This is a genomic window from Actinoplanes sp. NPDC051411 (assembly GCF_040682075.1).
GTDB lineage: Bacteria > Actinomycetota > Actinomycetes > Mycobacteriales > Micromonosporaceae > Actinoplanes.
In genome coordinates this window covers 1-56,226 of record NZ_JBFBAD010000049.1, presented here as the reverse complement: position 1 = coordinate 56,226, position 56,226 = coordinate 1, and the positions used below count along the sequence as shown (strand labels likewise).

Genomic DNA, 56,226 nt, shown 5'->3' with positions numbered 1-56,226 from the left:
GATCTGTGGCAGACCGCCGCCAGGTGCTGCGGATGGGCGCCGTCGCCGCCGCCGCACCCGCCCTGACCGCCGCCGTGGCCACGCCGGCTCACGCGGGCGGGAACGGCAGGCATTCCCTGGTCATGGGCCACCGCGGAGCCGCCGGCTACCGCCCCGAGCACACCCTCGCCTCGTACGAGCTGGCGGCCCGGATGGGCGCCGACTACATGGAGCCCGACCTGGTCTCCACCAAGGACCACGTGCTGGTCTGCCGGCACGAGCCGGAGATCGGCGGCACCACCGACGTGTCGACCCGGCCCGAGTTCGCCGACCGCAGGAAGACCGTGCTGCTCGACGGCGTCAGCACCACCGGCTGGTGGACCGACGACTTCACGCTGGCCGAGCTGAAGACGCTGCGTGCGGTCGAGCGGCTGCCCGCCGTGCGGCGGCACAACACGATGTACGACGGCCTGTTCGAGGTGCCGACCTTCCAGGAGATGCTCGAGCTGCGGGCGCGCCTGTCGAAGGAACTGGGCCGCGACATCGGCGTCATCCCGGAGACCAAGCACCCGACCTACTTCCGGCGGCTCGGCCTCGAGCTGGAGACCCCGCTGGTGCACATGCTCGACCGCTTCGGGCTCAACCACCGGGGCGCCGACGTCTGGATCCAGTCGTTCGAGGCGCACAACCTGCGCGACCTCAACGACCGGTACCGGGTCGAGGTCAACCTGGTCTTCCTGACCAGCGCGACCGGCACGCCGTTCAACGACCCCGAGACGTACGCCCAGTACCTCACTGAGGCCGGGCTGAAGGAGCTGTCGACCTACGTCGACGGCATCGGGCCCGACAAGGTGCAGGTCATCGGGCGCAACGCGGACGACACGCTGGGCGAGCCGACCTCGCTGGTCCACGACGCCCACGCGGTCGGCCTCAAGGTCATCCCGTACACCTTCCGGGCCGAGAACCAGTTCCTGCCGGCCGACTACCGGGTCGGGACCGACCCGAACGCGTACGGCCGGGCGATCGACGAGCAGATCACGTTCCTCGACGCGGGCCTCGACGGACTGTTCACCGACCAGGCCGACATCGGCGTCCTGGCCCGCGCCCTGCGCCACTGATCAATCGGACACCGCACATCATTTGGACACCGCACGGCCGCCGGCACCGCGGCCGTGCGGGCCGGTGCCCGCCCGCCGTCGAGGGTCATTCTCCGCCGGGCGACGAGCGCTTCCCTTCCGTACGCCCCGAGCCCGCGGTCTGAGCGGCGATCCGTTGTGCACGTTCACAATTGTGCGGGAGCGGCGGCAGGGCGGCGCCGGCGCCACGAGTGCGGTGCTCACGGCGTACACCCGGAAGCTGGTCCGTGACCAGCGCAAGTGGCTCCGCCCGGCGGGACCGACCATCCCTGACCTGCGCAGTTGATCTTTCGGGGAAATCTTGATGAAACAGAGCCTTGACAGTCGTGCATAAGTACGTTTTGACTTGGCGTTATCCGTTGAACTTTGTTCGTTTGGTTTCATAATCACTCCCCAAAGCGACGATGACCGCCGTTCCATGAGGCGGCAGGTCCACCCAGGAGGCGGTCCATGGCAAGTCCGTTCGCAAGCAACCCGTCCGGAATGAGCCGGCGCAACCTGCTCAAGGGCACCGGTGCGCTCGCCGCAGCCGGGCTGGCGGCCCCGCTGCTCGCCGCGTGCGGTAACGACGACAAGTCGTCCGGCACCTCGCAGGGCTCCGACACCGCCCCGATCACCTTCGGCTCGAACTACTCCGACGCCGCGCCCAAGGGTGCCTTCGCCACGCTGACCTCGGGGGCGACCACCTCGACCAAGGTGCCGATCACGGTCAACACGACCGACCACAACACGTTCCAGAACAACATCAGCAACTACCTGCAGGGCACGCCCGACTCGCTGGCAACCTGGTTCGCGGGCTACCGGCTGCAGTTCTTCGCCGCGCAGGGCCTGCTCACGCCGATCGACGACGTGTGGGACAAGATCGGCGGCAACTTCAACGACGCCGCGAAGAGCCTCTCCAAGGGCCTGGACGGGCACTACTACCTGGTGCCGATCTACAACTACCCGTGGGTCGTCTTCTACAACAAGAGCGTCTTCGCGTCGAAGGGCTACACCGTCCCGACGACCTGGGACGACTACGTCGCCCTGCTCAAGAAGATGAAGTCGGACGGCATCGTGCCGCAGGCGTTCGCCGACAAGGACGGGTGGCCGGCGCTGGGCACCTTCGACATCATCAACCTGCGCACCAACGGTTACGACTACCACATCAAGCTGATGAAGCACCAGGTTCCGTGGACCGACCCGGGCGTCACCAAGGTGTTCGACCACTGGCGCGAGATCATGCCGTACATGCAGAGCGCGGCCAACGGCCGCACCTGGCAGGACGGTGCCAAGGCGCTGGAGAACAAGCAGGCCGGCCTGATGTTCCAGGGTTCCAACCAGGTCGCGGCCAACTACGACCCGAAGAACCTCGACGACCTCGACTTCTTCGTCTACCCGACGATCGACCCGCAGTGGGGCACCGACTTCATGGACGCCCCGGCCGACGGCTTCATCCTGCCGAAGAAGGGCAAGAACCAGGCCGCGGCGAAGAAGGTCCTGGAATACATCGGCACCGGTGACGCCGAGGCCGCCTTCCTCAAGACCGACCAGTGGGACGTCGGCCTGGCCAACGGGCTTCAGGTGCCGACCTACAACGCGATCCAGAAGAAGTCGGTTCAGGAGATCGCGAAGTGCAAGAACGTCTCGCAGTTCATGGACCGCGACACGGTTCCCGACATGGCCAACGCGATGATCAAGCTGATCCAGCAGTTCATCGACTCGCCGACGGCCGACACGATCGCCACCATCCAGAAGAGCGCCGAGTCTCAGGCCAAGACGATCTTCAGCTGATGACGCAAACGATCCCTGCACCGGCGGCGGCACCGATCCGGCGCCGCCGCCGCGGGCGTACGCTCACCCGCCGCGACAAACTCGTCGCGGCCCTCATGCTCGGCATCCCGCTGTTGCTCGACCTGGCACTGATCTGGGTGCCGGCGCTGGGCTCGATCTTCCTCTCGTTCACCAAGTGGACGGGCGTCGGCGGCATCAAGCTCCAGTCCTGCGCCGACTTCCCGACCGCGCCCGGCATCCCGCAGCCCGGCTGTCTCTACGGCGTACAGAACTATAAGCAGGCGTTCACCAACTACCCCGACTTCTGGCCCGCGGTGCAGCACAACGCGATCTGGCTCGGGGTGTTCATCGTGATCGCCACCCCGCTCGGCATGCTGTTCGCGGTGATCCTCGACCGGGGGATCCGCGGCACCCGCATCTACCAGAGCCTGCTGTTCCTGCCGGTGATGCTGTCGCTGGCGCTGATCGGCATCATCTGGGAGCTCATCTACTCGCCCAACCTGGGGCTGATCAACACCCTGGTGCACCACAACCAGAACGACAACGTGATCGACTGGCTCGGCAACCCGCACCTCAACCTGTGGGCGCTGCTGGTCGAGGCGAGCTGGCGGCAGGCGCCGTACGTGATGATCCTCTATCTGGCCGGCCTCAAGGCGGTCGACCCGTCGCTGCGCGAGGCGGCGATCGTCGACGGCGCGACCGGCTGGCAGACGTTCTGGCGAGTGATCTTCCCGGCGATGCGGCCGATCAACATCGTGGTCCTTGTGGTCACCGTGATCGAGTCGCTGCGCGCGTTCGACCTGGTCTACATCACCAGCGGCGGTAATCCGCTGCGCGGCCTGGAACTGCTGTCGGTCGCGGTCACCCAGAACATCGTCGGCGAGACCCAGCGGATCGGCTTCGGCTCGACGCTCGGCGTCATCCTGCTGGTGATCTCTCTCGTCCCCATCTCGATCTTTCTTTGGCAGGCGTTCCGCCGGGAGGAGAAGGTATGACCGCGGTGACGGCCTCCCCGGCTTCGCACGCCGAGCATCCGGCCCACGCCGCGAAGCCGGGCGCGCCGATCGGCCCCCGGGTGGCGAGCTGGGCCTCCCAGCTGTTCATGATCGTGATGACCGTGCTGTGGATAACGCCGATCGTCTTCGCGCTCTACGTCGCGCTCCGGCCGATCTCCGAGACCAACAAGCTCGGATACGTTTCCCTGCCGCACCACCTGACGCTGTCCAACTTCGCCGACGCGTGGAGCCAGTCCGGGATGTGGAAGTTCTTCCTCAACTCGGCGTACGTGACGGTGCCGTCCGTGCTGCTGGCCCTCTTTCTGGCGTCGTGTGTGGCGTACGTGGTGTCCCGGCTCAGTTTCGCGTTCAACATCCCGCTGCTGATCCTGTTCACGGCCGGCAACCTGCTCCCGCAGCAGGTCATCATCACCCCGCTCTACCGGATCTACCTGGCGCTCGGCATCTACAACTCGTACCTGGGCCTGATCCTGATCAACCTGTCGTTCCAGCTCGGGTTCTGCGTCTTCGTGCTGAGCAACTTCATGAAGTCGGTGCCGCTCGAGATCGACGAGGCGGCACTGCTCGACGGCGCGTCACTGTGGACCCGCTACTGGCGGCTGACGCTGCCGCTGTGCCGGCCCGCCCTGGCCGCGCTGGCGACGCTGCTGGTCACCTGGGTCTACAACGACTTCTTCTGGGCCATCACGCTGATCTCGACCGGCGACAAGCGGCCGATCACCTCGGCGCTGGCCAACCTGCAGGGTCAGTTCGTCGCCAACCAGAACCTGATCGCGGCGGCCGCCCTGATCGCGGCCATCCCGACGGTCCTGATCTACGTGCTGCTGCAGAAGCAGTTCATCGCCGGCCTGTCCCTGGGTTCGACCAAGGGTTGACCGGCGGGCACAATGCGGCGTGACTTCCGCCCTGATCGACCTCGACACCGCCCCGGCCGCCGGTCTTCGGCCGGGGCGGTCGCGTCCCCGGGGCCGGTCCGCCCTCGCCGTGCTGAGTCTGGTCCTCCTCGCCCTCGCCGGCCCGGCCACGCCGCCGGTGCCGGAGCACCTGAAGGCCACCCTGATCACCGCGCGGAACGAGGACAACGTCTTCGTCAGCGGCGGCAAGCTGTACGTCGTCGACGCCGCCCCGACCGGTCTCCCCCGGCCGATGCGCACCTACCGGCTGCCCGACGGCAAGCTGCTCTCCCAGGCGGCCCTGCAGATCCCGGAGGCGGTGTCCGGGGTGCGGGCGGTCGGCGACACCACGCTGGTCGAGACCACGATCGGGGGGCGACCGGCGGTCGTCGCGCTGGACCCCGCCTCCGGTTCCCGGCGGTGGTGGCAGTTCGGGCTGGTGCGCGGCGCGTCGGCGGCCGGTGGGCTGGTGCTGCTCACCGACGACCGAGACCCGGCCGAGGACTTCGACGCGGTCGATCTGCGGACCGGGCTGTACCGCTGGGGCGTACTGGCACCGGTCGGCGGCCAGCTCCTCACCGCCGGCCCGGCGGCCGGCACGCCGCGGTGGCTCGTCTCCGTCGACCCCGCGGGCCGGCTCGACAGCTACGACGCCCTGACCGGCAAACACCTCGCGACCGCTCGCCCGGCGCCGTTCGGGCCCATGCCGGACGCATTGGCCGAGCCGGCGGGCTCGCTGCTCCTCATCGGCACGGACGCTGCCGGCGCGACCGCCTACACCCTGCCCGGCCTGGCCACCCGCTGGCATCGGCCCACCGGCTCGTTCGAGTTCGCGGGGGCGTGGCTGGAGCCGGACTGCGGCGCTGAGCTCTGCGCCTATCTGACGAACCTGGTCGCCCTCGACGCGGCGACCGGGCAGACCCGCTGGACCTCCGACCGGTGGACCTACGCCCACCCGGCCGGAGGCTATCTGTTGGCCGGCAACGCCAACGGAACTCCCGACCAGATGCCGCTCACGGTCCTCGACCCGGCGACCGGGCGGGTGCGGGCCGATCTCGGCGGCTGGCGCCAGGTTCTCGGGCCGGACGGCACCATGGCGTACGCCGTGAACGCCGCCGGCCACCCGGCCCTCTTCGGCCGCTTCGACCCGGCTCGTACGGCGGTGCGGATCCTCGGCACGACCGACGCCGATTTCGGCCATTGCGACGCGGCCGCCGGTGCGGTGGTCTGCCACCTCACCGACGGCCCGGTCGCGATCTGGCGTCCCGGGGTTTGACTCAGTGCTTGGCCACGATCGTCGGGAAAATGTGCTCGAAGCTCAGCGCCTTGCCGAAGCCGGTCGCCACGATGAACGTGAGGCCGAGCAGCACGCCCAGCACCACCACGGCGAAGAGCAGGTAGGCGGTTATCCGGGCCGGCACCCCGGCTGGGGCCTCGCCGCCGGAGGCCAGCGAGCGGATGCCGAGGCCGAAGAGCACCGGCAGGCCGGCGCCGAGGATCAGGCTGGCCAGGAAGACCCGCCAGGCACCGTCGAGGGCGAAATGCAGGTTGCTCATGTGTCAGCCCACCAGCTCGAGGGGCGCGCGGTCATCGCCCGCGGCCTCCCATTCGTCATTGACATTGTGCTGGCCGACCGGAGCCTTGCGGGCCCGCAGCCAGACCGCGAACGCGGTGACGATCAGCAGGGCGAACACGGCCAGCGCACCGGCCAGTCCGCCGAGCGAGTCGGCGAGCCACCACATCACCGCGCCGACCACCGCGGCGGCCGGGAGGGTGATCAGCCAGGCGGCGAGCATGCGGCCCGCCACCCGCCAGCGCACCAGCCCGGACGGGCGGCCGAGACCGGAGCCGATCACCGAGCCGGTCGCCACGTGGGTGGTGGACAGCGCGAACCCGAGGTGGCTCGAGGACAGGATGACCGCGGCCGACGCCATCTGGGCGGCCATGCCCTGGGCCGGCTTGATGTCGACCAGGCCCTTGCCGAGCGTACGGATGATCCGCCAGCCGCCCAGGTAGGTACCGAGCGCGATGGCCAGCGCGCACGCGACCTTCACCCAGAGCGGGATGTTCTTGGTGTCGGACCAGTCCCCGCTGGCGATCAGCGCGAGCGTGATGACACCCATCGTCTTCTGGGCGTCGTTGGTGCCGTGCGCGAGCGAGACCAGCGAGGCGCTGCCGATCTGACCCCACTTGAAGCCGCGCTCGGTGTAGCGGGCGGCCAGCCCGGTGGTGACCTTGAAGATCATCCAGGTGCCGGCCGCGGCGACGACGCCGGCGATGACCGGTGACAGTACGGCCGGGAGCAGCACCTTGCCGACGACGCCGTCGAGCTTGGAGCCGTCGCCGTTCCAGTTGACCCCGGCCCAGCCGAGCCCCGCGATCGAGGCGCCGATCAGGCCGCCGAAGAGCGCGTGCGAGGAGCTGGAGGGCAGGCCCAGCAGCCAGGTGAGGAGGTTCCAGACGATCCCGCCGACCAGGCCGGCGAGCACGATGAGCAGTAACGCCTTTCCTCCGTCGGAGGTCAGACCGGCCTTGGGGGTGCCGTTCGAGTTCTGGATCTTGACGACGGCGTTGGTGACGGTGAGCGCGACCTGTACGGACAGGAACGCGCCGACCAGATTGAGCAGGCCGGACAGAGCGACGGCGGTCTTCGGCCGGAGGGCGTTGGTGGCGATGGTGGTGGCCATCGCGTTCGCGGTGTCGTGAAACCCGTTGGTGAAGTCGAAGGCAAGAGCCGTGACGATCACCAGTGCCAGGATCACTGAAGTCTGGGTCACCAGGTGATCGTCACCGACGTTGCCGACCGGGGCCTAGGGGGTGAACGGAACCTTTTCGATGTTCCGCCCCTGTTAACCTCCCGTTTCCCTAACGTGAGCGATCTGTCACGTTTGTCCCACGCACCGCGAACGGCCGGAGCCTGCGACCCCGGCCGTTCGCTTTCGGTTAACTCAGTCGTTAGGCGGGTCGACGAGCGGCCAGCCGCCGGCCGCGAGCCGGGCCGAGACCCGGACCATGTCCTCCGGAGTGGCGTCCTGGAGCAGCTCGCCACTGATCATGTTTTCGATGTCGTCGGCCGAGATCGGGTCGTCGCTGCTCAGCGACTGGTCGGCCAGGGCCGTGGCGATCTTCTTGACCTCTTCCTCGGTCATCTTGCGGCGCAGGATGCCGAGCAGGGCGACGTAGTCCTGGCGCGGCACGCCGGTCGGGTAGCCGGCGCGCAGCCAGTCGACCGCACGCGTCAGGAAATTGGAGCGGGAATCACCCACCGAGCTCACCTTTACCTGTCTACTTGGAGTGGATCGTCGGGTAGATGTGGTCGAAGCTCATCACCTTGCCGAAGCCCGTGGCAACGACATAGGTGATACCGAGCGCGACGCCCGCGAGCACGATGATGAAGAGGATCCAGGCGAGGACCGTGCCGGCCGGGTTGGCCTTCGGGCCGCTCACGCCGGTCGCGTGGACCTCGGCCTCGCCACCCGAGCCCCAGGCCAGCGAGCGGATGCCGAAGGCGAAGATCAGCGGCAGACCGGCCCCGAGGATGAGGCTGGCGGCGAGCACCTTCCAGGCGCCCTGGAGGGCCAGTGTCACGTTGTGCATGTCGCTCTCGCCTCTCTCAGTTCGCCGCGCCGGCGGGAACGGGCTGCTCCGCGGCCGGAGCCCCGTCCCACTCGTCGTTGACGTTGTTGTGGTCGACCGGGTTGATCCGCGAGCGGATGTACATGAACACCGCGAAGGCCACCAGGATCACGAAGACGACGATCGCGCCGGCGACACCGCCGCCGACAAGGTGCCCGATGTACCACATGATCGCGCCGACGACCGCAGCCGCCGGAAGAGTGATCAGCCACGCCGCGACCATGCGGCCGGCGACCCGCCAGCGGACCTGCGCGCCCGGCTTGCCGACGCCGGTGCCGAGAATCGCGCCGGTGGCCACGTGGGTGGTGGAGAGCGCGAAGCCGAGCTGGCTCGAGGCGAGGATGACCGCGGCCGACGCCGACTCGGCGGCGAGACCCTGCGGCGGGGCGATCTCGACCAGGCCCTTGCCGAGCGTCCGGATGATCCGCCAGCCGCCCAGGTAGGTGCCGAGCGCGATGGCCAGCGCGCAGGCGATCTTGACCCAGATCGGGATGTTCTTGGTGTCGTGCCAGTCGCCGTTGGCGATCAGCGCGAGCGTGATGACACCCATCGTCTTCTGCGCGTCGTTGGTGCCGTGCGCCAGCGAGACCAGCGAGGCGCTGCCGATCTGACCCCAGCGGAAGCCGTTGTCGGTGAAGCGCGCCGCGACCCCGACGGTGACCTTGTAGATGAGCCAGGTGCCGACCGCGGCCACGACGCCGGCGATGACCGGTGACGCGATGGCCGGGAGTATCACCTTGCCGACGACGCCGTCGAGCTTGGTGCCGTCGCCGACCCAGTTGACGCCGGCCCAGCCGAGGCCCGCGATGGTCGAGCCGATGAGGCCGCCGAAGAGGGCGTGCGAGGAACTGGACGGCAGACCGAGCAGCCAGGTGAGCAGGTTCCAGACGATGCCACCGATCAGGCCCGCCAGCACGATCAGCAGCAGGGCCTTGCCGCCGTCACCCACCAGGTCCGGCTTGGGCGTGCCGTCCTTCTGCTGGATCTTGACGACGGCGTTGGAGACGGTGAGCGCGACCTCGACGGAGAGGAACGCGCCGATGAGGTTGAGAGCACCGGAAAGGGCAACGGCCACCTTCGGCCGCAGCGCTCCGGTGGCGATGGATGTCGCCATCGCGTTAGCGGTGTCGTGGAACCCGTTGGTGAAGTCGAAGCCGAGAGCTGTGACGACCACCAGGGCCAAGATGACTGTTGACTGTGTCACTCGGTCAGCGTCGCGCCGCAATCGACAGACCTGAAGAGGGTGACGACCATGGATTGAATGTTCAATCTCTGTTGGGTAGTGCGTCACCCAGGGTTCGGCGACCCGTCACAGGGAGTCATGTTTCGCCGACCGCTGCGCGGCCGGTAAGGAACTGACGGGCAAACCGTGCCGGAAACCTGGGATTCGTCCGATCAGGACCGACGCAGGATAACTGATCCGCGCAACGTGACGTCAAATATGACCGACTCATAGCCGACTGGGCGAAATCCGCATTTTCCCGTATTCGCGATCACGATCAGTAGTTCTTTGATTTCTTTCAAAAGGGCTGCAACGAAAGCGGGCCCTGACCGCGTCTTCTCCAACGAGCACGCGCCCGGAAAGCGGGGCCGTGCGGATCCAGGTGGAGATCTCAAGGGGGACAACGGGAATGCGATCCGCCGAGTATTATCCGGGCCTGACCGGCTTCGAGAGCATCACGCCGGAACAGCGCACCGAATTCCTCGAACAGGGCGTGCTGCTGGTGCGCAACGCCCTTTCCGAGGAACACCGGGCCCGGCTCGAGGAGGCGGTCGACCGGGTCTATGCCGAGGAGCAGGCGGCCGGCCGGCTCAAGGCCGACGGCACGCTGCACATGCTCGGGTTCCTGCCGCGCGACGAGGCGTTCGGCGAGCTGCTGACCGTGCCCACCACGTTCCCCTACGTCTGGGGCCTGGCCGGCTGGAACATCTACTCGCACCACAACCACCTCGACGTGACCCCGCCGGCGACCGGTGAGGAGCCCCCGTCGTGGGGCTGGCACCAGGACGGCTACCGGCAGAACTCGGACCCCGAGGTGCTCGGCGGCGAGGTCCCGCGGCCCATGTTCTCCCTGAAGATCGCGTACGTGTTGTCCGACCTGTCGCGGACCGGCCGGGGCGCCACCAAGGTGATTCCCGGCAGCCACCTGAACAACTCGCTGGAGCGCCCGGCCGACACCAAGGTCTACAACCCCGACCCCAAGGGCACGGTCGAGATCACCGCCAACCCGGGCGACTGCTTCATCTTCGACCGCCGCCTCTGGCACTCCCGGTCGCCCAACACGAGCACGGTGACCCGCAAGATGCTCTTCGTCGGCTACACCTACCGCTGGATCCGGCCGCTCGACGAGATGCCGATCGACCGCGAATCGGAATGGTGGGCAAACCGGACGCCGGTGCAGAAGCAATTGTGTGGCGACTCGCCTCACACCGCCAATTACTGGGGTGTCAACTGGGACGGCTTCGTCGACGACAAGATCCCGCTGCGGCACGAATTGAATACGCGCGGGGTGCTCGACCGTTCGATTCCGTGGCTCCGCTGACCGATTCGGACCAGTCGAACTCGAATAGGCGAATCGCATAGACGCCGCCGGTTCCACGCGTGCCCTCCCCCGACGCGGACCGCGTCGGACCGGCGGTCCGAACCACCTTCCGTCACAGCCGCGGGCCCGTCACCCCTTCCAGGTGACGGGCCCGTGGTGCCGGCCCGGCCGGGTCAGGCGACGTGGGCCTCGGCGCTGACCCGGCTCAGCGCGCCGGTCAGGATCGCCAGGCCCTCGCGCGCCTCGTCCTCGGTCAGGGTCAGCGGCGGGCCCATCCGCAGCACGTTGTTGTAGAGACCGCCCTTGCCCACCAGCAGGCCGCCGGCCCGGCACTCGTCGAAGACCCGCACCGTGGCCGCCGGGTCGGGCTCGGTGGTGCCCGGTCGCACCAGCTCGATGCCGAGCATCAGTCCCTTGCCCCGCACCTCGCCGATGAGCGGCAGGTCGAGCGCCCGCAGCCCCTCGAGCAGGATCGAACCCACCCGGGCCGCGTTGGCCTGCAGGTCGTGGTCGAGCACGTAGTCGAGGACCGCGTTGCCGGCCGCGGCGGACAACGGGTTGCCGCCGAAGGTGGAGAAGCTGATCCCCTGCACCGCGTTCATCACCTCGGCCCGGCCGACCACGCCGCCGAGCGCGAACCCGTTGCCGATGCCCTTGGCGAAAGTGATCAGGTCGGGGGTGACGCCGTGCGCCTGATAACCCCAGAAGTGCTCCCCGGTGCGGCCCCAGCCGGTCTGCACCTCGTCGGCGATCAGCAGGATCCCGTGCTCGGCCAGCACCTTCTGATAGGCACCGAGCAGCCCGTCGGGCCCGGCCACGAAGCCGCCCACGCCCTGGATCGGCTCGGCGATCAGCGCCGCCACGTCGCCCGAGGTCACCGTGGTCAGCACCTCGCGCAGGTCGTCGACCGCCGCCTCGGCCAGGTCGCCCGGGGTCAGGCCGGCCATCCGGCCGCGCAGCCGGTCGGCCGAGGCGAGCCACGACACGTTGAGCGGGCTCAGCGAGCTCGACGACCAGCTGCGGTGCCCGGTGACCGCCATGGTCGCGAACGTGCGGCCGTGGTAGCTGTTCTTGATCGCCAGGATCTGGTTGGAACGGCGCAGGTTGGTCGCGAACAGCAGGGCCGACTCATTGGCCTCGGTGCCCGAGTTGGTGAAGAACACCCGGGCGTCGGGGATGCCGCTCAGCCGGGCGATCTTCTCGGCCAGCGTGATCTGCTCCCCGATCAGGTAGAGCGTCGAGCTGTGCACCACGCCCTTGGCGAGCTGGCGCCGCACCGCCTCGTTGATCTCGGCGATGTCGTAACCGATCATGTTGGTCAGCACGCCGCCGAAGAAGTCGAGGTAGGTGCGGCCGTCGGAGCCGGTGACCCGGCGGCCGGAGCCGGAGACCAGCTCCATGGCGTCGTCGCCGTAGTAGATCGGCATCCAGCCCGGCATCACGGCACGGTGGCGGGCGAGCAGGTCGTCGGACAAGGGATCCTCCAAGGGTCAACGCCAGCCGCGCGGGTGCGCCCGCTCCCGGGCGCCGCTGCCGCGGCTGTCCAGATGGGCGGCCGACGCGAGCGCGCCGGCCAGGTCGTCGAAGCCGTCGGCCACCAGCCCGACGGTGACACGGACGTGATCGGAGCGCAGCGGAGTCACGCAGAACGGCGCGCCCGGCGCCACCGCTATCCCGTGCGCGGCCAGCGCGACCATGGCGATCTGCTGGTCGTCGACGGTCAGCCAGAGGTTGATGCCGTCGGCGCAGGTCGCCTCCACCCCGCGCTCGGCCAGCTCCGTCAGCAACGCCGCGCGCCGCGACGCATAGGCGTCGCGGGCGGCGGCGACCTGGGTCACGGCAGCCGGGTCGGTCAACAGATCCAGCAGTACGCCCTGGAGCAGCCGACTCGACCAGCCCGGTCCGAGGAGTCGCCGGTCGGCCACCGCGCCGACCACCGCGGCCGGCCCGCCCACCGCCGCGAGCCGCAGATCGGGCCCGTGGCTCTTGGAGAAGCTGGCCACGTGGACGGTGCCCCCGGGCCGGTGCCGGCCGATGCTGACCGCCGGCGCCGACGCGATGTCGCCGGCGTGGTCGTCCTCGACCACGAGCACTCCGGGGTGCTCCGCCAGCACCGCGGCCAGCTCGGCGGCCCGCCCGGGCGACATGCTCACGCCGGCCGGGTTGTGGGCCCGCGGCTGCAGGAGGAGAACGGCCGGCCGGTAAGCGTGGAGGGCGGCGGCGAGCGCGGCCGGTTCGAGGCCCTGGTCGTCGACCGGCACGCCGACCACGCTCGCGCCGACCGCCTGCAGCAGGTCGAGGATCGGCGCGAAGGTCGGATTTTCGACCAGCACGTGATCGCCGAACCGCACGACCGCGCCGAGGACGCGGTCGAGCGCGTCGAGCGCGCCGTCGACCACGGTCAGCCGCTCGGGCGGGAACGGCCACCGCTCGCGCAGCACCGTCTCGAGCCCCGGCAGCACCGGCTCGTCGAGATAGCTCGTGGTCAGGCGCCCGTCGCCGATGCGGCGCAGCGCCTGGGTCAGGTCGGGCAGGAGGTCGTGGTCGGGCACGCCGGTCGACAGGTCGCGGGCCATCGGACCCGTGGTCGCCGGGCCGGCCAGCTGGGTGTAGCGCCAGTCGCCGCGGGGCGGCACCGGGCCGGCGACGAACGTGCCCGAACGGCCGCGGGTGCGGATCGCGCCGGCCCGGGCCAGGCTCTGCCAGGCCTCGCTGACCGTGGTCGGGCTGACGCCGAGCTCGCGGGCCACGTCACGGACGGTCGGCAGCCGGGCGCCGGCGGGCAGGCGGCCGGCGGTCACCAGACGACTCACGGCCGCGGCGATCCCCCGCGCGCTGCGGTCGTCGACGGCACCGCTGATCAGCCCGAGCAAGGTAACGTCTCCGAAACATTCCGTAACGTTCGGGCGATTGTCCGCCCGAATCTGTGTCGCTAGAGTCCTACGGCATCCGCGACCTGAAAGCAACCTCTAGCGCAGTATGTCTAACGGGGAGTAGAACAGGCGATCACAGGACGCGCTTGACCAGCGCGGATGATCAAGAGAGGGGCGTTTCATGACCGACGTCATCCGCGCCGCCCTCGTCCAGACGACATGGACGGGCGACAAGGAATCGATGATCAAGGCGCACGAGGACTACGCGCGCGACGCGGCCGCCCAGGGCGCGAAGGTGATCTGCTTCCAGGAGCTCTTCTACGGGCCCTATTTCTGCCAGGTGCAGGACGCGGCCTACTACGAGTACGCGGAGTCGGTCCCCGGCCCGACCACCGAGCGCTTCCAGGCCCTCGCCGCCGAGCTGGGCCTGGTCATGGTCCTCCCGATGTACGAGAAGGAGCAGGAGGGCGTCCTCTACAACACCGCCGCGGTCCTCGACGCCGACGGTAGCTACCTCGGCAAATACCGCAAGCACCACATCCCGCAGGTCAACGGCTTCTGGGAGAAGTTCTACTTCCGCCCCGGCAACCTGGGCTACCCGGTCTTCGACACCGCGGTCGGCAAGGTCGGCGTCTACATCTGCTACGACCGGCACTTCCCGGAGGGCTGGCGCGAGCTGGGCCTGGGCGGCGCGCAGATCGTGTTCAACCCGTCGGCGACCAGCCGGGGCCTCTCCAGCTACCTCTGGCAGCTCGAGCAGCCGGCCAGCGCGGTGGCCAACGAATACTTCATCGGCGCGATCAACCGGGTCGGCATCGAGCCGCTCGGCGACGACGACTTCTACGGTCAGTCCTACTTCGTCGACCCGGAGGGCAAGTTCGTCGGCGAGGTCGGCGACACCCACAACCCCGAACTGATCGTGCGCGACCTCGACCTGGGCCTGATCAAGACGGTCCGCGAGCGCTGGCAGTTCTACCGCGACCGCCGCCCCGAGTCGTACACGCGGACGGTGGAACTGTGACGATGCTGATCAAGGGCGGCACGGTCGTCGGGCCGACCGGGGCGAGCGCGGCCGACGTGCTGATCGACGGCGAGACGATCGCGGCGGTCTTCGCGCCCGGCCGCGGTCCGGAGGACGTCGAGACGATCGACGCGACCGGGAAGTACGTGATCCCGGGCGCGATCGACGGCCACACCCACATGCAGATGCCGTTCGGCGGCACCGAGGCCAGCGACACCTTCGACACCGGCACCAGGGCGGCGGCGATCGGGGGGACGACCACGATCATCGACTTCGCCATCCAGCGCACGGGCGAGGTCGTGCAGGACGGGCTGGCCGCCTGGCACGCCAAGACCCAGGGCCGGTGTCACATCGACTACGGCTTCCACATGATCCTCGGCGGCGTGGACGACGAGTCGCTCAAGGCCATGGACCAGCTGGTGACCAGCGAGGGCATCACCAGCTTCAAGCTGTTCATGGCGTACCCCGGCGTCTTCTACTCCGACGACGGGCAGATCCTGCGGGCGATGCAGAAGGCGCGCGACAACGGCGCCCTGATCATGATGCATGCCGAGAACGGGCCGGCCATCGACGTGCTGGTCAAGCAGGCGCTCGAGCGGGGCCAGACCGACCCGGTCTATCACGGTCTCACCCGGCCGCAGGAGCTGGAGGCGGAGGCGACCAGCCGGGCGATCTGGCTGGCCAGTGTGGCCGCCGACTGCCCGCTCTACATCGTCCATCTGTCCGCGTCGAAGGCGCTCGAGCAGGTGCGCAACGCCCGCGACCTGGGCCGCAACGTGTTCGCCGAGACCTGCCCGCAATACCTCTACCTCACGCTCGAGGACCAGCTGGGCGCGCCCGGTTTCGAGGGCGCCAAGTGGGTCTGCTCGACGCCGCTGCGCAGCAAGCACGAGAGCCACCGGGCCGACCTCTGGCAGGGCCTGCGCACCAACGACCTCTCCGTCGTCTCGACCGACCACTGCCCGTTCTGCATGAAGGATCAGAAGGAGATGGGCCTCGGCGACTTCTCCAAGATCCCGAACGGCATCGGCAGCGTCGAGCACCGGGTCGACCTGCTCTACCAGGGCGTGGTCGACGGCAAGCTGTCGCTGGCCCGCTGGGTCGAGACGATCGCCACCACCCCGGCCCGCATGTTCGGCCTCTACCCGCGCAAGGGCGTGATCGCCCCCGGCTCGGACGCCGACGTCGTGCTCTACGACCCGAACGGCCGCACCCGGATCAGCGTCGACACCCACCACATGAACATGGACTACTCGGCCTGGGAGGGCTGGGAGATCGCCGGCAAGGTCGACACCGTGATCTCGCGGGGCGAGGTGATCAGCAAGGGCGGCGAATACACCGGCCGGGCCGGCCGGGGTAGATACCTCCCCCGCGGCCTCTCCGACTATCTGCTCTGAAGGGGCCCGCGATGGACATCGGCGTCGTGCTGCAGAACGACCCGCCCGCCCGGGCGGTGGTCGACCTCGCCCGGAAGGCCGAGGCGGCCGGCTTCAGTCACGTGTGGACGTTCGACTCGCACGTGCTCTGGCAGGAGCCGTACGTCATCTACTCCAAGATCCTCGACGAGACCGAGCGGGTGATCGTCGGGCCGATGGTCACCAACCCGGGCACCCGCGACTGGACGGTGACTGCGTCGCTGTTCGCCACGCTCAACGAGATGTACGGCAACCGGACCATCTGCGGCATCGGCCGGGGCGACTCGGCGCTGCGGGTGCTCGGGCTCGAGCCACAGAGCCTGGCCCAGCTCCGCGAGTCGGTGCAGGTGATCCGCGGGCTGGCCAACGGCGAGCGGGTCACGGTGCGGGGCCGGGAGCTGGAGTTCGCCTGGGCCTCGGAGAGCCGGCTCGAGGTGTGGGTCGCGGCGTACGGTCCGAAGGCGCTCGCCCTCACCGGCGAGGTCGGCGACGGCTACATCCTGCAGCTCGCCGACCCCGACATCGCGGCCTGGATGATCGCGGCGGTCCGCCGGGCCGCCGAGGCGGCCGGGCGCGACCCGGCGGCCATCAAGTTCTGCGTGGCCGCACCGGCCTATGTGGGCGACGACCTGGCCCACCAGCGGGAGCAGTGCCGCTGGTTCGGCGGGATGGTCGGCAACCACGTGGCCGACATCGTGGCGCGCTACGGCGGTGACGGCGCGGTGCCCCAGGTGCTGACCGACTACATCAAGGACCGGCAGGGCTACGACTACGCCGAGCACGGACGGGCCGGCAACACCCACACCACGTTCGTGCCCGACGAGGTGGTCGACCGGTTCTGCATCCTCGGCCCGGTCGAGCACCACCTGAAGCGGCTGGCCGAGCTGCGCGACCTCGGCGTCGACCAGTTCGCGGTCTATCTGCAACACGATGCGAAGGAGTCGACGCTCGCGGCCTACGGGTCGCAGATCATCCCGAGCCTGAGATGAGAAGACTCCTCTTCGCGGCAATCGGACTGATCGTCTTCGTGGCGCTGTGGGAGGGGTACAAGGCGGTCGGAAGTCCGGACGGGACGGTCCTCTTCGGAGTGCGGGTCCTGCCCCGGGCCGACGACCTGTCGATGCCGCACCTGTGGACGGTGCTGCGACGACTCGGCCGCCCGGAGCTCGCGGGCGGGCGGCCGATCTGGCTGGTGGTGCTGTCGGCCTGCGGCTTCACGCTCGGCATCACCGCCGCCGGATTCGCGGCCGGCACCCTGGTCGGGCTGGTCCTGGCGGTGCTGATGCAGCAGTTCCGCATCGTCGAGCGCGGCCTCCTGCCCTACGTCATCCTCAGCCAGACCGTGCCGCTGGTCGCGCTGGCGCCGCTGGTGGCCGGCTGGGGCGGCACCATCATGCCGCCCTGGGCGACGGTCTCGGTGATCGCCTCCTACCTGGCGTTCTTCCCGGTCGCGGTCGGTCTGCTGCGCGGCCTGCAGTCGCCGTCGGCCGCCGGGGTCGAGCTGATGCGGAGCTATGCCGCCGGGTGGTGGCGCACGTTGATCAAACTCCGGCTGCCCGCGGCGCTGCCCTATCTGTTCCCGGCCCTGCGGCTGGCCGGGGCGGCCGCGGTCGTCGGCGCGGTCGTCGGCGAGATCTCCACCGGCACGCGGGGCGGCGTCGGCCGCCTGATCATCGAATACTCGCGGGAGGCGACCACCGACCCCGCGAAGGTCTACACGGCGATGCTCGGCGCGGCCCTGCTGGGCCTGGTCGTCGCCGGCGCGGTCAGCCTGCTCGAACTGCCGCTGATGCGGCACCGGCGCCACGTGGAGGTGGTGACCCTGTGAGCGCGGTGATCATCGACAAGGTCTCCAAGGTGTTCAACCCGGGCCGGCCCGACGAGGTGGTCGCGCTGTCCGAGGTCGACCTGACCGTCGGCGACGGCGAGTTCGTGTCGCTGATCGGCCCGTCCGGGTGCGGCAAGAGCACGCTGCTGCGGCTGATCGGCGATCTGATCCCGCCCAGCGCCGGCACGGTGACGGTCGCCGGGCAGGCCGCCGGGGCGGCGCGCAAGCAGCAGGCGTACGGGATCGCGTTCCAGCAGTCGGGGCTGTTCGAGTGGCGGACGGTGCTGCGCAATGTGGAGCTGCCGCTCGAGTTGCGAGGGCTGGCGCGGGCGGACCGGCGGGCCCGGGCGCAGGAGATGCTCGCCCTGGTCGGGCTGGGCGAATTCGCGTCGCACTACCCGGCCCAGCTCTCGGGCGGCATGCAGCAGCGGGTGGCGATCGCCCGGGCGCTGGCCGTGCAGCCGCCGCTGCTGCTGATGGACGAGCCGTTCGGCGCGCTCGACGAGATGACCCGCGAGCGGCTGCAGTCCGAGTTGCTGGCGATCTGCGCGAAGACCGGCACCAGCACGGTCTTCGTCACCCACTCGATCTCGGAGGCGGTGTTCCTCTCCGACCGGGTGGTGGTGATGTCGGCCCGGCCCGGCCGGATCACGGCCTCGATCGGGGTGTCGTTGCCGTCGCGGGACGACGCCGGCCGGCAGTCCGAGGCCTACTTCGCGAAGATCACCGAGGTGCGCCAGGCGCTGCGGTCGACGCCGCGCTCGGTCGAAGCGGAAGCCGCATGACCACCCGGGGAGCGGTCCGCGGGCGCGGCCCGGGGAGCGGGGCGCCATGAGGCGGCTGCGGGCGGTTCTGGCGCCGGTCGTCGTCGGCGTGCTGGCGGTCGTGGGCTGGCAGGCGGTGGTGACGCTGGGGCGGATCGCGCCGTTCATCCTGCCGGCGCCGTCGGAGATCTGGAACGAGTTCGTCGAGCAGCGGGCCAACATCTGGCACGCGGGCCTGGCCAGCGGCGCCAACGCGCTGATCGGCCTGATCGGCGGCTCGATCGTGGCGATCCTCGTCGCGCTGGCCGCCTCCCGGTGGCGGCCGCTGAGCGAGGTGTCGATCCCGTTCGCGGCGGTCGTCAACGCGCTGCCGATCATCGCGCTGGCGCCGATCCTCAACAACATGTTCGAGACGACCAGCAGCATCCCCCGCCGGCTGGTCACCGCCATCGTGGTGTTCTTCCCGGTCTTCATCAACACCCTGCGCGGGCTGCGCGAGGTCGACCCGATCCATCGCGAGCTCATGCACTCGTACGCGGCGAGCGGGTGGACCTTCGCCGCCAAGGTGCGCCTGCCCGGCGCCCTCCCGTACGTCTTCACCGGCCTGCGGCAGGCGTCGTCGCTGGCCGTGATCGCCGCGGTCGTCGCCGAATATTTCGGCGGCCTGCAGAACGGGCTCGGCTCCCGGATCACCTCCGCGGCCGCGTTCACCGCCTATCCCCGGGCCTGGGCCTTCGTGGTCGGCGCCTGCCTGCTCGGACTCGTCTTCTACCTCACCACGCTGCTCATCGAGCGGCTGGCCATGCCATACCGGGCTCGACTCATCGCATAGGACGGAGTCCCGATGTCGAAGATTCGTCTGTTCTCCACCATCGCCGCCGCGACGGTGCTCGTCCTGGCCGGCTGCGGAACCGCCGACCAGGCCTCCACCCCCAAGGCGGGCGCCGGCGGGCTGATCCCGATCAAGCTGCAGCTGCAGTGGTTCTACCAGGCCCAGTTCGCCGGCTACATCGCCGCCGTCGACCAGGGCTTCTACAAGGAGCAGGGCCTCGACGTGCGGCTGCTCGAGGGCGGCACCGACATCGTCCCGCAGACCGTGCTCGCGCAGGGCAAGGCCGACTACGCGGTGGCGTGGGTGCCCAAGGCGCTGGCCTCGCGCGAGCAGGGCGCCGGGATCACCGACGTCGGACAGATCTTCGCCCGTTCCGGCACCTACCAGGTGGCCTGGAAGTCGAGCGGGATCACCTCGCCGGCCCAGTTCAAGGGCAAGAAGATCGGCAACTGGGGCTTCGGCAACGAGTTCGAGCTGTTCGCCGGGATGACCAAGGCCGGGGTCGACCCGGGCCGGGACGTCACGCTGGTGCAGCAGCAGTTCGACATGCAGGCGCTGCTCAAGCACGAGATCGACGCCGCCCAGGCGATGAGCTACAACGAGTACGCCCAGTTGCTGGAGGCGAAGAACCCGGACACCGGCCAGTTGTACACGCCGGACGACTTCTCGATCATCGACTGGAAGTCGAACGGGTCGGCCATGCTGCAGGACGCGGTGTGGGCCAACACGGCCAAGCTCGGCGACCAGGCCTACCAGCAGCAGACGGTCAAGTTCCTGGTTGCGACGATCAAGGGGTGGGCGTTCTGCCGGGACAACCCCGAGAAGTGCCGCGACAGGGTGGTGGCCAAGGGGTCGAAGCTCGGCAAGAGCCACCAGCTGTGGCAGGTCAACGAGGTGAACAAGCTGATCTGGCCGTCGGCCGGCGGGATCGGGCTGGTGGACGACGCGGCGTGGAAGCAGACCGTCGACATCTCGCTGCACACGAAGAACCAGACCGGCGACACCGTTCTGAAGAAGCAGCCGGACGCCTCGGCTTACACCAACGACTACATCAACCAGGCGCTGACCCAGGCCAAGGCGGCCGGCGTCGACGTGACCGGAGCTTCCTTCCGGCCGGAGACGGTCAAGCTCGCGGCCGGCGGGGCCTAAAGAGGGATCAGCCGGGCGGCCAGGGCGACCGCGGTCAGGTCGCCCTGGCGCAGCTTCGCCGCGGCGTCCACCTCCCCGAGGTCCTCGAGGCGGCTCGCGGACGCCTCGATCATGTTCCGGTCGCCGTTGAGGATCCGCCGGGCGATGCGCGACTGGGCCGGGCTGAGCTCGGCGTAGGCGCAGCGGTCGAGCGCCGCGATCGTCTCCTTGTCGAGCCGGCCGGACATCGCCCGGTCGGCCACGATCTTGAGCAGCCAATCCGGCCACCAGCCGTAGCGGCCGATCGTCAGGCCGGTCTGCACCGCCATCGAGGGGCCCTGGCCGGCGCCGATGAGCTTCACGGTCAGGCCGACGTCGAAGTATTCCAGCCGCAGCGCGGCGACGAACGCCTTGATCAGCGGGACCGTGCCGACGAAGGGCTCGGCCTCGCTGGCCGCCTCGGCGTACCGCCCCTGGAGCGCGTGCACCAGCGCGGCGGTCTCGGCGGTCGTCAGGTCCTGGTTGGTCGCGCGCTCGTTCAGGCGCTCCACGGTGGCGATCAGCCGGGCGGTCGCCTTGGCGGCCCGCTCGGCCAGTTCCGGGCTGGAGACCTTGTTGAGGTGGCGCACGACCACCTCGGTGGCGATCTCGGCTTCGCGGCGCAGCAGCGGGTTGGAGATCTTGGGGACGATCTCGTCGGCCAGCACCTCGGTCACCGACGCGGCGTCGAATCGGTCACTGACCTCCTGGAACTGGGACCACCAGGACGCCGGGTGTCGGGAGGAGCGGCCGGGCTGCACCTTTCCAGATTGTCCCAGGCGGCCCGACACGGTACTCGATTTCACGTTTCCTCCCAGGGGAGTTCTTCCGGTTCCGGCGCGACCGCCCCGGAATGCTCGACCGCCCCGGAATGCTCGGGGGCCGGCAGTTCGACGACCGTGTGCCAGTGCCCGCGCTGCCGGACCGCCTCCCGGATCACCAGATGCACCGGCAGCGGCGGCGGGGTGAACGGTCCGCTCCCCCACCGCACCAGGATCGCCAGGCGACCGGCGGCCGCCTCGGCGAGCAGCTTGTCGACCGTGCGCCGCCGTTCCAGCCGGTCCACCTCGACGACGATCGGCTGGGCGTCCGGCCGGGCGCACGCCACGTCGACCACCGAGTTGCCGCGCAACGGCGGCGGAAGCGGGAAGACGCTGGGTGCCCGCCGGTAGACCCGCCAGCCCCGCGACTCGCCCCAGCGCGCCACCTCGTCGACCAGCCGGGCGGTCACCTGGTCGGCGGTGAGGTCGGCGAAGGTGAGCGCGCCGAGCCACTGCTCGAGCGAGTGGGAGGTCTGGGTGCCGTCGTCCCGTTCCAGCGCAGTCATGGGCCGTACCTTAAGCGGCGGCGCGGTCGCGCTGGGAGGCGAGCAGCCGTGTCATGTCGGCGGCCGGCATCGGCCGCGCCAGGTGGTAGCCCTGGCCCAGCGAGTAGCCGAGCAGCATCAACCGGTCCGCCTGCTCCTGGTTCTCGATTCCCTCCGCCACCGTGGCCAGGCCGAGCGCGCCGGCCAGCTGCTGCACCGCGCGGGCCACCGCCTGCCGGGCGTCGGCCGCCGCCGAGCCGGGCTCGTCGAGCTCGATGCCGTCGACGAACGACTTGTCGAGCTTGACGATCGACGCCGGGAACGAGCGCAGCAGGCTCAGCGACGACTCGCCGGTGCCGAAGTCGTCCAGCGCCATCCGTACGCCGCAGGCGTGCAGCTCGTGCAGGGCCCGCGAGACCATCGGCCCGCGGAGCACCGCCGACTCGGTCAGCTCGAGCACCAGCCGGTCGGCCGGCAGCCCGGTCTCGGCCAGCGCTGCCCGGACGTCCTGGACGAAGTCGGGGTCGTGCAGTTGCCGGGCGGAGACGTTGGGCGCGACCTTCTGCAGCACCTCCGGGCCGAACTCGGTCAGCCAGGCGGCCGCCTGCCGGCACGCCTCGCGCAGGACGAAACGGCCGAGCGGGACGATCAGGCCGGTGCCCTCGGCGGCCGGGATGAACTCGGCCGGGCTGACCACGCCGCGGGTCGGGTGCAGCCAGCGGACCAGCGCCTCGACGCCGACGACCCGGCCGGTCGCGAGCGCCACGATCGGCTGGTAGAAGATCGCGAACTCGCCCGCGTCGATGGCCCGGCGCAGTTCGCCGCCGAGCTGGGCGTGGGTGGAGACCGGCTGTTGCATGCCGTCGTGGTAGCGGACCCAGTTGGCCTTGCCACGCTGCTTGGCGGCGTACATGGCCACGTCGGCGTCGCGCTGCAGGCGGTCGAGCGGGCTGCCGGCCGCCCCGGTGGCGATGCCGATGCTGGCGTGCACCAGCAGCTGGTGCTCGCTGACCGGGCCGGTGAACGCGTCCAGGATCCGTTGCGCGATCGCCTCGCCCGGCACCGGCCGGCCCTCGGCGGCCGGTGCCGCGACCAGGACGGCGAACTCGTCGCCGCCGAGGCGTACCGGAAGGCCGTCGGCGCCGGTCTCGGCGCGCAGCACCTCGGCCACCGCGATGAGCAGCCGGTCGCCGACGTCGTGCCCGAGCGAGTCGTTGACGGTCTTGAAGTCGTCGAGGTCGATCAGGAGCACGGTCGCGTCGGCGGACGCCAGCTGGGCGGCCAGCCGCTCCCGGTAGAGCGCCCGGTTGGCCAGACCGGTCAGGCCGTCGTGGCTGACCTCGTGCTGCAGCCGCTCCTCGGAGGCGCGCTTCTCGCGCAGCAGCCGGGCGTTCTCGCGGAACGCGACGAACTGCCGCACGGTCACCAGAGCGGTGACGATCACCGAGGCGACGATCACCAGCCGGTCGGTCCAGGTCAGGCTGCCGGGGATGACGGCTATCAGGGGTACGTCAACCGCCGCGACCGCCAGGTAGGGCAGCCACGTGTTCGCCCGCCGGGAACGCTCGCCGGTCGAGATCCACTGCCGGCGGACGGCGAGGGCGCCCAACGCCGGCGCGAGCGGCATGATCATCGCCTGGGCCGGGATGGTTCCCGGCTCGCCGGCGGTCGTCATCAGCACCGCGGTCGCCGCCGCGACCAGACCGGTCGAGCCGATCAGGCGCAGCGCGGAACGGTCGATCGGGCCGCCCCGGATGTAGGCGACCTTGGTGACCGCGCCGACGGCGAGCGCGAACGACATGCCGATCAGCGTGATCGCCTGGGCGGTCCACGCGCCGGCCGACGTTATGAGCGGGGCCAGCCCGAAGTGGAAGAGCACGGTGCCGCAGCCGAGGAAGGCGATCGAGCGGTCGAGCCACTGCCGCCAGCGCTCGCCGGAGCTGGAGACGCCGAGCGGGACCCGGATCATCGCCCACATCGCGGTGAGGAAGCCGGCTCCGGCCAGCGCGGCCGCCGGCACCGGCATCGACGGCAGCACCGGCGACTGCTGGAACGCGGCCACGGCCAGCAGCGTGTAGCCGGCGGTCAGGAAGCCGAACGCGACGATCATGAACCGCCAGAACCGGCGGGCCAGGCGGTTGAGCGGGGCCCGGCGCACCAGGTCGAGCGCGGCGACGGACGCGACGGCGGCGGTCAGCGGCATGGCGAGGTACGCGAGGGCGGCCGGGCCCGCCCCGACCGTGACGTAGAGCAGGTACCAGACCGTGAAGACGACGGTGACGCCGAGCGTGACCAGGACGTATCGCCAGGGGGCGCGGGTCTCGGTGGTCACGGCTAGTGCATCGGACGACGGCGCGCCGGCTGTAGCGATTCGGCCGGATCGTCTCGCGGGACACACGCATACGGCAAAGGCCGGCGAAAACGGTCCGCGGCCGGGCCACCGGCCGCAGGATGGGGACATGGACGCGGACCGCCGGGAGGACGAAATCCGCACCCGGCTCGCGGACATCACCGGCCCGGAACCGGGCGGGCCGGAACGCGCACTGGCCGGTCGGCTGATCCGTTCCTTCCTGGCCAAGACCCCGGTCGGGGTGGATCAGCTGGCCGAACTGCTGCGCGGCGGCACCACGGGCGAGGTCCGCGACCACGCCCACGGGTTGAAGGGGTCGGCGTCCAACCTCGGCGCCGGCACCCTCGCCGCGATCTTCGCCGAGGTCGAGCACGACGCCCGGGACGGCCGGGTGCCCGACCCCGATCTCACGCTGGGGCGGGTCGGCGCCGAGCTGGCGCAGGTGCGGACGGTGCTGGAGGAGCTGGCGGTGGAGCTCGGTGCCTAGGACAGCCGGATGAGGCATTGCACCCGCTGGCGACGTGCGATGATCGCCCGGTGTCCAGCACGACGCCGGCGCCGGTGAGCGCGGCGGCCCTGGCCGAGGTGCTTCCGCTCGGCGTTCTGCTGGCCGGCGACGACGGGCGGGTGCTCTACGCCAACCCGGCGCTGGTCGAGATCTTCGACGGCGTGCCGCCCGGGCACACTCTGGGCGAACTCGCGCGGCTCACGCCGTACGGGAAAGCGGAAGCGCTCTGGAGCGCGGGCGATGATCGTCGTGTGCGGTGCACCCTGCCGGATGGTCGTGTTCTCGAGGGCGTGTGGCACCGGCTGGCCGAGGGGCGCTCGCTGACGGTCGCCGACGCGACGTCGGACGCGCTGATCCGGCAGCGGCTGCGGCAGCACAACCGGGCGCTCGCCGAGCTGGTGGCGACCAAGACCGAGCTGGTCAGCGCCCTGCTGCACGAGGTGCGGACGCCGCTGACCGCGGCCCGGACCATGGCGTCGCTGCTGCCCTCGGCGCCCGATGATCCGGTGGCCGGGGCGCTGGAGCGCAACCTGGGACGGCTCGAAGCGGTCACCCGGGAGATCGCGACGATCAGCGGGATCGAGAACGGCACGCTGGACGTTCGCGTTCGGCCGGTCGATCTCGATGAGCTGCTGCGGTCGGTCGCCGCGTCGCTGTCTCCGCCGGCCGTCGTCGTCTCGGCCGGCCAGGCCGTCGCCGCGGGCGATCCGACGCTGCTCGGGGAGGTGTTCGCGCGCCTGATCACCGCGGTCCGCGCGATCGCCGGCGGCGACCTCGTCGAGGCGTTCCCGGGCGACGGTCAGTGGCGGCTCTCGCTGCCGCTTCCCGCCTCGACGGCGGCCGACCGGCTCTTCACCGCGACCAACGCGACCGCGCTGATGTTCGCCCGGGCCGTGATCGGGCGGCACGGCGGATCGGTCGGGATCGAGCACTCCCGGCTCACCGTGCGACTGCCGACCGCTACGCCGTCAGGGCCTCCACCCGGGTCAGCAGTTCCTGCGGGGTGAACGGCTTGACCAGGTAGTCGTCGGCGCCCGCGTCGAAGCCGGAGGCCACGTCGAGCCATTGGCCGCGGCCGGTCAGCAGAATGATCGGGATGTCGGAGGTGTCCTGATCCTCGCGGAGCGCCCGGCACACTTCCAGGCCCGACATGTCGGGCATGCTCACGTCGACGACGGCGCAGTCCGGATGCTGATCGTGGGCGGCGCGGACCGCGTCGCGGCCGCTGCTCCTCGTGTCGACGTCGAGTCCCCGTCCCCGCAGCACCATCTCCACCACGTCGAGGATGATCGGGTCATCGTCCACCACCAGCACCGACGTCATGGCACCACGCCCCCTCCGATCTACTTAGAGTAACCATATGATGACGCCGGCTCGCCGGAACCGTGTGCGCTGGACGGTGGGCCGCATGCTCACCGCGGGATTCGCGGTCGCCCTGGTCGCCCTCGGGGTGGTCGGCGCCGCGGCGTACGCCCGGATCGGCGCCCTCATGCACGCCCAGCAGCCACTCACCCAGGCGCACCGGGTGCTCGGCGGCATCGGCAAGCTCGGCGACCTGGTCAACGCCACCGACCGCACCCAGCGCGAATACCTGAGCGACCACAACGCGGCCTCGCTGCAGCTCTACCGGGACACCGCCGGCCTGCTCGACCAGACGCTCGACGAGGTGCGGCACGACACCGCCGACGACCCGGCCCAGCAGCAGCTCATCGGCCAGATTCAGCCACTCCTGGCCGCGCCGACCGAAGACCACTTCAACCGCGTCGCCGAACTGGTCAGCGCCATGCACGACCGGGAGAACGCGGTGCTCGACCAGCACCTCGACGCGATCGACGAGAGCGCCCGCCGCACCCGGCAGCTGATCATCGCGGTCTCGGTCGGCACCGCGCTCTTCGTCGCGGCGGCCGGCCGGTGGATCACCAAACGGATCACCTCGGCCGCCCACGTCGTCACGGACGCGGCCGAGCGGGTGATCGAGGGCGACCTGACCCGGCCCGCCGAGGTGACCGGCCCCTCGGAACTGGCGCAGATGGCCCGGGCGGTCAACTCCTCGATGACCGCGATGGCGAGCGCCCGCGACGAGGCGGTCGCCGCGACCGCCGCCAAATCGGCGTTCCTCGCCGCCATGAGCCACGAGATCCGCACCCCGATGAACGCGGTGATCGGCGGAACCAGCCTGCTCAACGACGGCCCCCTCGACACCGAGCAGCAGGAACTCGTCGACATCGTGCGGGGCAGCGCCGAATCCCTGCTCGTGATCATCAACGACATTCTCGACTTCTCCAAGATCGAAGCGGGCGAGCTGACCCTCGACGAACAGCCGGTCAACCTGCGCGGACTGCTCGACGACGCGGTCAACCTGGTCGCGCTGACCGCCGACGCGAAAGGCCTGCGCCTCTCGGTCGAGATGGCGCCCAACTGCCCGCTGACCGTCATCGCCGACGAAACCCGGCTGCGGCAGATCCTGGTCAACCTGCTCGGCAACGCGGTGAAATTCACCGACCGGGGCGGAGTCTCGGTCCGGGTCGCCTTCACCGAAACCCGCCTGCGCATCGCCGTACGCGACACCGGCATCGGCATCCCGCCGGACCAGCTCGACCGGCTCTTCCAAGCCTTCAGCCAGGCCGACCCCGGCACGCGCGGGCGCACCGGCACCGGACTCGGCCTGGTCATCAGCCGCCGGCTGGCCGAAGCGATGGGAGGCACCATCGAGGTCGCGAGCACACCGGGATCGGGCTCGACCTTCACGGTCGAGGCGTCGGTCGGGCTGAGCGACGAAAACGTCGCGCCCTCCACCCGTACGCCCATCCGGCGCCGCCCGATCCGCCAGCCATCCCTGCACGTGCTCCTGGCCGAGGACAACCCGATCAACCAGCGGGTCGCCGAACTGATGCTGACCCGGCGCGGTCACGTGGTCGACATCGTCGACAACGGGGCCGACGCGGTGCGGGCGGTGCGCGAGGTGGCGTACGACCTGGTGCTGATGGACGTCCAGATGCCGGTCCTCGACGGGCTGGCCGCCACCGAGGAGATCCGGTCCTCACCACCGCCCTCGGGGCCACCCCGGATCGTCGCGCTGACCGCCAACGCCACCGTCGACGACCAGGCGGCCGGACGCCGGGCCGGGATGGACGACTTCCTGGCCAAGCCGATCCAGGAGGCCGACCTCGACCTGGTGCTGGCCGGCGGACACCAGATGCCGGCGACGGCGACACCCCGGGCGGCCAACGAGGACGACGACATCCGCGCCTCGGTCGCCACGATCGCGGGCGCCGACTTCGCCAACCAGGTGCGGCTGGCCGACATCCTGCTGGCCTTCGCCCGACGGCTCCCGGCCGTACTGGCCGACATCGACGACGCGGTCGTCGACGGGGACCACACGCGGGTCGACCGGCTGGCGCACGGACTGAAAGGGTCATCGGGGACGCTGGGGGCGCATCGGCTCGCCGGGGCCTGTGCACGGCTTGAGGCGTACGCGCAGAAGCGCGACGTGGCCGGCCAGGCCGCCGCCCTCCGGGAATTGCACGACCGGGCCGACGTGGCCGGGCGGGCGGTGACCACGGTCTCCCAGGAACTGGTCGCGGCGGCTGCCTAAGGTCGGCGCATGGAGACCTTCGATTACGCCGCCCGGATGTCCCGGGCCGTCGCCGCCGCCGAAGCCGCCGGACTCGACGGCCTGCTGGTCAGCCCGGGGCCCGACCTGACCTGGCTGACGGGCTACCAGCCGCCGGCCGAGACCGAGCGGTTGACGCTGCTGATCCTGACCCGGTCCCATGCGCCGGTCCTGATCGTTCCGGCGCTGGAGGCGCTGTCGGCGGTCGGCCCGGTGCCGTTGCTCGAATGGCGCGACGGCTCGGACCCGTACGCGCTGGCGGCCGGACTGCTCGCGGCGGACGGACAATACGGGGTGTCCGACTCGACCTGGGCGTTGCATCTGCTCGGGCTGATGGGGGCGCGGCCGGGAACCGGTTACCGCGGCCTTTCCGACGCGTTGCCCATGCTGCGGGCGGTCAAGGACCCGGTGGAGGTGTCGCTGCTCTCGGCGGCGGGAGCGGCGGCCGACGAGGCCTACTCGGCCATCCGGTCGGTGCCGTTCGCCGGGCGTCGCGAGCTGGACATCGCGGCCTCGCTGGCCCAGCTGCTGCGAGACTTCGGGCACTCGACGGTCGACTTCACGATCGTGGCGTCCGGGCCCAACGGGGCCGACCCGCACCATGCGGCGGGCACCCGGATCATCTCGTCCGGAGACGCGGTGGTGCTCGACTTCGGCGGCCTGATGGGCGGCTACGGATCGGACACGACACGGACCGTGGTGGTCGACTCGCCGTCGCCCCGGCTGCGGGAAGTGCACGAGGTGGTGCGGCAGGCGCAGGAGGCGGCGTTCGCGGCGGTACGGCCCGGGGTCAGCTGCCAGGAGATCGACCGGGTGGCCCGGCGGGTGATCACCTCAGCGGGGTACGGGGAGCGGTTCATCCACCGGACCGGCCACGGAATCGGGGTGACCACCCACGAGCCGCCCTACCTGGTCGAGGGCGAGGAACGGTTGCTGGTGCCGGGAATGTGCTTCTCGATCGAGCCGGGGGTCTATCTGCCGGGGCAGTTCGGAGTCCGGATCGAGGACATCGTGACCGTGACGCCGTCGGGCGGCCGGCGACTCAACAACACCGACCGTGGTCTGGCGGTGGTCCACTGACTCGCGATTTTTTCTTGGAGCGGCTATCGCTTCGGGCCTGCTCCTCAGACCGGCCGGCCCTCGTAGGCGGCGAGATGCGCAGGCAGGCCGATCTCAGGCGGAAGCACCGGATCGGGTACGGGCGCGCCCCAGCTCGTGACCAGCGGAAGCCGGCCCGCCCAGAGCCCGAGCCCGGCGTCGGGGCTGTCGCCGTCGTCCGGTGGCCCGTCGCTGACCTTGACCGAGGCCTCGGCCAGGGAGAGCGCGAGCAGCGCGGTGGCGGCAAGCTCCTTGCGCGACGGCTGCCGGGCATAATCCCACTGGCCGGGCGCGATGTGCTCGGTAAGCACCCGCAAGCCGTGCAGCTTAACCTCGTCGTCGCGCACCCACTCCGGCACGCCGTAGATCATCGCGCTCCGATAGTTGATGCCATGCTCGAACACCGACCGCGCCAGCACCAGCCCGTCGAACACCGTCACGGTCACACACACCTCGGCGCCCGTGGTGAGGCTCCGGCTGGCCACCGACCCGTGCAGATAGATCCGCTCGTCGTCGAACCCGTAGACGGTCGGCACCACCATCGGATGCCCCTCGACAACGGCCCCGAGGTGCGCGATCCGGCCGGCCGCCAGCACCGCGAGCAGATCGGCACGCTCACTCCGGCCGTTCTCTTTCATCCGGCGGTGGCGAGTGCGGGGCGTCGACGACAGCATCCGATCACTGTAGGGCCGCCAGGTCACCACCGACTCGGTGCGGCCAGCCGTTTCCAACCCGAACTGCCGCCGGGGGCCCGCCGAGAGCACCACCGCGCGAGCACCACCGCGCGAGCACCACCGCGCGAGCACCACCGCGCGAGCACCACCGCGCGAGCACCACCGCGAAGACCGCTTAGTGCGGGCTGCCGTGAAAAGACCCGGGCGGCATGGGGCTGCTGCGACGCGGCGTGCGTCGGTGCTGAGGCGGGGCGGGTTGTAGCGATCAGGCGGTTACGACGCTGCGGCGGGGACAGTCGGTTGCGCCGGCGCCGTGTTCGTGGGCGCCGTGCTGGGCGAGTTCGCCGACCGTGGTGACGACGCGGTCGTTGGGGCAGGGCTTGAGCAGGACCGCGCACACCCCGGCCTCGGCCGGCTGCCTGTCGCCGGGGTGAAGCTGGCCGCTGAGCATGAGCACCGGAACCCCGGCAAGGTCGGGATGCCCGCGCAGCGCCCGGGACAGCTCCAGGCCGTCCATCCGAGGCATGCCAAGATCGGTCAGCACGACATCGGGCCGGTTGGCGACCGCCGATTCGAACGCGGCCTGACCGTCCGGCTCGCGCAACACCGTGTGCCCCGCCCGCTTGAGCAGCCGGACGAGAATCACGGCGATGTCCTCGTCGTCCTCGGCGATCAGCACTACAGCCATGTGCGCTCCGGCGATCTCGCTTCCCGGGGTCATTCAGAACAGCATGCGCCGGGCGCCGATGCGCCGTGGTGGTTTTGCGCTATTCCACTGGCCCCTCGACCGTTTTGCGCTCAGGGGGGCGGACGCACCGGAGGATTTCCCGCTCTTTCGGGCGACATCAACAACGATTGCTCCGCCCGCCGAAGTGTCATCGTCCGAGCTCCTGCAACGCCGACCGGACAAGACTCATGAACTGCCGGGGCGTGACCCCATCGACCGAAGTGGCCGGCGCGGTCCCCTCGGCCCGGGCGACGACCAGATCTTCCGGAACGGCCCGTTGGTGCACGACCACCGTCTCGGGCGGAATGCCGAGCAGGTATTTCCCGGAGTTGCCGATCGCCAGGAACGTCCCGGTCGGCAGGGACTGCGGGATCCACCAGAGATAGCCATAACCCATGGGCGCCCCGGCAGCGAGCCCCACCCGCGGTGAGGTGCTCGCCGCCACCCACTCCGCCGGCACGACCTGCCGACCGCCCCACCGCCCGCCGCGCAGCATCACCTGGCCGATCCGGCCCAGGTCACGCCCGGACAGGAAGAAGTGATGGGCGAGGTGGACCGACCGATCGGACCGGCCGAGCAGCCGCTGGCGGCCGAGGTCGAAGTCTTGGAAGCCCAGCGGCTCCGCGACGTCTTCACCCAGCGCGTCGAAGACCGACCGCCCGGTGCACCGCTCGAAGATCGTGCCGAGCGCGTTGAAATCCCAGTTGTTGTAGAAAAAGTGCTCCCCGGGCTTCTTGGACCCCCGCTCCGGCGCACCCGCCTCGAGACCGGTGGCCGTCGAGGGGGCGTGATAGACCCCGGATCTCGCCGTCAACAGGTCACGAACTCGCGCCTGCCGCTCGATCGGCAGCAATCCGCCGACGTCGTCGATGCCCAACTCGTCCAACGTGGCATCGAGCGCGATGGCGCCGTTGCCGACCGACCGCCCGAACAGGACCGACAGCACGCTTTTGCGGACCGATGCCAGATAGGCCGGGCTGCTGTTGTCGCCGTAGTCGAGGACGGTCTTGTCGCCCTGCAGCACGAGGAACCCGGTCGTCGGCAGCATCCGCAGACCAGCCAGTACACGATCCATCGCCATCACGCCCGATCCGCGGCCCGGCGGCCGCCGTCGGCCAGGATGGCCCCCATCGCCGAGGATTTGGTGACGCCGTGCGCCCCGAGCACGCGGCCGGCCCGGCTGCCGGGATTGCGCAGCAGGCCGAGGAGCAGGTGACCGGGGCCGACCAGGTGACCGCGCGCCTCCGCGACCGCCCCGTCGATCGCCCGGCGACTGTCGGCACTCAGCGGGAGCGCCTTCGCCCGGCCCGCAGCTCCTCGGTCGCCGCCCTCCGCCGAGCCCTCCAACTCGGAGCGGAGAACGGCGGGATCGACCCCGAGCTCTCGGATCGCGGCCGCCACCTGACTCCGGTCGTCGTCGAGGATCCCCAGCAGCAGGTCGCCGCTGTCGATCGCGTCGCGGCCGAGGCGGGCGGCGTGCTCCTCGGCCCGGTGCAGCGCGGCCACCGCCGCCTCGCCGAGTTGCCGCAGGGCACCCGCCTCAACCAGATCGGCGACGGCCAGGTGGGTGAGCAGCGGCGCATATCTCTGCTGGGCGCCCTGCCGGCTCAGGCCGCGGGGGGCGCCGATGTCAGCCCACGACAGGCCCTCGGCCCGGGCCTGCTCGACGAAATAGCCGACCAGGCTTTCGCCCAGACGCGTAAACTCGCGGGCCACATGCTCGGCCTGGCCGATCAGCCGGATCGGGTCTCGCGGCTCGGCCAGCCCGTCGAGGAGCACCTCACGGACGAGATCAGGAAGACTGGGAATCGCGGTCATGTCAACATCCTAGTTGACCCGGCGTCGTCGTCAATGGTTGAGTTGACCCATGCCGTTCGACCCCGAGGGCAGCGCTCCCCTGTCCCACCTGTCCCTGCTCGCCCACCACCCCGAGCGTCTGCTCGCGCTCCGCCTCGCCCTTGCGCGACATGCCCCGGGAGCCACAGTGCTCGACGCCGGCTGCGGCGCACTGGGCACCCTGGCCATCATGGCCGCCAAGCTCGGCGCCGCTCGCGTCGTGGGCGTCGACGGCGGCCCGCTTCCGATGGCCCGCCAGCTCGCCGAGGAAAACGGCGTCGGCGACCGGGTCACGTTCCTGGAGTGCGATCTCGACGAGGCCGACGCCGCCGTCGGCCCGTTCGACGTCATCATCGGCATGGTCTATCTGAACCATCCGCGGCTCGATCTGGCCCGACAACAGTTGATGGCCCGGGTCGCGAAGCGCTTCGCCCACGCCACGACGGTCTTCGTCCCCGATCGCGTGCGGCTGAGCGTGGCCGGTTTCGACACCCGGACGGCGGACGCCACCGGCGAGACCAAGAGCACGGCGTGGCGCGAGACGATCGAGCGGGCCGAGTCGCTCAGTGGCCTGTCGATGCGGGCGGCCCGCTTCCTGGTCGATCCCGACTGGCGAAAGAGCCGGCTCGGCCTGGCCGTGCCACCGCTCTCTCCCGATGCCAGGCTGACCGCCCGCTTCGGCTTCCCCGACCGCAACACGATGACCCAGCTGACCGACCGCGAGTTCGTCGCCGAGGCGGCCTATGCGCAGGGCGCCCCCCAGCCCAGCTATCCGGAAAACCTCGAGGTGCCGGTGACGCGCGCCGGCCGGCTCGACGGCGTGATCTGGCGTCAGGACATCGTCGCCGGCGACCTGCTGATCCGCAGCACGGAGACGTTCCAGGCGGTCGACGCGGCCGAGCCGGTCATTCCCCGGGAGACGCTCACGCTGACGCTGGACGACCGCTGGCAGCGGAATGTGCCGGCCACGGTCACGCCGGGCTGATGCGGCCCGGCGAGGTTCGTCCAACAGCGATAGCATGATGCACCGGGGTCCCTGCAGTTTCTGCTGCTCTGCAGGGACCCCGTCATGCCTCGGGCGCCGGCCTGGGCGCCGGTGTAAAGCAGCAAGCCGGCACCAGCCCCTCGGTCGGGACCGGCACCGGCTTGATCAGGCCGCAGAGGCTGGGCTCACCGGTCGGTGAGCTCCTCCTCGTCGTCGTTCTCGTCTTCTTCCGGGCTCTGCCGCTGAGCCGGCACCGAGTCGTCGGCCTCCTCGGCACCGTGACGGGGGCCGGCCGCGAGCGCCTCGGGCGCCCGCTCGTCGACTACCGTCGGCTGGGCCTGGTGCATGTTCTGCGCGTTTGGGTGGATCGCGACCTCGGGCACCAGCGCCTGATCGGGCAGGTCGAGGTTCATCTGGGGCTGGTCGACCCAGAGCGCCCGCAGCTGGTGCTGCATGAACGCGGTGAGGCGCGAACGGTACTCCCGGTCGAAGTGCTCCAGAGCCTCGATCTGGTTCTGCAGCGCCTCGCGCTTGGTGCCCAGGCTGCCCACGACGTCGTCGTAGCGCTGCCGGGCCTGCTGGTTGAGGTGTTCGGAGCTGGCGCGGGCCTCAGCCACTATCTGCTCGCACTGGGCCCGGGCCTCCGCCACGATCTTGTCGGCGGTGCGACGAGCTTCTTCGGTGCGGGCGTGCGAGTCGCGGGCGACCTGCTCGGAGGCCGCGCGGGCGTCGGTGAGGACCTTGTCGGCCTCGCGGCGGACATTGTGGGCGTGCACCTGGGCATCGCGGGCGATCTGCTCGGCCGCGGCGAGCGCGTCAGTGCGGATCTTGTCGGCCTGGTGGTGAGCCCGGGCGACGTGTTCCTCCGCGGTGCGCTGCGCGAGCGTCAGCACCTGGAGGGCCTGGTTGGGGTGGGCCGGCTGCTGCGGAGGGGAGACCAGCGCGTGCTCGGAGGTCTCACTTTCCGATGTCCCATTGAGCAGCACTTTGACCCGATCCTTCATGCGGTTGTCAGACACGTGGAGACCTCCGTAGGCGCCCGACGGCGCTGGCGTGATCGGCCGGGACTCTACCAAGCTGAACAGGTATTTCGCGAGAGCAAGCGGAACGTGATATCGCGATTACGAGAGTTTCGCCGATTCGCGGAGAGACCGCAGGTAGGCCAGGTTGTCGCGGGTGCGTTCGGGGAGCGGCAGATCGACGGAGAAGTCCTCGGAGGTCACCCATCCGTCGTAATCCACCGCCGACAAAGCCCGGAAATAGGCCGAAAGGTCGGCCTGGCCGGACCGTAACGGTGACCAGTCGGCCCGCCACGCCACCGAACCGTCGGGGCGGGTGCCGTCCGCCAGCCAGGCGACATTCTTGACATGTACGTGGGCCAGGTGGTCGCCGAGCATCTCGAGACCGGCCTGGAAGTCCTCATGACCCTCGATCACCATGTTGCCGACGTCGTGGATCACGCCGACGTGGGCCGGGTCGAGTCCGTCCACCAATCGCACGGCGGCCGAGGCCGACGACACGATCGTGCGGTGGTGCAGCTCGACGAGGATCTTGACGTCGTGGGCGGCGGCGCGGGCGACCGCCCACTCCAGGTCTGCTCGGGCCTGGGCGAACAGCGCCGGATAGGTGTCGTCGCCCAGGGCGGGCATGGTGAGCCGGACGCGCCCCGCGCCGAGGGCGGCGGTCGCCGAGAGCACCCGGACGACGTCCGGCCGGTCGCCCACCTTGACGTACGCCCCGACGCCCGAGAACTCGAGGCCCGCCTCCCGGGTGACCCGGCCGATCTCGGCGAGGTTCTCCTCGAGACCGGTGAGGGGCCAGGTCGCCCGGTTGCCGGCCCAGAAGCCGGGCGGGTCGGCCGGCGCCTGGTCGGTGACCCGCCACTCGACGCCGTCCCAGCCTTGTTCGGCGAGATTGCGGGCCGCCTCGGCCGGCGTCCAGTCGGGTGTCGAGGCCGTAAAGACCGAGAACTTCATCGCGTGACCCCATCAATCGATACGGGTTGTCCGGATCCGGCCGACTCGTAGATGGCTTCGACCACGGTGAGGGCCAGGAAGGCGTCCTCGACGCCGACACCGGGCGGCCGCCCGGTCAGGATTGCCTCCACTATGTCGGCATACTGGCGCAGATGCCCGACAACGAAGTTGTCCTCCGGCTTGGGTGTCCCCAATGGCTCGGCTTCGGCCAGTTCACCCGGCTCCGCAAATGAAGCGGATTCGAGTTGGTCGTCGTGCACGACGGCGCTCCCCTGAGAGCCGTGCAGCTGGACGCGAACCCCCGAGCCCGGAAAGGCCGCGGTGGTCGCGTGCAACGTCGCCAGCGCCCCGGATTGGAACCGCAGCACCGCGACCAGCACGTCCTCGACCTCGATCCCGGTGTGCGCGAGCCGGTCGGTGTAGGCGAAGACGGAGACCGGACGGCCCAGGAAATGCAGCAGGAGGTCCAGGGTGTGTACGCCCTGGTTCATCAGGGCGCCGCCGCCGTCGAGCGCCAGGGTCCCGCGCCAGCCGGCGGAGTCGTAGTAGTCCTGGCCTCGCCACCACGGCACGGTCGCGACGGCCGAGGTCAGCCGTCCGAAGCGGCCGGCCCCGATCGCCGAGCTCACCGCGACCGTGGCCGGGTCGAAACGGTGCTGGCTGATCACCGACACGACCTGGCCGGGCGCCGACCGGGCCGCCTCGACCAGCGGCCGGGCCTGAGCGACCGAAACGTCGAGAGGCTTCTCGATGACCACGTGGGCACCGGCCGCCAGCGCCTCCAACGCCTGCTCGACGTGCTGCCCGCTCGGCGTGCAGATGACGACGACCTGGGGTTTCGTCTCGGCGAGGGCCTCGCCCAGGCTCGCGAAACACCCCGGCTCCGACGGAATCGTCGCGGCGAGCCGGGTGGCCGCCGTCGTGATCGGGTCGACCACGGCCACGATCCGCAGGGACGGGATCCGGAGAATCGCGGCCGCGTGGTTGCGCCCGATGATCCCGGCCCCGACCACCGCGACGGTCAGCGCCGCGGGTGAGGGAAGAGAAGCCGCGGGTGAGAGAAGAGGATCGGAGGCTGACTCGGGGGAGGCGGACTCGAGGGAAGGGGTCATACCAGCTCCACTCCGATCTCCCGGGTCAGCGCCGCGAACGCCCGTGCGGCTCGTCCGAACTCGGCCGGCCCCGAGAACCCGCCGGTCGAGGACTGTTCGGCGAGATGCGGTTCGAGGGAGGCGAAACCCGCGTACCCGTCGTCGCGCAGAGCCGTCAGCGTCTCGCGGAGCTCGCCGTCGCCCTCCCCCGCCGGCACGACCGTGCCGGTCGCCGAGATCGCGTCCTTGACCTGCAGATATTCCAGATAGGGCCGGAGCATCGCGTAGCCGTCGGTGTAGGGCTTCACACCGACCTGCACGAAGTTGGCGTTGTCCCAGGCCACCCGCAGGGCGTCCGAGCCGACCGATTCGATCAGGTCGAGGACCCGGGACGGGACGTCGCCGTAGATCTCCTTCTCGTTCTCGTGGAGCAGCACGACGTCGTTCTGGGCGGCGACCGAGGCCATCGTCGAGAGGCGCCGCAGCACCTCGTGGCGGATCGCGGCCGGGGTCACGCCGGCCGGACGATAGAACGAGAAGATCCGGATGTACCGGGCGCCGAGCGCGTGGGCCGCCGAAAGAGCGCGCGACAGACGGTGCAACTCGGCGTCGAAGGAGGACTGGTAGTCGACCTTGCCGAGGGGGGACGCGATCGCGGAGACGCCCATCCCCCGCTCGGCGATCAGTCGGCCGAGCGCCGCCAGTTGGTCGTCCGTCAGCTCGACGACGTTGGTGCCCCAGGCACTGCGTACCTCAATGAACCCCGCGCCGAGCGCGCGCAGCACGCTCAGCTGGATCACCGGGTCCGCGTCGATCTCGTCTCCGAATCCGGACAGCGTCCAGGTCACTTGACCCCTCCTGAGGTGAGCCCGCTCATCAGATAGCGCTGGAAGATCAGATAGAGGGCGACGACCGGCACCGCGCAGACGAGCGCGGCCGCCATCAGCTGGCCGTAGAGCGGCAGCGCCCCGCCCTCCTGGGTCGCGCCGAAGACCTGCAGGGTTACCGCGGCGGTCCGGGTCCCCGGATTGGTCATCACCGAGGCGAACAGGACGTCGTTCCAGCCGAGCAGGAAGGCGAAGATCCCCGAGACGACGAGGCCGGGCCAGCTCAGTGGAAGCACGATGCGGGTCAGGACGGTCCACGACGAGGCGCCGTCGACGCGGGCGGCCTCGTCGAGCTCGCGGGGCAGGCCCCGCAGGTAGGTGACCATGACCCAGGTCGAGAACGGGAGGCCGAAGGTCAGATAGGTCAGGAACAGGGCCCACCGGGTGCCGATCACCGGCACCCCGAGCACGCTGCCGATGCTCGAGAAGAGCACGAAGACGGGCAGCAACATCAGCGTGCCGGGCACGCTCTGCAGGGCGAGCAACCCGCGCAAAATCGTGAGCCGGCCTTTGAAGGCAAAACCCACCAGGACGTACGCGGCGAGCAGCGACACGAAAGCACACAGCACGGCCACCGACCCGGCGACCACGAGGCTGTTGACCAGACCCTCGCCCAGGTCAACGGTCGACCAGATGCGCAGGTAGTTGGCGGGTTCGAAGCTGCGGGGCAGGAAGTGACCGGCGGCCACCGACAGATCCGAGCTGACCGAGGCAAAGATCATGTAAAGGACCGGCCCGAGGATCAGGGTCAGCAGCAGCACGAGGACGACCGCGCGTAGCGGCCGCGGCAGCATCCGGGCGACCTCGTCGGCCCGGGTCGTGCTCATCGCTGGGCCCCCTCGTCGCCGGTGTTGAGGCGGACCGCGCGCAGGTAGACCGCCATCGGGATGGCGATCAGCACCAGCGAGATCACGGCCATCGCGGCGCTGAGCCCGAACCGCAGGTTCTGGAAGCTCTCGACCCAGGTCAGCACCGGCAGCACCTCCACATCATGCGGTGCCGGGACGCCGAACAGGACGAACGGCAGTGTGAAGTTGTTGACGTTGTGCAGGAAGGCGATGATCAGGGCGAGTGCGAGCGGGCCGCGCAGGTGGGGTCCGATCACGTGCCAGAACTTCGCCCACCAGCCGGCGCCGTCGAGGGCCGCCGCCTCGTGCACGGTCGGGTCGATCGACTGCAGCCCGGCGACCGCGAGCAGGTAGATCAGCGGCCAGGACGCCCAGACCTGCACGATCACCAGGGCCCAGAAGCTCTTGGGCCCGTTCAGCCAGAGGCCGGGATGCCAGCCGAGGTGGGCCAGCCAGCCGTTGGCGATGCCTTCCGGCTGCAGGATGATGCGCCAGACCGTGCCGACCACGAAGGCCGGGAGCACGTAGGGCACCAGGAAGATCGAGCGGACCAGTCCGCGGCCACGGAAGCGGTCCTGGGTCGCGAGCGCGGCCGCCACCCCGATCGGCAGGGTCACCACGGTGACGATCGCGGCGTACCCGACGCTGAGGCCGATGCCGTGCAGCAGCGGCGAGTCGGTGAGGGCCTCGCGGTAGTTGTCGAGGGCGATGAACGGGGCGTGCACCCATTCGCGGATCGTGTACTGGTCGAGGTCGGCCAGTGAGATGTAGGCCGCGACCAGCAGCGGGACCACGATGACGACCAGGGTGAGCAGCCCGCCCGGCAGCAGCATCCACAGCGGACGGTTGGCCCGGGTCACCCGCTTGGGCCGGCCCCGGCGGGCACCGCCGGCCGATTGCTCGGACGACGGTGCCGGGACGCGGGTGGTGGTCACTTCGCCTTGTCCAGTGCGCTCTGCGCGTCGGCCTGCGCTTTCTGCACCAGGCCGTTGAGCTTGCCGTCGTCGACCTTGCCGGTCGACAGGTCGGGGATCGACTGGACGACCACGTTGACCAGGGCCAGCTGGATCTGGCTCCAGGCGCCGGTGAACGGGGTGCCGACCGACTTGGTGGCCGAGTCGACGATCGGGGCGAGCACCGGGTCGTTCTTCAGCGTGGCGGCCGCCTCGGCGTTGGTCGGAAGCTCGCCGAGCAGCTTGTAGTACGCCTCCTGGCTGTCCGCCGAGGTGAGCTGTTTGACCAGGGCGAGGGCGAGATCCTTGTGCTTGGAGTACTTCGCCACCACCAGATTGTCGCCCGAGAGGATGCTGGCCGCCGGTTTGCCGCCGGCCGGGGTCGCGGTCGCGCCGGGCGGGATCGTCGGCATCAGGGCGTAGGCGTACTTGCCCGCGACCGTCGACTTGTCGAGGGCCGGCCGCGAACTGGCCGACACCATGGGCAGGAAGGCCGCCTTACCCTCACCGAACGCGGCGACGGCCTGGGCGTTCTTCCACCCGACCGCGGCCTGATCGACCACCTTGTCGGTCGCCAGCCAGCCCAGATAGGTCTTGTAGGCGGCCACTGTGCGCGGATCGGACAGCGACGCCGTCTTGCCGTCGACCAGCGGGTTGCCGGCCTGCACCGACATCGCCCAGACGAACTTCCACGGGTCGAAGCCGTCCGCGTAGCCGACCGCCAGGCCGTACTTGCCGCCGCCGGTCATCTTCTTGGCCTGCTGGAGCAGGCCGTCCCAGGTGTCGGCCGGTTTGTCGATGCCGGCCGCGGCGAGCATGTCCTTGTTGTAGGCCATCACGAACGGGCGGCTGGCGAACGGGATGCCGGCCTCGTGCTGGGCGTCCGGGCCCGAGATGCCCAGGTCGGCGGGGACGAACTTGTCCCGGCCGCCGATCTTGGCCCAGTCGTCGGTGCTGAGCGTCTCGAAGGCGCCGGTCGCGTACGCGGTCGGCGTGAAGGTGGTGCCCAGGGCGTACACGTCGGGACCCTGGCCGGAGAGCACCGAGGTCTGGATGCGGGTGAGCTCGTCGTTCGCGGAGGCGAACGTCTCGAACTTGACCGTGGCGCCGTTGTTCTCCTTGGCGAAGCGTGCCGAGACGTCGGAGAACCACTGTCTCTGCTGCTCGGGATAGATCGTGTTGGCGCCGATCAGCACGTTGATCGTCGTGCCGGCACCGCCGCCGGAATCGTCGGACCCGCCGCAGGCGGTCAGGCCGGAGGTGACAAGGACGGCGCCGCTGAGGGCGATAAGAATTCGCCGTGTGAACATGCCCGGTGCTCCTCACGTCGGTGTTCCGGGGAAATTAACAATCGACATATCTTGATGGCAATCGTTTGCCAAAGTTTGCCAATGATGGTTGGCTGCCCAGACATGAACGGCCAGACATGAGGGGCCAGACATGAAGCGGCCCGACACCAGTGCCCGGCGGCCGGTCACCATCACCGACATCGCGAAGGCGACCGGGGTCGCCCCGTCGACGGTGTCGCGCGCGCTGAACAAGCCGGGCCGGGTCAGCGCCGCCACCCGGGAGCGCATCGAGGCGGCCGCCCGCGAGCTCGACTACGTGCCCAACTCGCAGGCGCGGGCACTCAGCTCGGGACGAACGGGCACGATCGCCGTGCTGGTCTCCGACGTGACGAACCCGTTCTACTTCGGACTGATCCGGGGCACCCAGCAGCAGCTGAAGGCGGCCGGCTATGCGCAGCTGCTCATCGACACCGAGGACTCGGGCGAACACGAGGCCGAGATGCTGCGCAAGATGCGCCGCTGGATGGACGGGGCGATCCTCACCGCGTCCCGGCTGCCCGAGCGGGCGCTGGCCGGGCTGGCGGCCGAGATCCCGCTGGTCACGGTCAACCGCAACGTGCGCGGCGTACCCAGCGTCGTGATCGACACCCCGGCCGGGATGGGCCTCGCGGCCGAGCATCTGGTGTCGCTCGGCCACCGCGACATCGCGTACGCGTACGGGCCCGAGAACTCGTGGTCGAACCGGGCCCGCTGGCAGGCGCTGAAGGCGGCCGGGCAGCGCTACGGGCGCACGTTCGAACGGGTCGGGCCGTTCCCGCGGGGCCGCATGTTCGGCTCGGCGGCCGCCGACGCGCTGCTCAACACCAGGGCGACGGCCTACATCGCGTTCAACGACCTGCTCGCCATCGGCATCCTGACCCGGCTGCGCGAGCGGGGCGTCCGCGTCCCGCAGGACGTGAGCGTCGTCGGCTGCGACGACATCTTCGGCGCCGACTTCTGCAACCCGCCGCTGACGACGCTGACCGCGCCGATCGAGCAGGCCGGCCGGGTCGCCGTCTCGCTTCTGCTGTCCCACCTGGATGCCTCGACGGCCGAGCCCCAGCGGCGCGCGGTCGTGCTGCCGACCCACCTGACGATCCGCGAGTCGACCGGGCCGGTGCCTCAGCGGTAGGCGCGCTCCCGCAGCCGAAACAGCGATCCTGGTCATCCGCGCGGTGGAAGGCGACCGCGTCGACGAGTTGCGCCACTAGGCTGGGCGGGTGGCAGACGAGGCCGTGCAGGCCGTGGTGCGCCAGATCCTCGCCGTCGTGCCGGCGGGCTGCTCCTGGCTGCTGCCGGAGACCGCCGAGGACGGTTCGGTCACCGACTTCCAGATCGCCGCGACCGGCGGCGAGACACACGACATCTACGGCCGCGGCATGTCCCGGCTCGGCGCCCGGCTCAGCCAGCTCTATCCGAGCATCGTCGGCGGCCACCTCTGGCAGATCTACCTCGACGTGCTGCGCACCGGCGAGCCGGACGAGATGGGCGAGTTCCGATACGAGGAGAAGCGCTCCGGCATCGTCGCCCACTCGCTGTTCGCCGTCAGCGTGCACCGGGTGCTGGGCGGGCTCCTCGTGTGGTGGCAGCGCCTCGACGAGGACCGCCGCCGCTGGGAGATCACCGAGCTGCTGGGCAGCCTCGGCTGGGCCGAGCACGACCTGACCACCGGGGCCAGCCAGTGGTCACCCGGCATGTACCGGATCTTCGAGCATGACCCCGCGCTCGGTCCCATGTCCCGGGCCGAACAGGCGGCGGCGCTGCTCCCCGCCGACCGCGGGCTGAGCGAGGCGGCCTGGCAGACCATGGACAGCGGGTCGGCCTCCGACGTCACGGTGCGATTCCGGACCGGGCCGGTCGTCAAGCACCTCCGGATCCTGTCCGATGTGGTCAGCGACGCGAGCGGGACACCACTGAAGATCAATGCGGTGGTGCAGGACGTCACCGCCCGGGAAAACTCCCGCTCGGCGATCCAACGGCTCAGCGACCGCCTGCACACGCGGGAGATGACCGCCCTGGCCGAGCACCGGCTGGCCGGGCAGCTGCAAAACCTCATCCAGCCGGTCCCGGCCGCACCCTTCCCGCTGCCCGGGCTGGAGGTCATGGCGGGTTACCTGCCGGCCGAGAGCGCCGCCCGGGTGGGCGGCGACTGGTACCACGCGCAGGAACTGCCGGGCGGGCGCGCCATCCTCGCGGTGGGCGACGTGGCCGGCCACGGGATGGGCGCGGCCAGTGGCATGGCGCACCTGCGGTTCGCCCTGCTCGCCTGGTTGTCGATCGGCATCGACGGGCCGTCCGAACTGCTGGCCCATCTCAACCGGCTCTGCCTGCAGCTGCGGATCACGGGCACCGCGGTGGTCGCCGTCTTCGATCCGGCGAGCGGCGAACTGGGCTGGGCCCGCGCCGGGCACGCGCCGCCGCTGATCGCGCGGGGCGGCGCCACGGTCCCGCTCGACCTGCCGGCCGGGCTGCTGCTCGGGGCCGAGGAGGACACCACCTATCCCGTACGCACGTCCCGGCTCACCGGCGACGACCTGGTACTTCTCTACACCGACGGGCTGGTCGAACGGCGTACGCCCGGTGACCCGCCGCTGCTGACCGAGGTGACCGGCCTGGTCGAGGCGGCCTCGGCCGAAGTGGACGACCAGACCGTGGCCCGGCTCGCGTCCCGGCTCAACCGCCCGAGCCCGGACGACGACACCTGCACCCTGACCGTGCGAGTGGTCTAAGTGCTGAGCAGGAAGGTCAGACGTACCCGGGTGCTGCCGTTGACCGACTCGATGCCGATCTCGTCGCAGACGCGCTCGACGATCGCGAGGCCGCGACCGCGTACCTCCTGGGCGGCCGGCATCGCCCGGCCGAGCCGGCGAATCGGGCCCTGGTCGATGACGTCGCACAGCAGGCGGCCCGGCTCGACCCGCAGGCGCACCCGCCCACCGCCGGCCGTGTGCTGCAGGGTGTTGGTGGCCAGCTCGCTGACCGCCAGCGTGAGCAGCTCGGCCCGGAAATCGGGCAGGCCGAGATCGCCCGCGCTGGCCCGCACGAACGCGCGCACCCCGGCCAGATCGGCCGGGCGGTCATAGCTCATCTCGTAGTACCGCAGGTCGCCGGTCACGCGCTCACCCGCGGCCGTTGCTCGCGGGCGGGCTGACTCCCGGCCCAGGCTTCGGGGGCGGGCTGCTTCCCGGGCCGGGCTTCGGGGGCGGGCTGCTTCCCGGGCCGGGCTTCGGGGGCGGGCTGAGCAGGGCGCCGACGCCGGTCAGGTCGAGGACCGTCGCCACGGCACCGGTCGGATTCACCACGAACAGCCGCCGCCCCGACTCCTTGGCCGCGCGATGGGCGGTGATCAGCCCGTGCACGCCGCTGGAATCGAGGAAGTCGAGACCGCCCAGGTCGACGACCACGACCGGGCTGCGGTGGACGGCGGCCAGCAGGGCGGCAGTCAGTTCCTCGCGCACTTCGAGATCGCACTCGCCGGCCAGCGCCACGCGGACCCGGCCGACCTCGTCGGAGGTCGTCGCCTCGAAGCGCGCCATGCCCGCAGTCCCTTCGCCCGGACTCCTGACGCCGGGGGTCGCAGCCATCATGTCATCCGGCCGTCCGTGGTCAACCGGTTGTCAAGCGTGCGGGGAACCCAGCCCGCCTCGGATCGGTTACTTTGCCCATATTCGACCATCAACGGCACTTAAGATTACCCTCGTCGTATTCGGTATGTATGTCGCCATCGGGGATAAATCATGAAGATCCGACGTTTGATCGTCACGCTGGCGGCGTCGACGGTGGTTCTGGCCTGCACCTCAGGAATCGCCAAAGCGGCAGCCGACTACCCCGTGGCGATCTGGGCCATGGACGAATCGGCCGGCTCCCGCACCATGCACGACGGCTCCGGCCACGGGCTCAACGGCCAGATCGGCAACGAGGTCGGCGTCGGCTCCCGCTACCAGGGGGCACTCGGCTTCCGGTTCGGGCGCCTCGAACCGGACACCCCGCCGACCCACCCCCACCACGTGGTCGTCGTGCCCAACAGCAGCCTGCTCGACCCGGGCAGCGGCGACTTCGCGGTCACCATGCGACTGCGCACGATCTACCAGTTCGGCAACATCATCCAGAAGGGCCAGGCCACGGTGCCCGGCGGCAGCTGGAAACTGCAGATCCCCAACGGGCACGTGCAGTGCTGGTTCCGCGGTTCCGGCGGCCAGGTGCTGGTCACGGCCCCGCAAAAGATCAACGACGGCCGGTGGCACGTCATCCGGTGCGAACGGACCGACGACGGCGTGAGCCTGGCGATCGACGGGCGTACGGCGGCCGGAAAGTACGGGCCGACCGGGCGCATCGCCAACAACTGGCCGCTGTCGATCGGCGGCAAAATCGAGTGCGACCAGCGGGCGGTCGGCTGCGACTACTTCGCCGGAGACCTCGATTACGTAGCGATCGAACGATAAGTTCGGTCCGTCGTAAAGCTTCACCGGACGGTTGACACCGGGACCCGGCTGGGCGAATGTTCCCCAATGAGCTCTGACTGGCCGGTCGCGAGCGCGTTGATGGCGGGCCGCTATCGCCTGGTCTCGCTGTTGGAAACCGGAGGCATGGCCGAAATCTGGCGGGCCGAGGACGAGCTGCTCGACCGGCCGGTCGCGGTCAAACTCCCCACCGGGCCCCAGGTCGTCTGGCGCGAGGCCCGCATGGCGGCCCGGCTGTCCCACCCCGGCATCGCCGCCGTCCACGACTATCGCGAGGCGATCCGCCCCGACGGCACAGTGGTGCCCTTCGTGGTCATGGAACTACTGACCGGCGAGTCGGTGGCGGCCCGGGTCGACCGCGAGCTGATCGGCTGGGCCGAGGCGGCCCGCATCGGGGCGGCGGTGGCCGACGCACTCGCGGCGGCCCACGCCAGCGGAGTGGTCCACCGCGACATCAAGCCGGGCAACGTCATGCTCACCCCGAACGGGGTCAAGATTCTCGACTTCGGCATCAGCGTGGCGGCGGGCGAACCCGACGACGACGACACCGGGGCGACCTTCGGCACCCCGGCCTACGTGGCACCCGAGCGGCTGGACGGCATGCCGGCCGAGCCGGTCACCGACGTGTACGGGGTCGGCGTGCTGCTGTTCGAGATGGTGACCGGCGATCCGCCGTACCCGGTGGAGACGTGGGAGGAACTGGCGGCGGCCCGGGCGAGCGGGCCGTCCGAGCTGCCGGAGTCGCTGCCGGCCGACTTCCGGGACGTCATCAACCGGTGCCTCGACCCCGACCCGGCCGGGCGGCCGACCGCGGCGCGGCTGCGGGCCGATCTGCTGGCGGTGGCGCTGCGGTCACGGCCGCCCGCCCCGGAGGCCGGCGCGGCGGTCCCATCGGCCCAAGCGGGCGACGAACTGGCGGCCGGCGCAGCAGCTCCAGCAGCGCAAGCGGGCAACGGGCCGGAAGCTAGCGGGGTAGCTCAAGCGGGCGACGGACCGACGGCGGTCAGGGCGGCTCAACCTGCCGTGCGCGGGGCCGCCGGGGCTCAGCCCGCCCCGACCGGCGACGAACACGAGGCCGGTGGGGCCGCTCGGGCGGGATCGATGGGCGAACGGCAGGAGGCGGACGGCGCTCCTGCTCCGCGGGTCGGCGCCAGCGGAGCGATCGGCAACCTGGTGCGCGCGGCCGGCGTTTCGGCCGACCGATGGGGTGCAGCCGGCGGTATAGCGGACGCGCGGGGCGGTCCGGCGCGCCAGTTCGGAGCGGTCGGCGGACAGGACGAATCCGCGGCCCACCCGGGAGCGGCCGGCCGGCGGAGCGAATCAGCGGACCAGATCCGGGCCGGCGGTCAGGGCGAACCCTGGGCTCAGCCGGAAACCGGCGGATCAGCGGGCGACACCGAAGCGGGCGGGGCACGCCGGGCCGGCGATGAGCGGAGTGGGGCACCGAGTTCGGCGCGCGGGGCACGCCGGGCCGGCGATGAGCGGAGTGGAGCACCGAGTTCGGCGGGCGTCGGTGCCGCATCGAGGGCGGAGTCCGGCCGGGCCGGATCGGGGCGGAACACGCCCGCCGACGACCGGTTCGCCGGTGCCGTGCCGGCTGGATCGTCCAACGGGGGCGCGCCCTACGGCCGGCCCGGGAGTCGGTCGCCGGGCGGATCTTCGCGGTCGGCCTTCGCCTATACCGATGGGGACCAGGCCCGGGACTGGCGGCCGGACGGCCAGGAAGCTGGCGCCGGGTCGCGGAACTTCGCTACCGGACGCGCCTCGGCGGCCACGCTCGACATGGTCGAGTCTCCCCGGCGGCGGACCGTCTTCGGGATCGTCGCCGCGGTCGTGCTGGCGGCGCTGGCCGGGGGCTTCGCCGTCCTTACCTGGACTCACCGGGACAGCGACCGCGATGTCGCGGTGCCGCCCGCGGCGACGGCTCCGGTGGTGCCTACCGTGACTGCCACCGCCCCGACTCCGGCCGCGACCAGCGCGGCGCCGACGTCGACCGGGCCGTCCCCGAAAGCCAGCCTGACCTTCGCCGATGCGGTCAGCCGGATGCGGGACGCGGTCAAGGGCGGCGAGGCGTCCGGGCAGATCCGGCAGGACGTGGCGCAGGACCTGCTCAATCTGCTCGGGCCGCTCTCCAACGCCCAGGGTTCCGATCTGACCGGCCAGGTCCAGGCGTTGCGGCAGAAGATTCAGACCCGGGTCGGTGAGGACGGCGTGACTCAGGCCGGGGCCGCGGTTCTCCAGTCGCGGCTCGAAGACCTCGACCGCGCGGCGGGCACGTAGGCCGGCCGTCCGACCGCATCAGTCAACGGGCGCGGGACCGGCAAGGCCACGGAAACGGCCCGACCAGAAGAGCGGGCATGGCCACGGCCGCGGCCGGGAACGGCCGGGAACGGCCGCGGCGAACGGGCACGGGAGGAGACCCGGAACGGACGCCGTCGCCACCCGCGACGGACAGCCCCCGACTTCCCCTTTCGGAAACCGGCTCGAAAACGTCGCCGGACTGCCACCGGCGACCTGCCACCGGACGCCGCGGCTCACCCGCCGACCGGGCGAGTTCGGCCGGGAACGGCGACCGGCGGGTGCGGTCCGCGCACCTGGCCGGCGGCCGGGGACGGCCTGTTGTTGCAGGCGGGTGGCCGCGGCAGCCGCCGGAGGCGGAGTACCGGCAGTGTGCTTCTGTGGGAGCCGAAAAGGCGTACTCGGCAAAGGCCGGCCGACCGCCCGAATGACCCTCTTTTATATCGGGTCAGTGGGGCATGGGCGCAAAGTGATCATGCTTTGGGCGGCGTGATGCAGGTACTTTGTGTCGAGCGCGGGCCGTGCGGGCCGCGCATGACAGGTACTTTGTGTCGGGCGCGACCTCCGATCGCGCAGAGGAGGTGCGACGCCATGACGACGGAGCGAAACCGGGCCAGCGGGCGACCGACGCTGGAAGAGGTGGCCCTGCGGGCCGGCGTCGGGCGCGGCACGGTCTCCCGGGTGGTGAACGGATCGGCGCAGGTCAGCCCCCGGGCGAAGCAGGCGGTCGAGGACGCCATCGCCGAGCTCGGTTATGTGCCCAACCGGGCCGCTCGCGCCCTGGTCACGCAGCGGACCGACTCGATCGCGCTGGTCATTTTCGAGTCGGGTGAGCGGTTCTTCGCCGAGCCGTTCTTCGGGCGCATCGTGCAGGCGGTGTCGTCGGTGCTGGTGGCTCGCAACCTGCAGATGGTCCTGATGATCGGGCAGTCGCCGGAGGAGCGCCGCACGCTCGAGGGCTACCTGACCCGCCAGCATGTCGACGGCGCACTGCTGCTGTCGGTGCACGGCGACGACCCGCTGCCGTCGCTGCTCGAGGAGCGCGGGGTCGCCACGGTGCGGGTCGGGCGGCCGACCTACGCCGAGCGGGGCACGTTCGTCGACGCCGACAACCGGGGTGGGGCACGCGAGGCGGTCGCCTACCTGCAACGACAGGGCCGGCGCCGGATCGCGGCGATCACCGGGCCCCTCGACATGGCGGCCGGCATCGCCCGGCTCGACGGTTATCGCGACGTCGTCGGCGACGGCCCGGTCGCGTTCGGCGACTTCAGCGAGGAGAGCGGCGCCGCCGCGATGCAGCGGCTGCTCGAGTTCCACCCCGACGTCGACGCGGTCTTCGCGGCCTCCGACATGATGGCGGTCGGCGCCCTGCGGGTGCTGCGCCAGCACGGCCGCCGCGTCCCCGACGACGTCTCGCTGATCGGCTTCGACGACTCGGTCATCGCCCGCCACACCGACCCGCCCCTGACCAGCGTCGACCAGCCGATCGCCGAGATGGGCCGCGAGGTCGTACGCCTCCTGCTGGCCAAACTCGACGGCGACGAGACCGGCGACAACGAGGTCATCCTCAGCACCCGCCTGGTCGTCCGCGGCTCGGCCTGAACCCCCGGGCTTCGCTTGCGCTGAGCGATGGGTTTCGCTCGGCTGAAGTACGCCTCGTGCCTCCTCCCAAACGCACCGAGGGCCGAACCCCGCCTGCGGCGGCTGGCGCGGCCGGCCCGATCGCGACTCCAGGCCGTCCCCGGCCGCCGGCCGGAGACTGGCGCGCTCACTGGTCGACGGCGAATTTGCGCAGCGCCGGTGTCGTGACGGCGATCAGGGCGGTTGCGGCCACGCTCGTCAGACCGCCGATGGCCAGCGCCGCTCCCCCGGACGTGGCCGCGGCGACCAGTCCCGCGCGCAGGTTGCCCAACTGGGGGCCGGCCGCTCCGGCGACGAACTCCAACGAGGACACCCGGCCCCGGTAGGCGTCGGGGGTGACGGTCTGGACGACCGTGCCGCGGGAGACCACGGCCCAGGTGTCGGCCGCTCCCGCGCAGGCCAGCAGGGCCAGCACCGCGGGCAGGTGGGTCACTGTGCCGGCCCATCCCAGCGATACTGCCCAGACCGAGCCGCAGGTCAGCAGGACGACTCCGGGGCGGCGACGGCGCGTGGCCAGGCCGGAGAGGACCGATGCGGTTACGCCGCCGACGGCCACGGCGGTGGTGAACAGGCCGAGGACCTCGGGGCGGCCGCCGAAGTGCTCGGTGTTGATGACCGGGAACAGGGCGAACGGCATCGCGAACACGGTGGCGGCGAGATCGGCCAGGAGGGCGCCGCGCACCTGTGGGGTGCGGGCCGCGTACGAGAGACCGGCCTTGACCGCGGCCAGGCCGGCCGGGCCCTTGCCGCCGGTGACGCCGGCCGGCAGGCCGGTCAGGCCGATCAGCCCGGCGGTGAAGGTGAGCGTGTCGAAGGCGAAGCACCAGGGTAGGCCGAACGCGGCGGTGAGGCCGCCGGCCGCGGCCGGGCCGAGCAGCATGGCGAGCTGGAACGAGGAGTGGTTGAGGGCGAGGCCGGCGGCCAGCCGTTCGCCGGCCAGCAGCGCCGGCATGAAGGTCTGGCGGGCCGGGTTGCCCAGCGCCGAGGCGCCTGAGGAGACGGCGACCAGCAGCAGCATGGCGGGAACGCCGCCCATGTCGGTGAACGCGACCGCGGTCATCACGGCCGAGACGAGCAGCTGGACCCAGGTGCAGGCGACCGCCAGACGGCGACGGTCGACGTGGTCGACGAAGGCGCTGCCGGCCAGCGCGAGGACGATCAGCGGAACGGCCACGGCGAGGCCGACCAGTCCGACCACGGCGGCGCTGTGGGTGCGCTGCCAGACGTAGTAGATCGTCGCGAACCCGCTGAACTGGCCGCCGAAACCGGACGCGGTCGTGCCCAGCCAGAGTCGCCGGTAGGTGCGGTTCTCCCGCAACGGGCGGAGGTCGACGAGCGCGTTCACGCCGGGAGGTTTCCGCGAAGGCGCTCGGCGAACGACCGGCGCTCGAGCAGGGCGGCCAGGTCGTCGGCGACGCGGCTCAGCGGGTACGGCAGTTCGGCGTCGAGCTGGCGCACGGTCAGCTCGGTGGCCCGCCACTCGGCCTCGAGAAACGGGATCAGCTCGCGGGAACGTGCGGTCAGCTGGACGGGACGGGTGCGGGCGTCGTCGCCCGGAGCGGCCGCGGCGGTCTCGACCAGGCCGGCCGTGCGCATGGCGGCCACGGTCTGGCTCATCGCCGAATGCGAGACGTCCCAGCGGTCGGCGAGTTGGCGGATCGTCATCGGGCCGAGCCGGTTGATGCTGATCAGCGGGCCGACGAAGCGGGTGCGCACGCCCTCGATGCCGGCCTCGGTGTAGAGGCCGGCGATGTCCTGGTCGATCGCGCCGAGCACGGCGTGGATGTTGTGCCAGTAGCTGCTGTCGAGCAGGTCCATGCCGCCAATGTAACAGCACTTATACATCGACGGTGATGCCTTGTGATGGGAGCGCTCCCATGTCACGATGAGCTTCCGTCCCCGAAGGAGTCCTATGTCCCGCAGACGTCTGTCCGCCCTGATCGGCGGGCTAGCCGCGGTCGCCACCGCCGCGGCCCTCATTACCGGCATACCGGGCACCGCTTCCGCCGCCACCGGCGGAACCGGCACCGGCTACCTGCACACCAACGGCAACAAGATCGTCGACAGCACCGGCGCGACGGTCCGGCTGACCGGCCTCAACTGGTTCGGCATGGAGACCGACAACAAGACCTTCCACGGCCTCTGGGCGAGCAACCCGTGGCGCAACATGATCGACCAGATGGCCTCGCTCGGCTACAACACGGTGCGGATCCCGTTCTCGGACGACGCGCTCAAGTCGAACGCGATCGCCACCAGCATCAACACCAACACCAATCCCGATCTGGTCGGCCTCTCGCCGTTGCAGATCCTCGACCAGGTCATCAACTACATGGGCAGCAAGGGCATGCGGGTCATCCTCGACCGGCACCGCCCGACGACCGCCCAGCAGACCGCGCTCTGGTACACGCCGGCGGTCCCGGAGAGCACCTGGATCGCGGACTGGCAGATGCTCGCCCGGCGCTACGCGGGCAACACCACGGTGATCGGCGCCGACCTGCACAACGAGCCGCACGCCGAGGGCACCAAGCCCAACTCGACCGGAGCCTGCTGGGGCTGCGGCGACCAGGCCCGCGACTGGCGGCTGGCCGCCGAGCGGGCCGGCAACGCGATCCTCTCGGTGCAGCCGAACTGGCTGATCTTCGTCGAGGGCGTCAGCTGCCCGAGCGGCGGCGAGAACAACGTGTGGGACAACGACACCAGCAACGACGAGAACTGCGGCTGGTGGGGCGGCAACCTGTCGAAGGCGGGCGCGCAGCCGGTCGAACTGTCGGTGGCCAACCGGGTCGTCTACTCCCCGCACGAGTACGCGACTTCGGTGTACCACCAGACCTGGTTCGACGACCCGTCCTACCCGGCGAACATGCCGGCGATCTGGGACAACTACTGGGGCTACCTCTACAAGCAGAACATCGCCCCGATCATGGTCGGTGAGTTCGGGACCACGCTGCAGAGCGACATCGACAAGGTGTGGCTGCAGAACCTGATGGCGTACATGGGCTCGGGCGTCAACGGGATGTCGTTCACGTACTGGTCGTGGAACCCGGACTCGGGCGACACCGGCGGCATCGTGGGCGACGACTGGACCACGGTCAACCAGGCCAAGCAGTCGATCCTCCAGCCGTACCTGATCGCGCCGGTGCCGAACGGCGGCGGCTCGACCACGCCCCCGCCCGGCGGCGGAGGCACCACGCCGCCGCCCGCCACCGGCGGCTGCACGGTGACCTACCAGCAGGACAACGCCTGGCAGGGCGGATTCCAGGGCTCGGTGACGGTCAAGAACACCGGCAGCGCGGCGGTCAACCCGTGGCAGGTGACCTGGACCTGGCCGTCCGGAGTGACGCTGGGCAGCGGCTGGAACGCGACCGTGGCCCAGAGCGGGACGACGGTGACCGCGGCCGGGCCGTCCTACGCGTCCTCGTTGGCCGCCGGCGCGTCGGTGACGATCGGCTTCACCGCGAACGGGACGGCGAGCACGCCCGCCTCGGTGAAGCTCGGCTCGGCCGCCTGCTCGTAACGGACCGCGGCGGGCCCGCCTCTCCTCGGCAACACGGGCCCGCCGCCTTTCTCCCGCGGGGAGGGACGCGCGACGGACGCGCCCCTCCCCGCGGTTGTACCTACTGGTATGTACACTCCGGGCCGTGGACGCTCGCGAACGTCTGGTGGCCAGCACCCAGGAACTGCTGTGGGAGCGGGGCTACACGGCGACGAGCCCGCGCGCGATCCAGGATCGGGCCGGCGCCGGCCAGGGCAGCATGTACCACCACTTCGCAAGTAAGGCCGACCTCGCGCGGGCCGCCCTCCAGCGCACCGCCGAGGTCGAGCGGGCCCGGGCCGAGGAACTGCTCAGCGGTCCCGGCACGGCACTCGAGCGCCTGGTGGCGTACCTCCGCCGGGAGCGCGACGCGCTCCGCGGATGCCCGGTCGGCCGGCACGCCGCCGACCCGGACGTGATCGCCGACGCGGCCCTGCGCGCCCCGCTCGACGAGACCTTCACCTGGCTGCGCGGCCGGCTGGCCGAACTCGTCGCGGCCGCCTTCGGCGATCGGGTCGACGCGGCCGCCCTCGCCGCCACGATCGTCGCCACCGTGCAGGGCGGCTACGTGCTCGCCCGCTCGGCCGGCGACCCCTAGCCCTTCGCCGACGCCACCGAAGGGCTGGCCGAACTGCTCGAATCACTGGGGGATCAACCGTGCACGTGATGCAGTACGAGATCGGCCTGCCGCTCGACTACGACATGGGGATCATCGAGAAGCGGGTGGCCGCCAAGGGCTCGTTCACCGACGACTTCCCGCACCTCGGGCTCAAGGCGTACGCGGTGCGCCGGGCCGGGCGATACGGCTCGACGGTCAACGCCTACGCGCCGTTCTATCTGTGGCGCGACCCGGCCGGGATGAACAAGTTCCTCTACGGCCCGTTCCGGTCGATCACCACCGACTTCGGGCGCCCGCCGGTGCGCCACTGGGTCGGTGCCGCCTTCCACACCGGGCCGGATTTCGGCTCCACCCCCGTCTTCGCGACGCGGGCCGTCACGCGGCTGGCCCCCGACGTCGAGCCCGCCCCCGACCTGTCGGCGACCTCCGGCATCCACTGTGAAGCCATCGCCGTCGACCCCGCCACCTGGGAGGTCGTGCGCTTCACGCTCTGGGCGACGCGGCCGTCTGGGCTGCCACAGAACGCGACCGCCTTCGACATCCTGCACGCCTCGACACCGCTGCTGAAGGACCTTCCGACCGGCCGGTTGTGGTCCGAGCCTTAAGAATTCCTTAGAACCTGATCCTCTCGTGGGAGCGCTCCCGTAAGCCCGGGTGAGAGCGCGGAACGACCGAGCGCTCGCGGTCCCCCAGGAAGGCACAGGTCCATGTATCGAACCCGTTCCAACGCGTATCGGCGGCCGGGCCGGCTGGCCGGCCTCCGGAAGGGGCGACGCTGGCAGATCGCCGGCGTCGCGGCGGTCGCGGTGACCATCGTCGGCGTCGGCCTCGGCGTGGCGTCGGCCAGTGAGTCTACCGTCCCCACGATCGTCTGTCCCGGGGTCGCCGAAGCGTTGCCCGCCGTGCCGGCCCAGTCGCAGGCCGAGGTCGAACGCAACCTCGCGCTGCTCAACACCCAGATTGCCGAAGCCAACAACCGCCTGAAGACCTCGACCGGTCAGGGCGGCCCCAACTTCGTGCAGAACGCCATCCTCGGCCCGCTGAAAGACAAGCGAGTCTCCACGATCGACCGCATCGCGATCTCGATCGGCCGGCACGCCGCCAAACCCAGCCTCGACGAAAACGCGCTCGCCGGCTGCAACGTGAACACCGGCGGCGCCGCCTCGGCGAGCGAGCCCACGAGCGTACCGACCGCGGCGGCCGACGCGGCAGCGGCCGCCGCCGGGACGATCTCCTGTCCGAGCGTGGCCGACAAGCTCCCGGCCATCCCGGCCGCATCGCAGGCCGAAGTCGAACGCAACCTCACCCTCCTCAACACCCAGATCGCCGAGGCCGACAAGCGCCTGGCCGGCTCGGCCGGCCAGGGCGGCCCCAACTTCGTGCAGAACGCCATCCTCGGCCCACTGAAAGACAAGCGGGTCTCCACGATCGACCGCATCGCGATCTCGATCGGCCGGCACGCCGCCAAACCGAGCCTCGACGAGCAGGGCCTCGGCACCTGCACGGTCGGTGACAGCGGCACGGTCACCACCCCGGAACCGACCGCCGTGGCCACCGCCGGAAACCAGACCGGAAGCCACCAGACCGGGGGCAACCAAACCGCCGCCGCCCCGACCGTGAACTGCCCCGAGCTGACCGGCCTGCCGTCGATCCCGGCCCAGGCGCAGGCCGAGGTCCAGAAAAACCTCACCCTCCTGCAAACCCAGATCACCGAGGCGAACGCGCGCCTGGCCAGCACGGTCGGCCAGGGCGGCCCCAACTTCATCCAGAACGCCATCCTCGGCCCGCTGACGGACAAGCGGGTCTCCACCATCAACCGGATCGCCACGGCGATCGGCCGGAACGCATCCCGGCCGGACCTGAACGTCGAGGGCACGGCCCCCTGCACCCTCAACCAGTAGGTCCCGGTATCAGGCGGCGGCGCCCCCTCCAGCCCGGGGGGCGCCGCTGCTGTGCACCCGGCGGTCACAGTCCCGGCGGCCCCTGGTCGAAACCGCGCGGATTCATCTGAATGCCCAATGCAAGTTGCTGCATGTCCACGGCTTAAGTACTCCCCCGCGGCGGCACCGATTGGCTCGAGCCCGGGCCGGCCGCGGGGCCGCGCCGTCAGAGCATCTCCGGACGCCACGCTGTCGCCGCCGGGCCGAGGGACATTTTCCGCCCAGCGGCCGGATCCCGCGCCGACGCCGCTGATTGGATGGGCGGCTGTGGACGGGGGTCGGCGACACAGCGTCGCTAACCGCGCCCTCCGATCGCGGCGGGGAGATGTGGACGACGGCCCGAAAATGTCGCACCCCACCGCTTGAATCGTCCCCACCCAGTGCCGGGGTGGGGGCCGGAGGCGTGGATGGCAGAAGAGGTGGGCGGGCAACGTGGACGATTCAGAAAGGCGCCCAGGCAAGTAGACGACCGGCCACGCAGACCGGCCACGTCGACGGGCCGCACGCAGGGAAGACGGAGGCAAGGTCGCCCTGGCGCGCAGGCGGCCAAGAATCGAGCGCGCGCAGGCGGACAGGCGCGCGGGCGGGCAGGCACCCGGGCGGGCGGCCACGCGGCAAGCAGGCGGGCAGGCGAGCGGGCCGGCAGGCGAGCGGGCCGGCAGGCGAGCGGGCCGGCAGGC

53 protein-coding genes are annotated in these 56,226 nt (G+C 70.7%); 27 read left to right on the top strand and 26 right to left on the bottom strand.

The window, feature by feature from the left end:
• Positions 1-5 precede the first annotated feature (5 nt).
• From AB0M88_RS26055 to AB0M88_RS26035, 5 genes are all read left to right on the top strand, one after another.
• The gene (locus AB0M88_RS26055; RefSeq protein WP_364106545.1) at positions 6-1,097 is read left to right on the top strand and encodes a glycerophosphodiester phosphodiesterase family protein; all 1,092 of its coding nucleotides are present in this window, start codon (positions 6-8) and stop codon (positions 1,095-1,097) included.
• Between the two features lie 468 nt (positions 1,098-1,565).
• Positions 1,566-2,888 (top strand): extracellular solute-binding protein, encoded by a 1,323-nt coding sequence (locus AB0M88_RS26050; protein ID WP_364106543.1) that lies wholly within the window; start codon positions 1,566-1,568, stop codon positions 2,886-2,888.
• Positions 2,888-3,883 carry a sugar ABC transporter permease gene (locus AB0M88_RS26045; protein ID WP_364106541.1) on the top strand — a complete coding sequence of 332 codons (996 nt, stop codon included), beginning with the start codon at positions 2,888-2,890 and terminating at the stop codon, positions 3,881-3,883. The genes AB0M88_RS26050 and AB0M88_RS26045 overlap by 1 nt, the downstream gene beginning before the upstream one ends.
• Positions 3,880-4,779 (top strand): carbohydrate ABC transporter permease, encoded by a 900-nt coding sequence (locus AB0M88_RS26040; RefSeq protein ID WP_364106539.1) that lies wholly within the window; start codon positions 3,880-3,882, stop codon positions 4,777-4,779. The genes AB0M88_RS26045 and AB0M88_RS26040 overlap by 4 nt, the downstream gene beginning before the upstream one ends.
• Positions 4,780-4,798: 19 nt before the next feature.
• A complete protein-coding gene (locus AB0M88_RS26035; protein WP_364106537.1) occupies positions 4,799-6,073 on the top strand; it encodes a PQQ-binding-like beta-propeller repeat protein in 1,275 nt (424 codons plus the stop codon).
• A gap of 1 nt (position 6,074) precedes the next feature.
• On the opposite strand, the gene AB0M88_RS26030 is transcribed toward AB0M88_RS26035, so the two are convergent.
• From AB0M88_RS26030 to AB0M88_RS26010, 5 genes are all read right to left on the bottom strand, one after another.
• On the bottom strand, positions 6,075-6,353 hold the full coding sequence (locus AB0M88_RS26030; protein ID WP_364106535.1) for a hypothetical protein: 279 nt from the start codon (positions 6,351-6,353) through the stop codon (positions 6,075-6,077).
• 3 nt (positions 6,354-6,356) lie between these two features.
• Positions 6,357-7,574: an inorganic phosphate transporter gene (locus AB0M88_RS26025; protein WP_364106533.1), complete on the bottom strand. Its 1,218-nt coding sequence runs from the start codon at positions 7,572-7,574 to the stop codon at positions 6,357-6,359.
• Positions 7,575-7,745: 171 nt separating this feature from the next.
• On the bottom strand, positions 7,746-8,063 hold the full coding sequence (locus tag AB0M88_RS26020) for a DUF3349 domain-containing protein (protein WP_364106531.1): 318 nt from the start codon (positions 8,061-8,063) through the stop codon (positions 7,746-7,748).
• Between the two features lie 19 nt (positions 8,064-8,082).
• Complete coding sequence (locus AB0M88_RS26015) at positions 8,083-8,394, bottom strand: hypothetical protein (RefSeq protein WP_364106529.1); 312 nt, start codon at positions 8,392-8,394, stop codon at positions 8,083-8,085.
• 16 nt (positions 8,395-8,410) lie between these two features.
• Complete coding sequence (locus AB0M88_RS26010) at positions 8,411-9,637, bottom strand: inorganic phosphate transporter (protein WP_364106527.1); 1,227 nt, start codon at positions 9,635-9,637, stop codon at positions 8,411-8,413.
• A 427-nt stretch (positions 9,638-10,064) separates the two neighbouring features.
• Here AB0M88_RS26010 and AB0M88_RS26005 point away from each other — a divergent pair, with 427 nt between their 5' ends.
• Positions 10,065-10,976 carry a phytanoyl-CoA dioxygenase family protein gene (locus AB0M88_RS26005; protein ID WP_364106525.1) on the top strand — a complete coding sequence of 304 codons (912 nt, stop codon included), beginning with the start codon at positions 10,065-10,067 and terminating at the stop codon, positions 10,974-10,976.
• A 173-nt stretch (positions 10,977-11,149) separates the two neighbouring features.
• Here the strand turns inward: AB0M88_RS26005 and AB0M88_RS26000 are convergent, their stop codons facing one another.
• Both AB0M88_RS26000 and AB0M88_RS25995 read right to left on the bottom strand, forming a co-directional pair.
• Positions 11,150-12,415 (bottom strand): aspartate aminotransferase family protein, encoded by a 1,266-nt coding sequence (locus tag AB0M88_RS26000; protein WP_364106573.1) that lies wholly within the window; start codon positions 12,413-12,415, stop codon positions 11,150-11,152.
• 51 nt (positions 12,416-12,466) lie between these two features.
• Positions 12,467-13,849 (bottom strand): aminotransferase class I/II-fold pyridoxal phosphate-dependent enzyme, encoded by a 1,383-nt coding sequence (locus tag AB0M88_RS25995; protein ID WP_364106522.1) that lies wholly within the window; start codon positions 13,847-13,849, stop codon positions 12,467-12,469.
• A 181-nt stretch (positions 13,850-14,030) separates the two neighbouring features.
• Between AB0M88_RS25995 and AB0M88_RS25990 the strand changes: the two genes are divergently transcribed.
• The 7 genes from AB0M88_RS25990 to AB0M88_RS25960 are packed head-to-tail and all read left to right on the top strand — an operon-like array spanning position 14,031 to position 20,858.
• Entirely contained in the window at positions 14,031-14,870 is an 840-nt protein-coding gene (locus AB0M88_RS25990) for a nitrilase-related carbon-nitrogen hydrolase (protein ID WP_364106520.1), read from the top strand.
• A gap of 2 nt (positions 14,871-14,872) precedes the next feature.
• The gene (gene hydA, locus AB0M88_RS25985) at positions 14,873-16,267 is read left to right on the top strand and encodes a dihydropyrimidinase (protein WP_364106571.1); all 1,395 of its coding nucleotides are present in this window, start codon (positions 14,873-14,875) and stop codon (positions 16,265-16,267) included.
• Positions 16,268-16,278: 11 nt separating this feature from the next.
• Positions 16,279-17,274, top strand: a complete 996-nt coding sequence (locus AB0M88_RS25980; RefSeq protein WP_364106518.1) for a TIGR03842 family LLM class F420-dependent oxidoreductase — start codon at positions 16,279-16,281, stop codon at positions 17,272-17,274.
• On the top strand, positions 17,271-18,113 hold the full coding sequence (locus AB0M88_RS25975; RefSeq protein ID WP_364106516.1) for an ABC transporter permease subunit: 843 nt from the start codon (positions 17,271-17,273) through the stop codon (positions 18,111-18,113). The genes AB0M88_RS25980 and AB0M88_RS25975 overlap by 4 nt, the downstream gene beginning before the upstream one ends.
• Positions 18,110-18,898: an ABC transporter ATP-binding protein gene (locus tag AB0M88_RS25970; protein ID WP_364106514.1), complete on the top strand. Its 789-nt coding sequence runs from the start codon at positions 18,110-18,112 to the stop codon at positions 18,896-18,898. The genes AB0M88_RS25975 and AB0M88_RS25970 overlap by 4 nt, the downstream gene beginning before the upstream one ends.
• 46 nt (positions 18,899-18,944) lie before the next feature.
• Positions 18,945-19,709 carry an ABC transporter permease gene (locus tag AB0M88_RS25965; RefSeq protein WP_364106512.1) on the top strand — a complete coding sequence of 255 codons (765 nt, stop codon included), beginning with the start codon at positions 18,945-18,947 and terminating at the stop codon, positions 19,707-19,709.
• A 12-nt stretch (positions 19,710-19,721) separates the two neighbouring features.
• Positions 19,722-20,858 (top strand): ABC transporter substrate-binding protein, encoded by a 1,137-nt coding sequence (locus tag AB0M88_RS25960; RefSeq protein ID WP_364106510.1) that lies wholly within the window; start codon positions 19,722-19,724, stop codon positions 20,856-20,858.
• Here the strand turns inward: AB0M88_RS25960 and AB0M88_RS25955 are convergent.
• Genes AB0M88_RS25955 through AB0M88_RS25945 form a run of 3 tightly spaced genes read right to left on the bottom strand, consistent with a single transcriptional unit; the run spans position 20,855 to position 24,514 of the window.
• The gene (locus AB0M88_RS25955) at positions 20,855-21,682 is read right to left on the bottom strand and encodes a hypothetical protein (RefSeq protein WP_364106508.1); all 828 of its coding nucleotides are present in this window, start codon (positions 21,680-21,682) and stop codon (positions 20,855-20,857) included. The two genes, AB0M88_RS25960 and AB0M88_RS25955, sit on opposite strands and share 4 nt — an antisense overlap.
• Positions 21,679-22,203: a hypothetical protein gene (locus tag AB0M88_RS25950; protein ID WP_364106506.1), complete on the bottom strand. Its 525-nt coding sequence runs from the start codon at positions 22,201-22,203 to the stop codon at positions 21,679-21,681. Before AB0M88_RS25950 ends, AB0M88_RS25955 begins: the two co-directional genes overlap by 4 nt.
• Before the next feature lie 10 nt (positions 22,204-22,213).
• Positions 22,214-24,514 (bottom strand): EAL domain-containing protein, encoded by a 2,301-nt coding sequence (locus tag AB0M88_RS25945; RefSeq protein WP_364106504.1) that lies wholly within the window; start codon positions 24,512-24,514, stop codon positions 22,214-22,216.
• Positions 24,515-24,641: 127 nt separating this feature from the next.
• Between AB0M88_RS25945 and AB0M88_RS25940 the strand changes: the two genes are divergently transcribed.
• Positions 24,642-25,019, top strand: a complete 378-nt coding sequence (locus tag AB0M88_RS25940; RefSeq protein WP_364106502.1) for an Hpt domain-containing protein — start codon at positions 24,642-24,644, stop codon at positions 25,017-25,019.
• Between the two features lie 50 nt (positions 25,020-25,069).
• Positions 25,070-26,047, top strand: coding sequence for a PAS domain-containing sensor histidine kinase (locus AB0M88_RS25935; protein WP_364106500.1), 978 nt, complete (start codon positions 25,070-25,072; stop codon positions 26,045-26,047).
• On the opposite strand, the gene AB0M88_RS25930 is transcribed toward AB0M88_RS25935, so the two are convergent.
• Positions 26,001-26,363: a response regulator gene (locus AB0M88_RS25930; protein ID WP_364106498.1), complete on the bottom strand. Its 363-nt coding sequence runs from the start codon at positions 26,361-26,363 to the stop codon at positions 26,001-26,003. The two genes, AB0M88_RS25935 and AB0M88_RS25930, sit on opposite strands and share 47 nt — an antisense overlap.
• Positions 26,364-26,448: 85 nt before the next feature.
• On the opposite strand from AB0M88_RS25930, the gene AB0M88_RS25925 reads away from it, so the two are divergent.
• On the top strand, positions 26,449-28,635 hold the full coding sequence (locus AB0M88_RS25925) for an ATP-binding protein (protein ID WP_364106496.1): 2,187 nt from the start codon (positions 26,449-26,451) through the stop codon (positions 28,633-28,635).
• A gap of 9 nt (positions 28,636-28,644) precedes the next feature.
• A complete protein-coding gene (locus tag AB0M88_RS25920) occupies positions 28,645-29,733 on the top strand; it encodes an aminopeptidase P family protein (protein WP_364106494.1) in 1,089 nt (362 codons plus the stop codon).
• A 44-nt stretch (positions 29,734-29,777) separates the two neighbouring features.
• On the opposite strand, the gene AB0M88_RS25915 is transcribed toward AB0M88_RS25920, so the two are convergent.
• The 4 genes from AB0M88_RS25915 to AB0M88_RS25900 all read right to left on the bottom strand — a co-directional run bounded on the left by AB0M88_RS25915 (position 29,778) and on the right by AB0M88_RS25900 (position 32,970).
• Entirely contained in the window at positions 29,778-30,425 is a 648-nt protein-coding gene (locus AB0M88_RS25915; protein ID WP_364106492.1) for a pyridoxamine 5'-phosphate oxidase family protein, read from the bottom strand.
• 265 nt (positions 30,426-30,690) lie between these two features.
• Positions 30,691-31,146, bottom strand: a complete 456-nt coding sequence (locus tag AB0M88_RS25910) for a response regulator (protein ID WP_364106490.1) — start codon at positions 31,144-31,146, stop codon at positions 30,691-30,693.
• A gap of 154 nt (positions 31,147-31,300) precedes the next feature.
• The gene (locus AB0M88_RS25905) at positions 31,301-32,227 is read right to left on the bottom strand and encodes a serine hydrolase (RefSeq protein ID WP_364106488.1); all 927 of its coding nucleotides are present in this window, start codon (positions 32,225-32,227) and stop codon (positions 31,301-31,303) included.
• Positions 32,228-32,232: 5 nt separating this feature from the next.
• Positions 32,233-32,970, bottom strand: a complete 738-nt coding sequence (locus AB0M88_RS25900; RefSeq protein ID WP_364106486.1) for a Clp protease N-terminal domain-containing protein — start codon at positions 32,968-32,970, stop codon at positions 32,233-32,235.
• Between the two features lie 49 nt (positions 32,971-33,019).
• Here AB0M88_RS25900 and AB0M88_RS25895 point away from each other — a divergent pair, with 49 nt between their 5' ends.
• Positions 33,020-33,973, top strand: coding sequence for a class I SAM-dependent methyltransferase (locus AB0M88_RS25895; RefSeq protein WP_364106484.1), 954 nt, complete (start codon positions 33,020-33,022; stop codon positions 33,971-33,973).
• Between the two features lie 185 nt (positions 33,974-34,158).
• Here AB0M88_RS25895 and AB0M88_RS25890 read toward each other — a convergent pair whose 3' ends face one another.
• The 7 genes from AB0M88_RS25890 to AB0M88_RS25860 all read right to left on the bottom strand — a co-directional run bounded on the left by AB0M88_RS25890 (position 34,159) and on the right by AB0M88_RS25860 (position 41,038).
• Positions 34,159-34,992: a hypothetical protein gene (locus tag AB0M88_RS25890; RefSeq protein WP_364106482.1), complete on the bottom strand. Its 834-nt coding sequence runs from the start codon at positions 34,990-34,992 to the stop codon at positions 34,159-34,161.
• 102 nt (positions 34,993-35,094) lie between these two features.
• On the bottom strand, positions 35,095-35,949 hold the full coding sequence (locus AB0M88_RS25885; protein WP_364106480.1) for a sugar phosphate isomerase/epimerase family protein: 855 nt from the start codon (positions 35,947-35,949) through the stop codon (positions 35,095-35,097).
• A complete protein-coding gene (locus AB0M88_RS25880) occupies positions 35,946-37,061 on the bottom strand; it encodes a Gfo/Idh/MocA family oxidoreductase (RefSeq protein ID WP_364106478.1) in 1,116 nt (371 codons plus the stop codon). Before AB0M88_RS25880 ends, AB0M88_RS25885 begins: the two co-directional genes overlap by 4 nt.
• On the bottom strand, positions 37,058-37,888 hold the full coding sequence (locus AB0M88_RS25875) for a sugar phosphate isomerase/epimerase family protein (RefSeq protein ID WP_364106476.1): 831 nt from the start codon (positions 37,886-37,888) through the stop codon (positions 37,058-37,060). Before AB0M88_RS25875 ends, AB0M88_RS25880 begins: the two co-directional genes overlap by 4 nt.
• Positions 37,885-38,754, bottom strand: a complete 870-nt coding sequence (locus AB0M88_RS25870; RefSeq protein ID WP_364106474.1) for a carbohydrate ABC transporter permease — start codon at positions 38,752-38,754, stop codon at positions 37,885-37,887. The genes AB0M88_RS25875 and AB0M88_RS25870 overlap by 4 nt, the downstream gene beginning before the upstream one ends.
• Positions 38,751-39,710 (bottom strand): sugar ABC transporter permease, encoded by a 960-nt coding sequence (locus tag AB0M88_RS25865; protein WP_364106472.1) that lies wholly within the window; start codon positions 39,708-39,710, stop codon positions 38,751-38,753. The genes AB0M88_RS25870 and AB0M88_RS25865 overlap by 4 nt, the downstream gene beginning before the upstream one ends.
• Complete coding sequence (locus AB0M88_RS25860) at positions 39,707-41,038, bottom strand: extracellular solute-binding protein (RefSeq protein ID WP_364106470.1); 1,332 nt, start codon at positions 41,036-41,038, stop codon at positions 39,707-39,709. Before AB0M88_RS25860 ends, AB0M88_RS25865 begins: the two co-directional genes overlap by 4 nt.
• Before the next feature lie 130 nt (positions 41,039-41,168).
• Here AB0M88_RS25860 and AB0M88_RS25855 point away from each other — a divergent pair, with 130 nt between their 5' ends.
• Together AB0M88_RS25855 and AB0M88_RS25850 are read left to right on the top strand one after the other, a co-directional pair.
• Complete coding sequence (locus AB0M88_RS25855) at positions 41,169-42,188, top strand: LacI family DNA-binding transcriptional regulator (RefSeq protein ID WP_364106468.1); 1,020 nt, start codon at positions 41,169-41,171, stop codon at positions 42,186-42,188.
• An 88-nt stretch (positions 42,189-42,276) separates the two neighbouring features.
• Complete coding sequence (locus AB0M88_RS25850) at positions 42,277-43,785, top strand: SpoIIE family protein phosphatase (RefSeq protein WP_364106466.1); 1,509 nt, start codon at positions 42,277-42,279, stop codon at positions 43,783-43,785.
• On the opposite strand, the gene AB0M88_RS25845 is transcribed toward AB0M88_RS25850, so the two are convergent.
• Together AB0M88_RS25845 and AB0M88_RS25840 are read right to left on the bottom strand one after the other, a co-directional pair.
• Positions 43,782-44,171, bottom strand: coding sequence for an ATP-binding protein (locus AB0M88_RS25845; RefSeq protein WP_364106464.1), 390 nt, complete (start codon positions 44,169-44,171; stop codon positions 43,782-43,784). The genes AB0M88_RS25850 and AB0M88_RS25845 overlap by 4 nt on opposite strands.
• Positions 44,172-44,175: 4 nt before the next feature.
• Complete coding sequence (locus tag AB0M88_RS25840; RefSeq protein ID WP_364106462.1) at positions 44,176-44,592, bottom strand: STAS domain-containing protein; 417 nt, start codon at positions 44,590-44,592, stop codon at positions 44,176-44,178.
• Between the two features lie 201 nt (positions 44,593-44,793).
• Between AB0M88_RS25840 and AB0M88_RS25835 the strand changes: the two genes are divergently transcribed.
• The 3 genes from AB0M88_RS25835 (at position 44,794) to AB0M88_RS25825 (ending at position 49,416) form a co-directional block, all read left to right on the top strand.
• Positions 44,794-45,498 carry a LamG domain-containing protein gene (locus AB0M88_RS25835; RefSeq protein ID WP_364106460.1) on the top strand — a complete coding sequence of 235 codons (705 nt, stop codon included), beginning with the start codon at positions 44,794-44,796 and terminating at the stop codon, positions 45,496-45,498.
• Positions 45,499-45,564: 66 nt separating this feature from the next.
• Entirely contained in the window at positions 45,565-47,796 is a 2,232-nt protein-coding gene (locus tag AB0M88_RS25830) for a protein kinase (RefSeq protein WP_364106458.1), read from the top strand.
• A 609-nt stretch (positions 47,797-48,405) separates the two neighbouring features.
• A complete protein-coding gene (locus tag AB0M88_RS25825; protein ID WP_364106456.1) occupies positions 48,406-49,416 on the top strand; it encodes a LacI family DNA-binding transcriptional regulator in 1,011 nt (336 codons plus the stop codon).
• Positions 49,417-49,582: 166 nt separating this feature from the next.
• Here the strand turns inward: AB0M88_RS25825 and AB0M88_RS25820 are convergent, their stop codons facing one another.
• Both AB0M88_RS25820 and AB0M88_RS25815 read right to left on the bottom strand, forming a co-directional pair.
• Positions 49,583-50,800: an MFS transporter gene (locus AB0M88_RS25820; protein ID WP_364106454.1), complete on the bottom strand. Its 1,218-nt coding sequence runs from the start codon at positions 50,798-50,800 to the stop codon at positions 49,583-49,585.
• Positions 50,797-51,273 (bottom strand): MarR family transcriptional regulator, encoded by a 477-nt coding sequence (locus AB0M88_RS25815; RefSeq protein ID WP_364106452.1) that lies wholly within the window; start codon positions 51,271-51,273, stop codon positions 50,797-50,799. Before AB0M88_RS25815 ends, AB0M88_RS25820 begins: the two co-directional genes overlap by 4 nt.
• Positions 51,274-51,367: 94 nt before the next feature.
• Between AB0M88_RS25815 and AB0M88_RS25810 the strand changes: the two genes are divergently transcribed.
• The 4 genes from AB0M88_RS25810 to AB0M88_RS25795 all read left to right on the top strand — a co-directional run bounded on the left by AB0M88_RS25810 (position 51,368) and on the right by AB0M88_RS25795 (position 55,507).
• A complete protein-coding gene (locus AB0M88_RS25810; protein WP_364106450.1) occupies positions 51,368-52,969 on the top strand; it encodes a cellulase family glycosylhydrolase in 1,602 nt (533 codons plus the stop codon).
• Positions 52,970-53,093: 124 nt separating this feature from the next.
• Positions 53,094-53,585 carry a helix-turn-helix domain-containing protein gene (locus AB0M88_RS25805; RefSeq protein ID WP_364106448.1) on the top strand — a complete coding sequence of 164 codons (492 nt, stop codon included), beginning with the start codon at positions 53,094-53,096 and terminating at the stop codon, positions 53,583-53,585.
• Between the two features lie 68 nt (positions 53,586-53,653).
• A complete protein-coding gene (locus AB0M88_RS25800; RefSeq protein WP_364106569.1) occupies positions 53,654-54,211 on the top strand; it encodes a DUF4865 family protein in 558 nt (185 codons plus the stop codon).
• Between the two features lie 102 nt (positions 54,212-54,313).
• Positions 54,314-55,507: a hypothetical protein gene (locus AB0M88_RS25795; RefSeq protein WP_364106446.1), complete on the top strand. Its 1,194-nt coding sequence runs from the start codon at positions 54,314-54,316 to the stop codon at positions 55,505-55,507.
• Positions 55,508-56,226 lie beyond the last annotated feature (719 nt).

What these genes read in the sequence shown, in the direction of transcription:
- AB0M88_RS26050 (WP_364106543.1), top strand. Translation starts at nt 1,566, where the DNA reads ATGGCAAGTCCGTTCGCAAGCAACCCGTCCGGAATGAGCCGGCGCAAC.
- AB0M88_RS25925 (WP_364106496.1), top strand. Translation starts at nt 26,449, where the DNA reads ATGCTCACCGCGGGATTCGCGGTCGCCCTGGTCGCCCTCGGGGTGGTC.
- AB0M88_RS26000 (WP_364106573.1), bottom strand. Translation starts at nt 12,415, where the DNA reads ATGCCGGGCTGGATGCCGATCTACTACGGCGACGACGCCATGGAGCTG.
- AB0M88_RS26015 (WP_364106529.1), bottom strand. Translation starts at nt 8,394, where the DNA reads ATGCACAACGTGACACTGGCCCTCCAGGGCGCCTGGAAGGTGCTCGCC.
- AB0M88_RS25835 (WP_364106460.1), top strand. Translation starts at nt 44,794, where the DNA reads ATGAAGATCCGACGTTTGATCGTCACGCTGGCGGCGTCGACGGTGGTT.
- AB0M88_RS26005 (WP_364106525.1), top strand. Translation starts at nt 10,065, where the DNA reads ATGCGATCCGCCGAGTATTATCCGGGCCTGACCGGCTTCGAGAGCATC.
- AB0M88_RS25825 (WP_364106456.1), top strand. Translation starts at nt 48,406, where the DNA reads ATGACGACGGAGCGAAACCGGGCCAGCGGGCGACCGACGCTGGAAGAG.
- AB0M88_RS25990 (WP_364106520.1), top strand. Translation starts at nt 14,031, where the DNA reads ATGACCGACGTCATCCGCGCCGCCCTCGTCCAGACGACATGGACGGGC.
- hydA (WP_364106571.1), top strand. Translation starts at nt 14,873, where the DNA reads ATGCTGATCAAGGGCGGCACGGTCGTCGGGCCGACCGGGGCGAGCGCG.
- AB0M88_RS25795 (WP_364106446.1), top strand. Translation starts at nt 54,314, where the DNA reads ATGTATCGAACCCGTTCCAACGCGTATCGGCGGCCGGGCCGGCTGGCC.
- AB0M88_RS25960 (WP_364106510.1), top strand. Translation starts at nt 19,722, where the DNA reads ATGTCGAAGATTCGTCTGTTCTCCACCATCGCCGCCGCGACGGTGCTC.
- AB0M88_RS25950 (WP_364106506.1), bottom strand. Translation starts at nt 22,203, where the DNA reads ATGACTGCGCTGGAACGGGACGACGGCACCCAGACCTCCCACTCGCTC.
- AB0M88_RS25860 (WP_364106470.1), bottom strand. Translation starts at nt 41,038, where the DNA reads ATGTTCACACGGCGAATTCTTATCGCCCTCAGCGGCGCCGTCCTTGTC.
- AB0M88_RS25930 (WP_364106498.1), bottom strand. Translation starts at nt 26,363, where the DNA reads ATGACGTCGGTGCTGGTGGTGGACGATGACCCGATCATCCTCGACGTG.
- AB0M88_RS25910 (WP_364106490.1), bottom strand. Translation starts at nt 31,146, where the DNA reads ATGACCCCGGGAAGCGAGATCGCCGGAGCGCACATGGCTGTAGTGCTG.
- AB0M88_RS25895 (WP_364106484.1), top strand. Translation starts at nt 33,020, where the DNA reads ATGCCGTTCGACCCCGAGGGCAGCGCTCCCCTGTCCCACCTGTCCCTG.
- AB0M88_RS25830 (WP_364106458.1), top strand. Translation starts at nt 45,565, where the DNA reads ATGAGCTCTGACTGGCCGGTCGCGAGCGCGTTGATGGCGGGCCGCTAT.
- AB0M88_RS26030 (WP_364106535.1), bottom strand. Translation starts at nt 6,353, where the DNA reads ATGAGCAACCTGCATTTCGCCCTCGACGGTGCCTGGCGGGTCTTCCTG.
- AB0M88_RS26045 (WP_364106541.1), top strand. Translation starts at nt 2,888, where the DNA reads ATGACGCAAACGATCCCTGCACCGGCGGCGGCACCGATCCGGCGCCGC.
- AB0M88_RS25840 (WP_364106462.1), bottom strand. Translation starts at nt 44,592, where the DNA reads ATGGCGCGCTTCGAGGCGACGACCTCCGACGAGGTCGGCCGGGTCCGC.
- AB0M88_RS25855 (WP_364106468.1), top strand. Translation starts at nt 41,169, where the DNA reads ATGAAGCGGCCCGACACCAGTGCCCGGCGGCCGGTCACCATCACCGAC.
- AB0M88_RS25965 (WP_364106512.1), top strand. Translation starts at nt 18,945, where the DNA reads ATGAGGCGGCTGCGGGCGGTTCTGGCGCCGGTCGTCGTCGGCGTGCTG.
- AB0M88_RS25920 (WP_364106494.1), top strand. Translation starts at nt 28,645, where the DNA reads ATGGAGACCTTCGATTACGCCGCCCGGATGTCCCGGGCCGTCGCCGCC.
- AB0M88_RS25975 (WP_364106516.1), top strand. Translation starts at nt 17,271, where the DNA reads ATGAGAAGACTCCTCTTCGCGGCAATCGGACTGATCGTCTTCGTGGCG.
- AB0M88_RS25870 (WP_364106474.1), bottom strand. Translation starts at nt 38,754, where the DNA reads ATGAGCACGACCCGGGCCGACGAGGTCGCCCGGATGCTGCCGCGGCCG.
- AB0M88_RS25810 (WP_364106450.1), top strand. Translation starts at nt 51,368, where the DNA reads ATGTCCCGCAGACGTCTGTCCGCCCTGATCGGCGGGCTAGCCGCGGTC.
- AB0M88_RS25940 (WP_364106502.1), top strand. Translation starts at nt 24,642, where the DNA reads ATGGACGCGGACCGCCGGGAGGACGAAATCCGCACCCGGCTCGCGGAC.
- AB0M88_RS25915 (WP_364106492.1), bottom strand. Translation starts at nt 30,425, where the DNA reads ATGCTGTCGTCGACGCCCCGCACTCGCCACCGCCGGATGAAAGAGAAC.
- AB0M88_RS25980 (WP_364106518.1), top strand. Translation starts at nt 16,279, where the DNA reads ATGGACATCGGCGTCGTGCTGCAGAACGACCCGCCCGCCCGGGCGGTG.
- AB0M88_RS25900 (WP_364106486.1), bottom strand. Translation starts at nt 32,970, where the DNA reads ATGACCGCGATTCCCAGTCTTCCTGATCTCGTCCGTGAGGTGCTCCTC.
- AB0M88_RS26040 (WP_364106539.1), top strand. Translation starts at nt 3,880, where the DNA reads ATGACCGCGGTGACGGCCTCCCCGGCTTCGCACGCCGAGCATCCGGCC.
- AB0M88_RS25815 (WP_364106452.1), bottom strand. Translation starts at nt 51,273, where the DNA reads ATGGACCTGCTCGACAGCAGCTACTGGCACAACATCCACGCCGTGCTC.
- AB0M88_RS25885 (WP_364106480.1), bottom strand. Translation starts at nt 35,949, where the DNA reads ATGAAGTTCTCGGTCTTTACGGCCTCGACACCCGACTGGACGCCGGCC.
- AB0M88_RS25905 (WP_364106488.1), bottom strand. Translation starts at nt 32,227, where the DNA reads ATGGATCGTGTACTGGCTGGTCTGCGGATGCTGCCGACGACCGGGTTC.
- AB0M88_RS25800 (WP_364106569.1), top strand. Translation starts at nt 53,654, where the DNA reads ATGCAGTACGAGATCGGCCTGCCGCTCGACTACGACATGGGGATCATC.
- AB0M88_RS25880 (WP_364106478.1), bottom strand. Translation starts at nt 37,061, where the DNA reads ATGACCCCTTCCCTCGAGTCCGCCTCCCCCGAGTCAGCCTCCGATCCT.